At 66.5% G+C, this 52,660-nt stretch carries 51 protein-coding genes and 2 pseudogenes; 20 read left to right on the forward strand and 33 right to left on the reverse strand.

Features of this window, described 5'->3' with window-relative positions; all coding sequences use genetic code 11:
- A partial coding sequence (locus tag Q9R30_RS17720; RefSeq protein WP_311218406.1) for a hypothetical protein occupies nt 1–855 on the reverse strand: 855 nt, incomplete at its 3' end.
- 271 nt (nt 856–1,126) lie between these two features.
- Between Q9R30_RS17720 and Q9R30_RS17725 the strand changes: the two genes are divergently transcribed.
- Nucleotides 1,127–1,657 (forward strand): MarR family winged helix-turn-helix transcriptional regulator, encoded by a 531-nt coding sequence (locus Q9R30_RS17725; RefSeq protein WP_104996308.1) that lies wholly within the window; start codon nt 1,127–1,129, stop codon nt 1,655–1,657.
- Between the two features lie 62 nt (nt 1,658–1,719).
- On the opposite strand, the gene Q9R30_RS17730 is transcribed toward Q9R30_RS17725, so the two are convergent.
- From Q9R30_RS17730 to Q9R30_RS17770, 9 genes and pseudogenes are all read right to left on the reverse strand, one after another.
- On the reverse strand, nt 1,720–2,055 hold the full coding sequence (locus Q9R30_RS17730; RefSeq protein WP_311218407.1) for a hypothetical protein: 336 nt from the start codon (nt 2,053–2,055) through the stop codon (nt 1,720–1,722).
- A gap of 83 nt (nt 2,056–2,138) precedes the next feature.
- Entirely contained in the window at nt 2,139–3,395 is a 1,257-nt protein-coding gene (locus tag Q9R30_RS17735) for a D-arabinono-1,4-lactone oxidase (protein ID WP_104996310.1), read from the reverse strand.
- Between the two features lie 65 nt (nt 3,396–3,460).
- Nucleotides 3,461–5,206: an amidase gene (locus Q9R30_RS17740; RefSeq protein ID WP_311218408.1), complete on the reverse strand. Its 1,746-nt coding sequence runs from the start codon at nt 5,204–5,206 to the stop codon at nt 3,461–3,463.
- Nucleotides 5,203–6,306, reverse strand: a complete 1,104-nt coding sequence (locus tag Q9R30_RS17745) for an agmatine deiminase family protein (RefSeq protein ID WP_311218409.1) — start codon at nt 6,304–6,306, stop codon at nt 5,203–5,205. Before Q9R30_RS17745 ends, Q9R30_RS17740 begins: the two co-directional genes overlap by 4 nt.
- Nucleotides 6,307–6,389: 83 nt before the next feature.
- A complete protein-coding gene (locus tag Q9R30_RS17750; RefSeq protein WP_311218410.1) occupies nt 6,390–7,106 on the reverse strand; it encodes an alpha/beta hydrolase in 717 nt (238 codons plus the stop codon).
- A 63-nt stretch (nt 7,107–7,169) separates the two neighbouring features.
- A complete protein-coding gene (locus tag Q9R30_RS17755) occupies nt 7,170–9,140 on the reverse strand; it encodes a glycoside hydrolase family 32 protein (protein WP_311218411.1) in 1,971 nt (656 codons plus the stop codon).
- Between the two features lie 138 nt (nt 9,141–9,278).
- Nucleotides 9,279–10,877: a glycoside hydrolase family 68 protein gene (locus Q9R30_RS17760; protein WP_311218412.1), complete on the reverse strand. Its 1,599-nt coding sequence runs from the start codon at nt 10,875–10,877 to the stop codon at nt 9,279–9,281.
- A gap of 430 nt (nt 10,878–11,307) precedes the next feature.
- A pseudogene (gene rsgA, locus Q9R30_RS17765) lies at nt 11,308–11,593 on the reverse strand (GTPase RsgA); the annotation flags it as partial.
- Between the two features lie 69 nt (nt 11,594–11,662).
- Nucleotides 11,663–11,899, reverse strand: coding sequence for a zinc-ribbon domain-containing protein (locus tag Q9R30_RS17770; protein WP_104996315.1), 237 nt, complete (start codon nt 11,897–11,899; stop codon nt 11,663–11,665).
- A gap of 144 nt (nt 11,900–12,043) precedes the next feature.
- Here Q9R30_RS17770 and Q9R30_RS17775 point away from each other — a divergent pair, with 144 nt between their 5' ends.
- The 3 genes from Q9R30_RS17775 to Q9R30_RS17785 all read left to right on the forward strand — a co-directional run bounded on the left by Q9R30_RS17775 (nt 12,044) and on the right by Q9R30_RS17785 (nt 16,519).
- Nucleotides 12,044–13,195, forward strand: a complete 1,152-nt coding sequence (locus Q9R30_RS17775) for a GGDEF domain-containing protein (protein WP_311218413.1) — start codon at nt 12,044–12,046, stop codon at nt 13,193–13,195.
- A 104-nt stretch (nt 13,196–13,299) separates the two neighbouring features.
- Entirely contained in the window at nt 13,300–14,898 is a 1,599-nt protein-coding gene (mptB, locus tag Q9R30_RS17780; RefSeq protein WP_311218414.1) for a polyprenol phosphomannose-dependent alpha 1,6 mannosyltransferase MptB, read from the forward strand.
- Between the two features lie 304 nt (nt 14,899–15,202).
- Complete coding sequence (locus Q9R30_RS17785) at nt 15,203–16,519, forward strand: phosphoribosyltransferase (RefSeq protein WP_311218415.1); 1,317 nt, start codon at nt 15,203–15,205, stop codon at nt 16,517–16,519.
- Here Q9R30_RS17785 and Q9R30_RS17790 read toward each other — a convergent pair.
- The gene (locus tag Q9R30_RS17790; protein ID WP_311218416.1) at nt 16,516–17,772 is read right to left on the reverse strand and encodes a glycosyltransferase 87 family protein; all 1,257 of its coding nucleotides are present in this window, start codon (nt 17,770–17,772) and stop codon (nt 16,516–16,518) included. The two genes, Q9R30_RS17785 and Q9R30_RS17790, sit on opposite strands and share 4 nt — an antisense overlap.
- A 28-nt stretch (nt 17,773–17,800) precedes the next feature.
- Nucleotides 17,801–19,072, reverse strand: a complete 1,272-nt coding sequence (locus Q9R30_RS17795) for a glycosyltransferase family 87 protein (protein ID WP_311218439.1) — start codon at nt 19,070–19,072, stop codon at nt 17,801–17,803.
- Nucleotides 19,073–19,441: 369 nt separating this feature from the next.
- On the opposite strand from Q9R30_RS17795, the gene Q9R30_RS17800 reads away from it, so the two are divergent.
- Both Q9R30_RS17800 and Q9R30_RS17805 read left to right on the forward strand, forming a co-directional pair.
- Nucleotides 19,442–19,645 carry a hypothetical protein gene (locus tag Q9R30_RS17800; RefSeq protein ID WP_104996321.1) on the forward strand — a complete coding sequence of 68 codons (204 nt, stop codon included), beginning with the start codon at nt 19,442–19,444 and terminating at the stop codon, nt 19,643–19,645.
- A gap of 199 nt (nt 19,646–19,844) precedes the next feature.
- The gene (locus Q9R30_RS17805) at nt 19,845–20,135 is read left to right on the forward strand and encodes a hypothetical protein (protein WP_104996322.1); all 291 of its coding nucleotides are present in this window, start codon (nt 19,845–19,847) and stop codon (nt 20,133–20,135) included.
- On the opposite strand, the gene Q9R30_RS17810 is transcribed toward Q9R30_RS17805, so the two are convergent.
- Nucleotides 20,132–20,611, reverse strand: a complete 480-nt coding sequence (locus Q9R30_RS17810; protein ID WP_311218417.1) for a hypothetical protein — start codon at nt 20,609–20,611, stop codon at nt 20,132–20,134. The genes Q9R30_RS17805 and Q9R30_RS17810 overlap by 4 nt on opposite strands.
- Before the next feature lie 90 nt (nt 20,612–20,701).
- Between Q9R30_RS17810 and Q9R30_RS17815 the strand changes: the two genes are divergently transcribed.
- The 3 genes from Q9R30_RS17815 to Q9R30_RS17825 all read left to right on the forward strand — a co-directional run bounded on the left by Q9R30_RS17815 (nt 20,702) and on the right by Q9R30_RS17825 (nt 21,800).
- Nucleotides 20,702–20,950 carry an FAD-dependent monooxygenase gene (locus Q9R30_RS17815; protein ID WP_396136743.1) on the forward strand — a complete coding sequence of 83 codons (249 nt, stop codon included), beginning with the start codon at nt 20,702–20,704 and terminating at the stop codon, nt 20,948–20,950.
- Nucleotides 20,872–21,150 carry an FAD-dependent monooxygenase gene (locus tag Q9R30_RS17820; RefSeq protein ID WP_311218419.1) on the forward strand — a complete coding sequence of 93 codons (279 nt, stop codon included), beginning with the start codon at nt 20,872–20,874 and terminating at the stop codon, nt 21,148–21,150. The genes Q9R30_RS17815 and Q9R30_RS17820 overlap by 79 nt, the downstream gene beginning before the upstream one ends.
- A 131-nt stretch (nt 21,151–21,281) precedes the next feature.
- Nucleotides 21,282–21,800: a flavin reductase family protein gene (locus Q9R30_RS17825; protein WP_104996324.1), complete on the forward strand. Its 519-nt coding sequence runs from the start codon at nt 21,282–21,284 to the stop codon at nt 21,798–21,800.
- Between the two features lie 190 nt (nt 21,801–21,990).
- Here Q9R30_RS17825 and Q9R30_RS17830 read toward each other — a convergent pair whose 3' ends face one another.
- Nucleotides 21,991–22,875: a F510_1955 family glycosylhydrolase gene (locus Q9R30_RS17830; RefSeq protein WP_104996325.1), complete on the reverse strand. Its 885-nt coding sequence runs from the start codon at nt 22,873–22,875 to the stop codon at nt 21,991–21,993.
- A 246-nt stretch (nt 22,876–23,121) separates the two neighbouring features.
- Between Q9R30_RS17830 and Q9R30_RS17835 the strand changes: the two genes are divergently transcribed.
- Nucleotides 23,122–23,562 (forward strand): hypothetical protein, encoded by a 441-nt coding sequence (locus Q9R30_RS17835; RefSeq protein ID WP_311218420.1) that lies wholly within the window; start codon nt 23,122–23,124, stop codon nt 23,560–23,562.
- Nucleotides 23,563–23,750: 188 nt separating this feature from the next.
- Here the strand turns inward: Q9R30_RS17835 and Q9R30_RS17840 are convergent, their stop codons facing one another.
- The 9 genes from Q9R30_RS17840 to Q9R30_RS17880 all read right to left on the reverse strand — a co-directional run bounded on the left by Q9R30_RS17840 (nt 23,751) and on the right by Q9R30_RS17880 (nt 32,112).
- On the reverse strand, nt 23,751–24,221 hold the full coding sequence (locus tag Q9R30_RS17840; protein WP_311218421.1) for an SRPBCC family protein: 471 nt from the start codon (nt 24,219–24,221) through the stop codon (nt 23,751–23,753).
- 98 nt (nt 24,222–24,319) lie between these two features.
- Nucleotides 24,320–24,718 (reverse strand): nuclear transport factor 2 family protein, encoded by a 399-nt coding sequence (locus tag Q9R30_RS17845; protein ID WP_311218422.1) that lies wholly within the window; start codon nt 24,716–24,718, stop codon nt 24,320–24,322.
- A 72-nt stretch (nt 24,719–24,790) separates the two neighbouring features.
- Nucleotides 24,791–26,059, reverse strand: coding sequence for an alkaline phosphatase family protein (locus Q9R30_RS17850; RefSeq protein WP_311218423.1), 1,269 nt, complete (start codon nt 26,057–26,059; stop codon nt 24,791–24,793).
- Nucleotides 26,056–27,717: an alkaline phosphatase D family protein gene (locus tag Q9R30_RS17855; RefSeq protein ID WP_311218424.1), complete on the reverse strand. Its 1,662-nt coding sequence runs from the start codon at nt 27,715–27,717 to the stop codon at nt 26,056–26,058. The genes Q9R30_RS17850 and Q9R30_RS17855 overlap by 4 nt, the downstream gene beginning before the upstream one ends.
- Nucleotides 27,718–27,848: 131 nt before the next feature.
- Nucleotides 27,849–27,995: a hypothetical protein gene (locus Q9R30_RS17860; protein WP_311218425.1), complete on the reverse strand. Its 147-nt coding sequence runs from the start codon at nt 27,993–27,995 to the stop codon at nt 27,849–27,851.
- Nucleotides 27,996–28,250: 255 nt separating this feature from the next.
- Nucleotides 28,251–28,823, reverse strand: a complete 573-nt coding sequence (locus tag Q9R30_RS17865) for an MOSC domain-containing protein (RefSeq protein ID WP_104996338.1) — start codon at nt 28,821–28,823, stop codon at nt 28,251–28,253.
- A 6-nt stretch (nt 28,824–28,829) separates the two neighbouring features.
- On the reverse strand, nt 28,830–31,220 hold the full coding sequence (locus Q9R30_RS17870) for an excinuclease ABC subunit UvrA (RefSeq protein ID WP_311218426.1): 2,391 nt from the start codon (nt 31,218–31,220) through the stop codon (nt 28,830–28,832).
- Nucleotides 31,221–31,243: 23 nt separating this feature from the next.
- Entirely contained in the window at nt 31,244–31,666 is a 423-nt protein-coding gene (locus Q9R30_RS17875) for a VOC family protein (RefSeq protein ID WP_311218427.1), read from the reverse strand.
- Nucleotides 31,654–32,112: a helix-turn-helix transcriptional regulator gene (locus Q9R30_RS17880; RefSeq protein ID WP_311218428.1), complete on the reverse strand. Its 459-nt coding sequence runs from the start codon at nt 32,110–32,112 to the stop codon at nt 31,654–31,656. The genes Q9R30_RS17875 and Q9R30_RS17880 overlap by 13 nt, the downstream gene beginning before the upstream one ends.
- A gap of 263 nt (nt 32,113–32,375) precedes the next feature.
- Here Q9R30_RS17880 and Q9R30_RS17885 point away from each other — a divergent pair, with 263 nt between their 5' ends.
- Nucleotides 32,376–32,750 carry a YgjV family protein gene (locus Q9R30_RS17885; RefSeq protein ID WP_104996342.1) on the forward strand — a complete coding sequence of 125 codons (375 nt, stop codon included), beginning with the start codon at nt 32,376–32,378 and terminating at the stop codon, nt 32,748–32,750.
- A 38-nt stretch (nt 32,751–32,788) separates the two neighbouring features.
- On the opposite strand, the gene Q9R30_RS17890 is transcribed toward Q9R30_RS17885, so the two are convergent.
- From Q9R30_RS17890 to Q9R30_RS17920, 7 genes and pseudogenes are all read right to left on the reverse strand, one after another.
- Nucleotides 32,789–33,916, reverse strand: coding sequence for a Gfo/Idh/MocA family oxidoreductase (locus Q9R30_RS17890; protein ID WP_311218429.1), 1,128 nt, complete (start codon nt 33,914–33,916; stop codon nt 32,789–32,791).
- Nucleotides 33,901–34,599, reverse strand: coding sequence for a ThuA domain-containing protein (locus tag Q9R30_RS17895; RefSeq protein WP_311218430.1), 699 nt, complete (start codon nt 34,597–34,599; stop codon nt 33,901–33,903). The genes Q9R30_RS17890 and Q9R30_RS17895 overlap by 16 nt, the downstream gene beginning before the upstream one ends.
- A gap of 54 nt (nt 34,600–34,653) precedes the next feature.
- Nucleotides 34,654–35,659, reverse strand: a pseudogene (locus Q9R30_RS17900) (sugar phosphate isomerase/epimerase family protein).
- A 27-nt stretch (nt 35,660–35,686) separates the two neighbouring features.
- The gene (locus tag Q9R30_RS17905) at nt 35,687–36,877 is read right to left on the reverse strand and encodes a Gfo/Idh/MocA family oxidoreductase (RefSeq protein WP_311218431.1); all 1,191 of its coding nucleotides are present in this window, start codon (nt 36,875–36,877) and stop codon (nt 35,687–35,689) included.
- Between the two features lie 12 nt (nt 36,878–36,889).
- Nucleotides 36,890–37,795 carry a carbohydrate ABC transporter permease gene (locus Q9R30_RS17910; RefSeq protein ID WP_311218432.1) on the reverse strand — a complete coding sequence of 302 codons (906 nt, stop codon included), beginning with the start codon at nt 37,793–37,795 and terminating at the stop codon, nt 36,890–36,892.
- Entirely contained in the window at nt 37,795–38,697 is a 903-nt protein-coding gene (locus Q9R30_RS17915; protein WP_311218433.1) for a sugar ABC transporter permease, read from the reverse strand. The genes Q9R30_RS17910 and Q9R30_RS17915 overlap by 1 nt, the downstream gene beginning before the upstream one ends.
- Nucleotides 38,698–38,703: 6 nt before the next feature.
- A complete protein-coding gene (locus Q9R30_RS17920) occupies nt 38,704–40,023 on the reverse strand; it encodes an extracellular solute-binding protein (protein WP_311218434.1) in 1,320 nt (439 codons plus the stop codon).
- 305 nt (nt 40,024–40,328) lie between these two features.
- On the opposite strand from Q9R30_RS17920, the gene Q9R30_RS17925 reads away from it, so the two are divergent.
- Nucleotides 40,329–41,369, forward strand: coding sequence for a substrate-binding domain-containing protein (locus Q9R30_RS17925; RefSeq protein WP_311218435.1), 1,041 nt, complete (start codon nt 40,329–40,331; stop codon nt 41,367–41,369).
- 21 nt (nt 41,370–41,390) lie between these two features.
- Here Q9R30_RS17925 and Q9R30_RS17930 read toward each other — a convergent pair whose 3' ends face one another.
- Both Q9R30_RS17930 and Q9R30_RS17935 read right to left on the reverse strand, forming a co-directional pair.
- Nucleotides 41,391–42,497, reverse strand: a complete 1,107-nt coding sequence (locus tag Q9R30_RS17930; RefSeq protein WP_104996351.1) for a GTP pyrophosphokinase family protein — start codon at nt 42,495–42,497, stop codon at nt 41,391–41,393.
- 174 nt (nt 42,498–42,671) lie between these two features.
- The gene (locus Q9R30_RS17935) at nt 42,672–42,998 is read right to left on the reverse strand and encodes a GYD domain-containing protein (protein WP_104996352.1); all 327 of its coding nucleotides are present in this window, start codon (nt 42,996–42,998) and stop codon (nt 42,672–42,674) included.
- A 118-nt stretch (nt 42,999–43,116) separates the two neighbouring features.
- On the opposite strand from Q9R30_RS17935, the gene Q9R30_RS17940 reads away from it, so the two are divergent.
- Nucleotides 43,117–43,917, forward strand: a complete 801-nt coding sequence (locus tag Q9R30_RS17940; protein WP_311218436.1) for an alpha/beta hydrolase — start codon at nt 43,117–43,119, stop codon at nt 43,915–43,917.
- A 25-nt stretch (nt 43,918–43,942) separates the two neighbouring features.
- Here the strand turns inward: Q9R30_RS17940 and Q9R30_RS17945 are convergent, their stop codons facing one another.
- Entirely contained in the window at nt 43,943–44,668 is a 726-nt protein-coding gene (locus tag Q9R30_RS17945) for a GntR family transcriptional regulator (protein WP_104996354.1), read from the reverse strand.
- 149 nt (nt 44,669–44,817) lie between these two features.
- Between Q9R30_RS17945 and Q9R30_RS17950 the strand changes: the two genes are divergently transcribed.
- The 7 genes from Q9R30_RS17950 (at nt 44,818) to Q9R30_RS17980 (ending at nt 52,602) form a co-directional block, all read left to right on the forward strand.
- Entirely contained in the window at nt 44,818–46,200 is a 1,383-nt protein-coding gene (locus tag Q9R30_RS17950) for an MFS transporter (RefSeq protein WP_104996355.1), read from the forward strand.
- Nucleotides 46,197–47,234, forward strand: coding sequence for an L-idonate 5-dehydrogenase (locus Q9R30_RS17955; protein WP_311218437.1), 1,038 nt, complete (start codon nt 46,197–46,199; stop codon nt 47,232–47,234). The genes Q9R30_RS17950 and Q9R30_RS17955 overlap by 4 nt, the downstream gene beginning before the upstream one ends.
- Before the next feature lie 94 nt (nt 47,235–47,328).
- Nucleotides 47,329–48,540 carry a D-mannonate dehydratase ManD gene (gene manD / locus Q9R30_RS17960; protein WP_104996357.1) on the forward strand — a complete coding sequence of 404 codons (1,212 nt, stop codon included), beginning with the start codon at nt 47,329–47,331 and terminating at the stop codon, nt 48,538–48,540.
- Nucleotides 48,541–48,575: 35 nt separating this feature from the next.
- Complete coding sequence (locus Q9R30_RS17965; RefSeq protein ID WP_311218440.1) at nt 48,576–49,532, forward strand: PfkB family carbohydrate kinase; 957 nt, start codon at nt 48,576–48,578, stop codon at nt 49,530–49,532.
- A gap of 77 nt (nt 49,533–49,609) precedes the next feature.
- On the forward strand, nt 49,610–50,989 hold the full coding sequence (locus Q9R30_RS17970) for a mannitol dehydrogenase family protein (protein ID WP_311218441.1): 1,380 nt from the start codon (nt 49,610–49,612) through the stop codon (nt 50,987–50,989).
- Nucleotides 50,982–51,605, forward strand: a complete 624-nt coding sequence (gene eda / locus Q9R30_RS17975) for a bifunctional 4-hydroxy-2-oxoglutarate aldolase/2-dehydro-3-deoxy-phosphogluconate aldolase (protein WP_311218438.1) — start codon at nt 50,982–50,984, stop codon at nt 51,603–51,605. The genes Q9R30_RS17970 and eda overlap by 8 nt, the downstream gene beginning before the upstream one ends.
- Nucleotides 51,606–51,660: 55 nt before the next feature.
- Nucleotides 51,661–52,602: a carbohydrate kinase gene (locus Q9R30_RS17980; RefSeq protein WP_104999555.1), complete on the forward strand. Its 942-nt coding sequence runs from the start codon at nt 51,661–51,663 to the stop codon at nt 52,600–52,602.
- Nucleotides 52,603–52,660 lie beyond the last annotated feature (58 nt).

Consider the following 52,660-nt stretch of genomic DNA (forward strand, 5'->3'; position numbering starts at 1 on the left):
CAGCTGGCGTCCTTCCGTTGACCGATAAGTGCCGTCCGCGGCGTGGTAGCTGCCATCTTCATCGCGGTAGGGGTCATCCTCGTACCGCAGGGGGGTGTCGTCTGCAGTTCCCCCGGGGAGGGTTGAGGTGGACACAGGTGCCCTCGTGCCGACTACCGACTCGTCGAAGAGGTCGTCAGTGCCAGCGGCATAGACGGTCTCCGGATGAAGGGGCGCAACCGGCTGGGGCTGCACCGACCGCTGTGAGGACACGCCCTGGACTGCACCCTGTGCCTCCGGTGCCCCCGCGGTGAGGCCACGCGTGAGCCGTCCGGCCAGGACGCCGGCGCCGGCCGCGATCAGCAGGAACGTGCCGGGACGGTTCCGGGCAAACCTCTGGACTTCGCCGAGCAGGTCTCCCGGCTGCTTGTTCTCAAGCCATGAGGCGACCGTTTCGGTGGAGCTGGCAGCCTGCCGGATCAGGTCACTGGCGACGCCCTGCTGGTCGGGTGCGTCGGCCATGCTCTGCAGCTGGCTTGAGATGGTGCGGATGCCCTCCGCAGCCTTCTGCTGCTGGGTTCCCGCCTGGCTTGTCAGGCCCGACTTTGCCTGGTGCAAAAGATCCTGCGCATTGGACTTCGCCTCAGAGGCCACATGTGCGGCTTCCTCCTTGGCGGCCTGGGCAACCCCCTGGGCTGCGGAGGTGGCCTGGCCGGCAACCTGCGAAGCTTCTTCCTTTGCCGCCTGGCTCTTGGAGCCCCCGGCGGAACCGGCAGCGGGGGACGTGCCATAGCGTTCGTCAGCGCCTGAGTCCGGTGCACCGAAAGGATCGGTGGTAGCAGGGCTGGATGTCTGGGGCCATTGGTTCTCTGTCATCGGGCTCTCTTTCATGAAGGGTCAGCTGGCGATCAAGAACCAGCAGTGCTGGCTAGTAGTAAGCATGGTTACTAATTAGATACTAAGCACACTTCCCTTTTGGAGCGCAAGGGGGCGGCCCAATAAGCGGCCGCCGGGCGCGGACTTTGGCTCACCGATAGTAAGCCTACTTGCGAATATGATGCTAAGCATGCTTATTGTAGAGACTGTAGCGACGCAAAAGAGGTGATCACACCCTGCATTTCGCCACCCACAGGAAGGCCACGGCCCGATGACCAGCAATCTTGATCCAGATGCCCGGAGCAGCTACCGCCTCATTTCGGTGGCAGCCCGGCTGGTGCAAAGGCGGCAGGACGATGCCCTGGCCCACTTGGGCCTGACGCGGGCCGCCGTCATAGCGCTGGAAGGCCTCGCGGCCGGGCCCCTTAACCAGGAGCGGCTCGCAGAGTCCATTCGCGTCCAGAGCCAGACTTTGGGACGCGTACTGATCCGGCTGGAAGGAGCCGGGCATATCACCAGGACCCGCCAGTCCACCGACCGCAGGCAGTTCAAGGTCGAATTAACAGAATCAGGCGTAGCGGCCCTTGAGGCTGCCCGCAGGGCCGAAATCAGCGCGTATCCGGATGATCCCAGCATTGACTGGAAGGTCCTCAGTGAGGAATTGGCTAAGTTTGTGAGCGCCTTGCCTGCGGAGCGGGAGCATGACGTAGTCCCGTTTGCCGCGCCTGAACACCGCCCGGTAAGGCGGCCCAAGGGCGGCCGCGGCACCGGCCTCCGCGGCGTGGACCAGCCCCGCCTTTGAGCCGCGGCAGCCGACCGACGCCGGGTGCCGGTGTCTGGCCGGCTGGGCAGATAGGTGTATAGCTAAGCCGAGCAGGCGTCCTTGAGTGCCTGGACGGATTCGCCCGGCACTTCGTCTCCAGCCGCGGCGATCTGGCCCAACGGCGTCGTAATCTCTGCGGGGACTCCGGCCGTGCGGGCGGCGGAGACCAGGCCGGCCAGCACCTGCTTGTCGTCCACGCTGACCAGGCCGTCCTGCACTACGGCGCAGATCTGCCGTTTCACTTCCGCGGCGCCTGCGGCAGCCACCTTCGAAGCGGCGTCGCTGGCAGCATTGCCGGCAGCCTCCTCAACGGCACCACAGCCGGCGAGGAGCAGGAACAGGGGAACGGCGGACAGGGCGGCAAGGCGGTGTTTCATCAACCCAGCCTATCGGCCCCGTGCAAACGCGTCCGGGGAACAGGGCTCCCCGGCAGGACCCCCTGCCGAAGCGCGCCTGATGATCAGCGCGCGCTGGCCGCCGGAACGCCGAGGATGCTGTCCAGCAACCCGTTCCGGAACTTCCCGTCAGGATCGTGGGCCGATGCCAGGGAACGGAAGTCGGCGAAACGCGGGTAGAGCGCCTCCCAATCATGGCCGGCCGGGGAGAACAGCTTGCCCCAGTGCGGGCGGGCCCCGAAGGGCCGCAGGGCATCCTCGAGTTCCGGAAGGACCGCCTCCACCTCAGGCTGCAGCGGCTTCCACGTGAAGTGGAGGGCCACGCTCTGCTGCCGGTAGAAGGGGCTAAGCCAAAATTCATCGGCGGCACCGGTGCGGATCTCGGAAACAAACAGCAGTGGCGCGAGCTTGTCCGCAAGGCCCCGCACCTCCTCGATGGCGGCCGGGGCGTGCTCCAGGGGCAGGATGAACTCGCTTTGGAGCTCCTCGCCGTTGCTGGGTGTGAACTCATGGCGGAAATGGGGCAGGCGGTCCAGCCACCGGCCCGGCTGGTCCATCTGGAGCGTGCAGTTTTCGGCGGACATGTCCGGCAGCGGGTGCCTGGCGGTGCGGGCGGCCGAGGCACCGAACAGCTCACCCAGCGGCCGCTCCGAATCCAGTGCCTTGAGCCACACCTGGCTGATGGAATCCCCGGCATAGTCCGTGAAAAGACTGACGCTGTAGGCGCTGGAGACGATCTCGCGGAAGCTGCCCAGTGCCTGGTGCCACGGCAGGTTCTCCAAAACGCGCTGGCGCATCCGGAAGCTCGGCCGGACGCTGAGTTCCAGGCCGGTGATGATGCCCAGGGCGCCGAGACCCACCACGCTGGCCAGGAATTCATCGCCGTCCGCGCGGGAAAGCGTCACCTGTTCACCGGAGGGCCGGACCAGGTGGATGGATTCGACGGCGCCGGCCAAGGACTGGTTGTCCACGCCGGATCCATGCGTTCCCGTCTGGACTGCACCAGCCACGGAGATGTGCGGAAGGGATGCCAGGTTGTGGATGGCTACGCCGGACTGTTCGAGCGAGCGGCACAGCGTTCCGTAGCTGACCCCTGCACTGACGCGGACGGTCCGGCGCTCCGGATCCAGGTCGATCGTCCGGGGCAGGCCGTCCAGGAGCACGTGGACGCCGTCGGTGTCGCCCACCCGGTTGAACGAGTGGCGGGATCCCAGGGCTTTGACCCGGCGGGCCCCGGCCACGATGCCGGCAAGTTCTTCCACTGACGACGGCTGCCGGACCTCCGCTGAGGCGTACTCGAGGTTTCCTGCCCAGTTCTTCATTAAGTCGGCTTTCCGGTCGGAGGTGAAATTGGCTTTCTCCACTGTCAGCGCTAACAATCGGGCTGTCAAGGCACGTCCGTTCCCTTCCCGCCGGGTTTGGAACTGGTGCGGGGCGGCGGAACCCGCCTGCTGCCGGTGGCTTCGAAAGCGGCCGCAAGGTGCAGCAGTCCCGTGTCGCTGTAAGCCCTGCCGGCAAAGGTCAGCCCCACCGGCATGGCGATGTCCGCAGCCAGACCCATCGGGACCGTCACCGTGGGAATGCCCAGATGCCGGGGGACCAGGTTGCCGTTGGACACCCAGACGCCATTGCGCCAGGCCAGCTCTGCCGAGTGCTCGTTGCGGTCGGCGTCAGCAGGGCCAACATCAGCGGCGGCCGGGAACACCACCGCATCAAGGTCCAGGCAGTCCATCCACTCCTCCAGGTCAACCCGGCGTGTCTCCTCCAGACCGCGCAGCCCCTCGGCCAGGTGGGGTATCCCGGACAGCACTGGCACTCCGTTGTCCCGTATCCACGCCGGGTAGTCGCTGATGTCGTCCCCAAACCCGTGGTACCGGTCCGGCAGCGAACCGTCCGGCGCGGGGAAGATGCTGGCGCCGTCGACGTCGGACAGCCGTGAGAGGTTTGGGTCCCCGTTGGCATCCAGGAAGTCGTGCCAGGCCCACGCCGAGAGGTCCACGATTTCCCTCCGGAGGTATTCGGGGGACACCAGGCCCCTCGTGGCAATGGTGGATGCGCCTGGCCGGTCCCCTTCATAGTTGGATACCACCGGGAAATCCACCTCCACGACTTCAGCCCCAGCTGCCTCCAGCGCGCGGCGGGCGGCATCCCACAGATCCATGATGGAAGCCCTGGTCTGGATGCGCTGCCCGGTGGGCCCGCCAATCCCCGGGGCGGGAGCCGTCCCGGCCTTCGCATCGGCGTTGATGTACATCCGCGGCACGCCCAGGCGCTTGCCGGCCAGGACGTTTGCCGCAGCCGCAGGGTCCGGGATGGCCAGCTCCAGATAGGAGGCTGGGCGCACCGCGGACGCTTTCGGCACCTCAACCCAGGGCTGCATCCGCCAGAAATCGCCGCGGGTTTCGGTATCGTCAGCCACCACCACGTCCAGCACTTCCAGGAGGTCATCCATGGTGCGGGCATGCGGGACCACCACGTCCATGGTGGGAACCAGCGGCCAGTTGCCGCGGACCGAGATCACGCCGCGTGAGGGGGTGTAGGCGCAGAGAGCGTTGTTCGACGCCGGCGCCCGCCCCGAGGACCAGGTTTCCTCTGCGAGGCCGAAGGCGGCGAAGCTGGCAGCCGTGGCGGTTCCGGAGCCGTTCGAGGATCCGGAGGCAAACGCCGCGGTCAGGTAGTCCGCGTTATAGGGGCTGTCCGCCCGGCCGTACACCCCGCGCTGCATCCCGCCGTTGGCCATGGGCGGCATGTTGGTGAGGCCGATCAGGACCGCCCCGCCAGACCGCAGCCGCTCGATGGTGAAGGCATCACGCCGGGCCACGAGGTCCTTGAAGGCCGGGGAGCCGGCAGCCACCGTCAGTCCCGCCACCTGGTAACTGTCCTTGGCGGTGTAGGGAATGCCGTCCAGGGGGCCGAGGGTGGAGTTCCTCGCGCGCCGTTCGTCGGAGGCCCTTGCCTCCGCCACGGCCCCGGGGTTCAGGACCACCACCGAGTTCAGGCGGATGCCGGACCTGTCGTATGCCTCGATCCGCTGCAGGTACTCGCGGACCAGTTCCTCGCTGGAGACCCGCCCCGCTTCCAGTGCTTCGCGGAGCTGCCTGATACCTGCTTCCACCACGTTGAACGGGCTCACGCTGCGGCGTCCTGTCGCCCGGCCGGCACCGGCTGCTGCTGGGTGATGCAATGGATGCCGCCGCCAAAGGCGAAGATGTCCCGCGCGTCCACCAGTTCTACGGTGCGGCCCGGATAGGCGCGTTCGAGGATTGCGGCGGCAACGGCGTCGTTCGGGTCACCGAAGCTGCAGAGGACTACTACGTTGTTGGCCACGTAATGGTTGATGTAGGACCAGTCCACAAACCCCTCGTCGTCTTCAAGGGCGGCAGGGGCGGGCACGTCGATGATGCGCAGCGGCCGGCCCTGGGCGTCGGCCTGCCCTGCCAGGACGGCATGGAGGTCCTGGCAGACCTCATAGTCAGGGTGGTCCGGATTGTCCTGGCGGTGCAGCAGGACAGTGCCCGGGCCGGCGAAGGCAGCCACGATGTCCACGTGCCCGCGGGTGCCGAATTCACCGTAGTCGCGGGTGAGCCCGCGGGGCAGCCAGATGGCCTTGGTGGTTCCCAGTGCGGCGTGGATCGCGGCTTCCACCGATGCCTTGGTGGCGCCCGGATTTCGCTGCGGATCCAGCTGCACCGTTTCGGTGAGCAGGACTGTCCCCTCGCCGTCCACGTGGAAGCCGCCGCCCTCGTTGACCAGGGAACTCGGATGGACCGGCACCCCTGCGTGCGCCGCGAGAATGCGGCCCACGTTCTGGTCCTTGCCCCATTGAGCCCACTGCTGGGCGCCCCAGCCATTGAACACCCAGTCGACGGCGGCCACGGTACCGTCCGGACGGCGCGTGAAGGTGGGCCCGCTGTCGCGCAGCCAGGCGTCATCGAGCGGAACGCCAAGGACAGTAATCCCCTCCCCGAGCCACTCCCTGGCGGTCGTCGCGTCACGGGGATCCGCCAGCACGGTCACCGGTTCATAGCGGCTGATGGTGCGCGCAACGCGTGACCAGGCCGCACGGGCGCGGTCCAGGGTAGGGCTCCCGGCTGGGCCGAAAGTTTCGTTGGGCGGCGGGAAGGCCATCCAGGTGCGCTGGTGGGTTTCCCATTCGGCGGGCATGCGGGCGGGAGCTGCGTCCGGCGTCGGTGCAGGAGCGGCAGCCCCGGAAGGCGAGTAAATGAATGGCATTCATTTATTATGGAGACGGCGATGCTTCCGCGCAAGGGGTTGGGAAAAACCTTCTGGGTGGTTGGTACGCGGAGGTGCAGCCCTTACTCGGCGGGCTGGCCCTTCCGGTCAACTGCCGCGAGGATCGCCCGTGCCAGTTCCACCGGCTTGGTGAACTGGGGCCAGTGCCCGGTGGGAAGGTCCACGAACTCCACATCGCGGACCCGCGCCAGCTCGGCAACAAAGGGGTGGCCGGCGTCGATCCATTCGCGGAGCAGCGAGGAGGGGAATTGGCACGCAATTACCGTGGCCGGGACGTCATAGCGGCGGGTATCGTGCAGGTGCTGCTTGCTGTAGGCCACTCCCTTGGGTTGCGGGATGGCACGTGCGCGGAATGCTTGCCGCAGCCCGTCGTCCAGGTCAACGAGGTCGGCATTGTCGAAGCCTTCCCACGGCGGCAGCGGAATGTCGTCGCCGTCGGCCTTCAATTCGTTGTTGATCACGTCCCCTTCACCCAGCGGGCCGCTGTCCACGTAGATGGCGCGTTCCACCCGCTCCGGGCGCGCGTCCAGCGCGCCGTGGATGACGGCGCCGCCCCCGGAGTGGCCCACCAGGACGACTTTGCCCTCGAGCGCGTCAATGGCGGCAACCACAAAGTCGATGTGGTCCTGCAGGCTGATGCCCGCCCGGTCCGCGTCAACGGATTCAAGGCCGGGCAACGTGAGCGGATGCGGCCGGTGTCCCGCGGCCTCGAGCGCCGGGACCACCTCCTGCCACGAGGAGGCATCCAACCAGAAACCGGGTACCAGGATGATGTCCATGCTGGAACCCTAACTTGTTGCGGCAGGCCTTGGTAGCGTCAGGAGCGCTTGTGCAGCGGGATATCAGCGGGCCGGGGACAGCGGCGTGTAGTCCAGGGTTTTGAGGGGGAGCGGCCCCTTGTCCATGGCCATTGTGATGGCGTGCTGCTCCGAGCGGGGGAAGACGAGCGACGTCAGTGTTTGCCCGCCCTCGTCGGCGAATACTTCGACGGAAGAGTGGTCAACGAAGACAGTAAGCTTCACCACGCCGTCCTTCGCTGGGGCTGCTGCAGTCCGCCGCTGGGTGAAGATCGGGCCCAGGTCGGTATCCGTGGGCTGTTGCCGGTCCAGGAACACGGCTCCGTCCTGGAAGTTGTAACCGATGGTGGCGAATGGAGAGCCTTCGCTTTCCATGCGAATCCGCGCCTCAGGCCCGTCGTGGGGTCCGGGCCGTTCAAGCGTCACGTCCAGCCGGTACGCCCCTCCCTGGGAGGACGGAAGGGCCTTCGTGCCGTCGGGTGTGGACCCTTTGAGATCCAGGGTCTGGCCCCCAAGCCGGCTCAACGATTTTGCAGGAGTGGAGACCAGGCTTGGGCGGTCCTGGACGGTTTTGAGGCGGATGTCCCGAATGAGGGTGTCCATGCCGCCGTGCCAGTCCCCGGTGGGGAGTTTCCGGGCGTAGTCCCAGTTGTTCATCCACCCGATTGCCTGCCGGGACTGCTTTTTCTGGCCCTCGGTGAGCCGGGGGTCGTCCCAGGTCACGGCTGCGTAGAAGTCGGACCCGGCGTCCAGCCACTGATGGTCCCCGTCCCGGGGCGTGAAGCGGGTTCCGTCCCAGTTTCCGGTCCAATAGGCGACACCAGTGGTTCTTCCCTCTTCTGTTCCGTTGGCGCTTGCCGCGAGGACCCAGGTTCTCTTGCCGGGATCGCCGTCCAGGTCCAGCTGGAACAGGTCGGGGCACTCCAGTGTCCCCAGGCCGGTCCGTTCGAAACCTGAAACGTAGCGCCAATCCTTCAGGTTGGAGGAGGTATACATGCCGATCTTGTGACCCTCGGCAAGGACCATGAGCCACTGCCTGCGTTCCCCGTCCCAGACGATTTTCGGGTCCCGCCAGTGCTCTGCGCCGGGGTTGTCCATCACGGGATTGCCCCCGTACGGGGTGAAGGTGTATCCGCCGTCGGTTGAGTAGAACAGGGACTGGCGCTGGACGCCCTGGTCCTGCTGCGTCAGGACTGAGATGACGGCGCCGTGCCCAAAACCGGCAGTGTTTTCGTAGTCCACCACCGTGCTGCCGGTTTCAATGTCCCCCAGCCCGTTTTTGTACTTCTCAATGGCCACCCCTTCGTCCTTCCAGGTCAACAGGTCTTCACTGGTGAGGTGGTACCACTCGGTTCCGTTGCCGTCCGGATAGTCGGAGTTGTACAGGTAGTAGTAATGCCAGAGCCCATTGAGGAAAAAGGGCCGTTGCGGGTCATTCATCCAGTTGCGTTCGGGCGTGATGTGGTAGTCCGGGCGGTACTTCGATGAGTTTTGCGGCCGGTCAGTGATTGGCCCTGGTCCGCTTGGCTGTTCCTGCAGGCCAACGTCGGAGAGCATCTGCCGCAGGGCTTCATCGGTGACGCAGCCTGGCCGGCGGATTTCCCCGGCTCCGGCCGGCACAGCGTCTTCCTCGAGGTTTGAGCGTACGTAGATTTCGCCGTCAACCCTGGCTGCCGCCACCCAGCCGTCGGCGCAACTGATGCTCCTGAGGTCCGCTACCCCTTCCGCTTTGACCGGATGGGCTGCAGAGAGGCTGTGGTCACCGCCGGCCAGCCAATAGGAGGCATAAGCGCCCGCTGAATCCTTGGATGCGGACTGGGCCGCCGCAACGTTCTGAAGCGCCTCTTCTGCCCGGACTTTGGCGTTCGATCCCTCGATCGGAACAACGGTGGTGAGAAGGGCGGCCAGGATTGCGAGGGCTGCTGCTGTCCAGGCAATGCGCCGGCTGGTGGCAGTGCGGAGATCGGGTTTTTCCAGCATGGTGACCATTTCGGTTGGGACTGCTCGTCTGCGCACGGGTGCGCCACGGCAACGGAGCGGGACGCCTGGGTTGATGGCGCCCCGCTCCGCATTGGTGTCAGCTTGCGCACAGGCAGCGAACCTGCGCATGCGCTGCCTGCAGGCAGGATGTTGTCGAGGTGGCCTCGAGGGTGGTTACTTGTAGTGTCCCTCGCCGCCGACACGGACGTTGGTGGGCAGGTAGCCGAACGGGCCCAGCCCGTTCTCGCCGAAGCTGCGGTCAACCTGCGTGACGCCGTTCTTGAAGTTGATCTTCACGGTCGGGGACAGGGAGCCGCCGCGGACGCCATTGACGTTGTCGATGAACGACTGCACGAGTCCATTGGGCTGCACGTAGTGCGAGTAGGCCTGGAACTGCCGGCCGTTCTGCTGGCCGGAGATGGTGCCGCTCGGGTTGTTGGCCGGCAGGTTCAGGTCGGTGGGCGAACCGAGTGCCAGGCCGGAGTTGTTGACGGGCTGGTAGTCGGAGCGCACGCCGTCGCCCACGAAGCCGTAGACGCCGTCGGGGCCGCGCATTCCGGCCGCGTACGTGAACTGGTGGCTGATCGTGTACAGGTAGTACTTGTTCTTGCCGTCCTCGTTCTGGATGAAGATCTGGGGACGTTCAGTCTGGTCGTTGACGCAGTTCGCGGAGAGGATCGGAGGCAGGAAGGACCACTTGGTCAGGTCCTTGTTGTCCGCCACGGCGAGGCCCACATTGCCGGTCTGGTAGAAGGCGCCGCTGCTGTTCACCTCGTCGAGGGATTCTGCGTTGGCATCACCTTCACGGTAGCCGAGGTCTTCCTCGGTGCACTGGTACTCGCCGCGGTTGCCGCCCGTGTTGCCTTCGAAGACCATGAACGTCTTGCCGGGGTGCGCCGGGTCGGCGAAGGTGAACGGGTCGCGGAACGCGAAGCCCGGGTTCTGCTCCTTGGTCTGGTACATCTTGCCGTCCGGCTCCAGCAGCTTGGTGTGCTCGAAGCCGTCGAACCAGACGCGTTCCTCGTTGGCGTGGATGTTGCCGAGGGCCTTGGCGATGGCCGCGTCCGGGGCGATGCCGCCGCCGCCCGCGTTGCGCTCGGCCACATCGTGGAAAGTGGTGGCCGTGTAGAACACGTTTACGTGGTTGCCCTGCATCAGGCGGGTGGAGCCGGACCACTCGGTGTTGCCGATGGAGGAACCGTCCACGAAGAGGTGTCCGCCGTAGTTCCACTTGTCCTTGGCCGGGTCCGCATTGGTCTTGCGGAAGAAGAAGCCGATGCGGGCGTTCCAGTGGCGCTGGTCGAAGTTGTAGCCGGCGTGGCGGTCAGCTACGAGCGAGAAGATGACGTCGTAGCCCTTGTAGCTGATCTGGTTGGCATTCTCGTCGGTCAGGGACCAGGTGTCCCAGACCCAGACGTCCTCATTCATGGTGGGGAAATCCTCGGGGATTTCCGGCATGGTGACGTCCGGGCTCATCGAGTTCTGTCCGGGAGCCACCGTGGTGTCGCTCTGCGCCATGATCTGGCTTGCATCGGCGCGGGTCCACTTGGAGGTGAAGTCCGACGCCGGGTCGAAGGCTTCCTGGGTGTGTTCCGTGGGGAGCGGGAAACCGGGGGTCGGCGCCGGCATCTGCTCTGCGGCCGGCGGATCGGCAGGCTCGTTGGCCTGCGCCGACGGCACGGCAAGGAAGGCCGAGGCAGCCACGGCTGTTGCCAGTGCCGCGGCGGCGGACCGCCACCGCGGCATCCGGGGGGTTTGGGGGTGCTTGTGCATTATTGCTCTTCTCGCGGAGTTGTAACTGTTCGTGGAAGACGGGCATCTGCCCTCATTTCCCGATACTCCGGCGGCCCCGATTCCGCAGGCGTCATCAGGGACGCCGTTGTTCGGGGGCGAACCGGCGTAGGACCGCCGGTTCAAAGGCCAGGAGACTTTGTGGGCTCCGGGCCGCACCCACCGTAGGGAGAGGCGGGAACCAGGCGCAAGTATGTTTCCACGCACCCAAATGCCAGTTTCCCGCTGCTCATGTAAGCGCTTGCATCTGAAGTTGCGCGCGCGTAATCGGTCTGGCTATCCAAGTCAAATGTTTCTTCCGGAGTTCGTGATCCCGCAAAGCAGCGTCCATCCGGCACTATCACCGCCGCTTCCGGCCGGCCAGGACGGCAAGTTCCCGCTGCAGCTTCAGGTAGTCCGCGAGCGGCACCAGTTCCCGGGAGGTGGTGACCACGTCCACTCCTGCAGCCTGCAGGATGACTTTCCGACGACGTCGTCCGCCACGTCCGCGAGGTCCGCCTTGGTGATAGGGGAGTAGCCCCCGGGTCCCACGCCGCCACAAGGGTGCGTTCCAACCGATTGTGCGTCAGGGGCCGGTCGACCGGGACCACCACGCCAACAGTGTCCATGTTGGCGGCCAGGGCCTGTGCCTCGGAGGAGGCTTTGAACGCGCGCCTGCCGCTCAGTTCCGAACTGCGCGGCAGGACGCTGAGGATCCTGCCCGTTGTAGTCACGGGCGGCACAACCGTCCATGGTTTTCTGCTTTTTGTTCCGGGCGGTTCCGTTGCCTAGCGCTGCAGTTCCAGCGCCCGCCGCTGCCGCGCGGAAATGCTTGAGACGTACCCGCAATTGGTGCACGTGATCTGGTAGGAACGCGACGTGGTGAACACCGGAATGAAGAAGAGCGTGAACTTGGTAGCCCGCTCCTCAAGGTGGTGGTGGGCGAACGCCCGGCAGTACTGGCACGTGGCCGGTTTCCCGGGCAAGGCCTTGAGCACTGTCTTGAAACCAAAGAGAAGGAGCATGGGGGTTGCCTTCCGGAATAGTCCTGCTGGCGGTCCCCCAAGAGTAGTCCCTGCACCAGCCCATCGTCCCATCCTGACAACCTCCCGGACCGGTGCGATACTTGGGGTCGGCACGGTATTCGGCAGCGGGGGGACTTCGGCAACATGGCTCTGGATACCGTAACCCTCCGGTCCGCCTTTGGCCTGATGGCGCTGGTGCTGATGCTGCTCTTCTACTTTTCCGCCTACCGGACCACGCGCTCGCCCTACAGCGGCTGGTGGTGCCTGGCGCTCTTGTTCTTCCTGTCAGGATCCAGCTGTTTCCTCCTGGACGGGACAGCCCACCAGGTCTGGGCCAACCCCATGGGCAACGTGCTCCTGGTGCTCGGCGGAGTGGCCGTCTGGTCTGGCGCCCGATCGCTCCGGACCGTGCCGCCGCCAAAGTGGGCGTTTGCCGGCATCCCCCTGGTGACCCTGGTGGCCTCGGTCCTGGACAGCCCGGCCACCAACACCTGGTCCGGGGGCCCCGTGTACCTGGCAGCCATGAGCCTTACCGTAGGCTTGGCGTCGCGCGAACTCTGGCGGTTGGAACCGGGATACTCGCGCGTGAGGATCCCCATGGCAGCGGCGGCAGGCGGGCTCTCCGTGTTCTACCTGCTGCGCTGGGCGGCGTTCATCCTCGACGGGCAGGACGGCCCCATCTTCGTTACGGTTTTTGGCTCTGCAGTCACCACGCTCGTGACCATGGTCCTCCTGGTGGTGGTCTCATTCAGCATGGCGGCCCTCAGCAACGAACAGCAGACCAGGGCGCTCCGCATGGTGGCCTCCCGCGATGACCTGACCGGCCTCCTCAACCGCAAGGCATTCCTGAATCTGGCGGCAGAACAGTTGGCTGACCTGTCCATAACCAGGGGCACCGGCGCCCTGGTCCTGGCAGACCTGGACCACTTCAAGGCGGTCAACGACACCTTTGGCCATGCTGCCGGGGACGCGGCCCTCCAGACCTTCGCGGACGCCTGCACCGCCACGGTGCGGGCCACGGACCTGGTGGGACGCTACGGCGGGGAGGAATTTGTCATCCTTATCCCCGGTGCCAGCGCTGAACGGGCAGAAAATATTGCTGCGGCGATCAGCCGGCGCCTGGCCGCGGCAAGCACCGTGGACGGGATGGAGATGCCCACAGCCAGTTACGGAATTTCCACGTACGACGGCGCCACAACGGACGTGGACCGCCTCATCGCCTCCGCGGACGCCGCCCTCTACCGGGCAAAGTCGCTCGGCCGGAACCAGACGGCGCGCAGCGATCGGATGCTCTAGCCTCGAAGGGCAGCCGTAAGCCCGGCTGATAAAATAGCGGCGTTGCAGGGCGGCCTTATTGCTGGTCCAACCAGCGCCGTAACCAAGTAAGGGACCAGACACACATGACGGCAGGCGGGTCACACCTCGGGACTTCGGAGACGCAGCCGGCAGCGCCGGCCAAAGCCTCCGGCCCGGCCACGGGCCGCGCCTACCTAGCTACCATCGAGGGCTTCGTCGGGGCCCTGATGATGTTCATCGGTTCCATCGGGACAGGGTGGATCGCCAACGGCTCACCCATGATCCGCCAGCCGGTGGTAATCGCCCTTCGCACGGAGGGCTGGGGAGTGACAGTGTCCACCGTGCTCCTAACGGTGGGCGCCATGGTGCTGATTCGGTCCTGGCTCCGGCTGGGCCAGCGCTTGGCGGACTGGGGCAAGTCGTCGCTGCGGTCCGTCGTCATCGCCATCTCCGCCTGGTCCCTGCCGCTGCTTTTCTGCGTTCCCGTATTTTCCCGCGACGTCTATGCCTACACCGGCCAGGGCAGGCTGGTGATGGAGGGCCAGAACCCTTACCAAGTGGGCATTTCCACCCTCAGTAACTGGTTCTCGCTGGGCGCCGATCCTGCCTGGGCGGAAGCCAGGACCCCCTACGGCCCGTACTTCCTCTGGCTGGCGCGCGGGGTGGTGGGGCTGACCGGTGCGCAACCGGACGTGTCGGTCCTCCTGTTCCGCCTCCTCGCCGGCGTCGGAGTCCTGCTCTGCGTCATCTACGTGCCCAGGCTGGCGGAACTGCACGGCATCAACGGGGCGCGCGCACTGTGGATCTCCGTGGCCAACCCGCTGTTCCTGATCAGTTTCATTGCCAGCGCGCACAATGACGCCCTCATGGTGGGCCTCGCCGTCGCAGGCGTCTACCTCGCGGCCACCCGACGCTACGTGCTCGGCGTGCTGCTGGTGACGGCCTCGATCGGAATCAAGCCGATCACTGTCCTCCTGCTTCCCTTTGTTGGCCTGATGTGGGCGGGCCCGTCCGCTTCCTGGCCCCGTAAGTTCCTGATGTGGGCCGCGACGGCAGGCATCAGCTTCGGCGTGCTGGCCCTCAGTGGCATCCCGTACAACCTGGGGATGGGGTGGGTGTGGGCCATCATGGACCCCACGCCGGGCTATACCGGCTACTCGCCATCGGGCTTCCTGGGCCAGCAGGTGGAGTTCCTGGGCAACGTGCTGGGGCTCCCCGGCGGCACGTTCGCCACCCTCCTGCGGACGGGAATGAAATGGGCGGCGATCGCGCTGGTCCTGGTCCTGATGTTCCGCGGTGACTACTCCCGCGCGGTGCGCCGGATGGCGCTGGCGTTTACCGCCGTCGTGATGCTTTCGCCCATCATCCAGCCCTGGTACATCCTCTGGTTCCTGCCCTTCCTGGCCGTTACCGGCATCCGGGACGACTGGCAGATCAGGTCGCTGTACGTGGGCGTAACGTTCTTCGTGGTGTTCGGCGCGCAGGACCAGCTCTCCGTATGGTCCTTCGTGGAGCTTCCCATCGACGCATCCTCGCTGGCGTTCGTTACGGCCCTTGCTTTCACGTTCTACCTTCTATTCCTCGATTTGCATACACGGCGGCTACTCATAGAGGCCAGGCCGCTTGACCTGGTAAAACGCGGGTGGAACAGGGCTGGGGCCGTGGTTGAGGCGAGACGCGGGGCTGCCCGGCATCAGCCGTGACCGGCGATGTACGCTATCTGACCTCCCACCGTTGCCACCTGCGTATAGTCGCTTACCAAAATATTTATGCCCGTTGCGGCATCTACCGTTTCGGCGCGGCGCCGGAAGCCGGGTGAATCGAGTTCAAGGCCGTGCCGCGGCCGCGTCTTCCGCTTGGCCGGGCCTTTCGGCACTATTGGCTGTGCTCCGCGCCGGTATCTACTGGAAACGCACCGGGACCGCAACTGTCCTCGCTCCCGGCGGGGGAGGGCCCGCCGGGAGCGGATGTCTGGCAGATGACTGGTCTCATGCGGAGGGGTGCCTGATGTATGAATTCCTGGGCAGGGTTGACGCCGGCCGGAAGCTGGGGCTCGTGTTGGAACGTTTCCGCGCGGAAGACGTCCTGGTCCTGGGGCTGCCCCGCGGAGGGGTTCCGGTGGCGGCGGAAGTTGCGAAGGCCCTGAATGCTCCGCTGGACGTCATCGTGGTCCGGAAACTCGGCCTCCCGTTCCAGCCGGAAGTAGCAATGGGAGCCATTGGTGAAGGCGATGCGCGGGTCCTCAACCAGCGCGTCATCTCGCTCGCCGGAGTAACGGAGGATGAAATCGAGGCCGTTGAGCGGCGCGAGCGCGTGCGGCTGGAATCCAGGCTGGAACGCTACCGCCAGGGGAGGCCCCGGAAGGACCTCGCAGGGCGCACCGCCATCATTGTGGATGACGGCATCGCAACGGGGTCCACGGCGCGTGTTGCCTGCCAGGTTGCACGCCACCTGGGCGCAGCAAAGGTGATCCTGGCAGTTCCAGTGGCCCCGGCGGATGCGATGGCATCACTGTCCGAGCCGGACCAGGTCTATTCCCTGATCAGCGCCCGGAACTTCCAGGCCGTGGGGTACTACTACCGCGACTTCTCGCCCACCACCGACGAGGAAGTGGTGCAACTGCTCGATGCCGCCGCGCTGCGGGAACGCCTTGCCGGGGCGGGGGCTGCGGGCATCGACCAGGATGTGGAGATCGCAGTGGACGGGGTTGCGCTCCACGGCGATCTGCACGTTCCGGAACCGTGCAGTGCGGTGGTGGTCTTCGCCCACGGCAGCGGGAGCAGCCGGCACAGCCCCCGAAACCGCTACGTTGCCTCAGTCCTGCAGGGTGCGGGCCTGGGCACACTGCTGCTGGACCTGCTCACCCCGGCAGAGGAAGTGGACCGCGCGAATGTCTTCGACATCGCCTTGCTGGCTGAGCGGCTGGGCGCGGCAACCCGCTGGCTGAGCGGCAGGAGTGACACCGCAAGATGCAGGGTGGGATATTTTGGCGCCAGCACCGGCGCCGGTGCCGCCTTGTGGGCGGCAGCCGACCCTGACACGGAAGTGGACGCCGTCGTTTCCCGGGGCGGCCGCCCGGACCTCGCCGGACCGCGGCTGTCGGCGGTGCGCGCACCCACCCTGCTGGTGGTAGGGGGCGCCGACACCCAGGTCCTGGCCCTGAACCGCCAGGCAATGGACCGGATGCGGGCGCCGGTCCGGCTGGAGGTGGTTCCGGGGGCAACCCACCTGTTCGAGGAGCCCGGCACGCTCACCCAGGCCGCAAACCTCGCGCGGGAATGGTTTGCGCGCTACCTGCTGCCGGGAAGCCAGGCCCGGAACTAGGCGCCTGCAGGCACCGCGGCAGGGGATTTACGCCCCAGCTCGGCAGTCCGTTTCACCGACCACCACAGCAGCACCACCAGGAGCACATTGCGCGTGGTGAGGATCGCCGCCATCACCGGATGGGCGTGGATCAGCGGGGTGTAGAACAGGGGATAGATCACGAACGTGGTCATGGCGATGCCCATGAGCAGCGCTGCGGGGACCTTCCACCGGTTCCAGTCGTGGGCAAGCCCGGCAATGATCACCGGTGCCAGCCAGATGATGAACTGCGGTGAACCCACCTTGTTGAACACTATGAACGCCGTAACCATCATGAGCGAACCCTCAAGGAACAGCTCCTCCCGTTCGGCGCCGCGGTTCAGGGCCCGCACCAGCAGGACGGCGGCCACCACCGCGGCCAGGATCAGCAGCGGTTGCATCAGGAAAGCAGCTGTTCCGGCACCCGGGCCGTAGACCTCGGTGGAATTGATGGCGGTGTTGTCCGCCATCCTGGAACCGGCAATGTTGAACACGCTCAGCCACACCCACGGGGTGGAGAAGGTGGCTTCAAGCTGCATGCCGCGCTCGCCCTGGTTCAGGAGGAAGTCCATGATGTGCGGCAGGCCGCCGGAAATCCACGTTCCCAGCGCAACGACGGCGGTCACGGCAGCGCCTGAGAGGACCACATGGATCCGCTTCCGGCTGGCTATCACGATGGGTACCAGCACAGCTGCGGGCCACACCTTGATCCAGGTGGCGATGCTGAGCAGGATGCCGGCCACCACCGGCCGCTGGGCCGCGTACAGCAGCGCGATCAGCACGATCGGCGCGGTGATGCCTTCCACCCGCGCGAAGCTGAGGTAGCCCATGAAGACGGTGAAGAACAGCCACCACCAGGCGGGCGCAATGCCGCTCACCTTCCGCGGTCCGCGGGTGAGGAAGGCCAGCCCGACGGCGTTAAGGGCCGTGATGATCAGGAACCAGGTCAGGAGGTACAGGTCCGGTCCCGCGATATTGGCGAGGAAGATGGGGAGCTGCGCCAGCACCGGGTAGACCCAGGGGCTGATCTTCCCGTCCAGGTCCTGCGGGTTGTAGCCGTCCATGGCCCACTGGCGGTACTGCTCAGTGTCGCTGAAGGTGTCGCCATGCAGGAAGAAGGACGCCATCCAGCCCAGGAAGTAGAGATGCACGACGGCGAAGCCCCACCACACGGAGGACGGGCGGGCGAACCAGTCCACTACCTTGGCGGGGAGCACTTTGGTGCGGACGGTCACCAGCCGGTCAAAGAACTTCGTGGAAATTTCAGGACTCCTTCAGTACGGGAGCCGCTGCGGGCGTCTTCTTGCCCAGCAGGTAGAGGCGGCGGACGCTCCACAGGAACAGGACCACCAGCAGGACGTTGCGGATGGTCAGCACCAGCGCCATCCACGGGTTGTTGTGGCTCAGGGCGTCGTAGAAGAGCGGATAGATGAAGTACGTGGCCACGGCGATAACGATCAGCATGGTGGCCGGAACGCGCCATTCCCGCCAGCTGTGGGCAAGTCCGACGGCGACGGCCGGGGCGAGCCACACCATGAACTGCGGGGAGCCCACCTTGTTGAAGACAACGAACGCGGTGGCCAGCGTAAGGGCGCCGGCCAGGAGCAGCTCGGTGCGGTCCACGCCGCCGCTGATTTTCCCGTTATGGAGCGCCCAGAACGTCAGGCCGGCCACCAGCAGTGCCGCCAGCACCAGGAGGGGCTGCATCAGCACTGACATCAGCGCCGTGCCGGGGCCGTCCACCTGCATGGAGTTGATGTCCGTGTTCATGTACATGCGGGAACCGCCCACATCCAGGACGGACAGCCAGAGCCAGGGCGTGGTGAAGGTGGCCTCAAGCTGCATGCCGCGGTCACCCTGCTGGGTGAGGAAGTTCAAAAGCTTGGGAACGCTGCCCACCGCAGCGGCCAGCGCAACCACGCCCGCCGTCGTCGTAATTCCTGCCAGGACCACCAGCATCCGGTTCCGGACGACGGCGAACAGGGCCAGCATGACCGCTGCCGGCCAGACCTTCACCCAGGTGCCGATGGCCAGGAGGACGGAGGCGATGAACGGCCGGCCCACGCCGTAAGCGAGGGCGACGAGGACCAGCGGGGCGGTGAGCCCATCCACGCGGGCGAAGCCGAGCCAGCCCATCAGGAACGTGAAGACCAGCCACCACCAGGCGGCGGGGATCGCGTTGCGGTCGCGGCCGCGGCTGGTGAGCTTCAGCAGGGCCCAGCCGTTGAGCAGCGTGGTCATCAGCACCCACAGGAAAAAGAACGGTCCGGGACCGGCGACGCCCGCGATGGCCATGGGGATCAGCGCCAGGATGGGGTAGACCCACGGACTGGGGCCGCCGGTCAGGTTGGCGTCGTTGAACCCTGCCATGGCCCAGTCGCGGTAAATGAAAGTGTCGCTGAAGGCCTCGCCTCGAAGGGACACCGAGGCGGCGAAGACCAGGAAGACCAGGTGCACCACGATGAACCCGCCCAGCAGTCCGCGCCCGGTATTCAGGCGCGCCCGGGCGGGCGCGGGAAGGATGACGTTGCGGATCCGGGTGAGTCTGCCGAAGAAAGCGTCGGTTGAAATGGCGGAATCCTTGTCAGATTGTGGCGCGCGAATGGTGCTGCGCTGGTTGCTTGGGTACTGCCGCCTGGCGGTGGTTCAGGGGCATGGGAGCCGTCCGGAAACAGCGCCCACTCCTGTCCAACTCTAATTCACGCGCTTGGCGCCCGATAACTGTTGCCGTCACAAGGAAAGCGGTATCCCGCGCTGACCTGCGGCTTTTATCTAAAGTTGCTGGCTGTTGAACGTTAGGGAAGCATGGAGCGGGGCACAACGGTGCCCCCCACTTCGTCTGCAGCCTTGGGGAGCGCAGGTGTCTGCCCGCCCCCTTTCCCTCAACCTACAAAGGCTAGGCCCATGAACTTCCCCCTCACCCTGACCGTCGCCGACCGCCACAGCATGGACGCTGAGCTCGACGCCGCCGTTACGGCGGCCAAGGCCCATGCCCTCGCCGGGAAGCGCCACGGCATCCTGGTCACGCGCCTCGGCGTCGACAAGTTCACCGTGGCCCTCAGCGAGGCAGTCCCCTTCGGCCTCACCCGCGAACACCAGGCCTGGTAAGCCAGGCGGCCGTCCGCGTTGCCGGCGCCCAGCTTTCCCCGGTGCCGCGTTTTCCGGACCCCACTCCCCTCTCCCAACCCTTCTGATGCACAGCTGTGCATCAGAAGGGTTAGCCAACCGTGACCTTCTAATCGTTCCGTCCCGACGCATGGCCCGTTACTGTCGACAGCACCATCCGGGACAACGGAGAAGAGGCACGATGAGCATCGACATCGAGATTGGTACAAGCCTCAGCAATGAGGACGCAGCGCACTTTGCGGCCAAGACGGAAGCAATTACCTCAGCGATGCAGAGGGTGCGGGAAAGCCACGCGGCATACAGCTGGGCGTGGACGGACGAGATCCGTTGCCGGGGCTGCAACGCCAGCCTGGACATACCGCCGCTGGCCAGCACGAACGTGACCGCGGACAAGATCTTCCAGGCGCATCAGTCCGCCCAGCTTGATGCCCTCCTGGCTGCTTACGGACATCAGCACGGCGCGTCCAGTTAGCGGTACCAGCCCACGGAACGGTCGTAACTGGACACCAAGGCTCCCGTGCCTGGTACGCCGCTTCCGCCCGCCGGAAAGTAGATGGCTCCGAACTCGGCACCTTGGGCTTCGATCCGTTTCCGCGCCCAGGCCTGGGCCTTCGCAATGTCCTTTTCCGGGATGCTTTCCCGGGTGTTGCTGCCCGCGCTGAGATGGATGTCCAGCTGGTACTCCCCGGGCTGGGAGGCGCCGGCATGATGGCCGGGATCCCGCTCGTCGCGCCTGCTGACCATCACCTGCGCCAAGGCATGGAGGACGGACGGGTCCTTGGCCGTGCTGCCGTGCTGCTGTTGTTCCATCCGCAGCGCTGAAACCACGCTCTCCACGGTGTCCCCGTCGCTGACCACGTACGACGCTCCGGCGACGTCCGCCTCCGAGCCCCCAACGCTTTCCAAGTACTGCATAAATTGCTCGGAGCTGGACTGTCTCGAGTTCATGCACCCTCCCTGAGGGCTATTCGCGGCAAATGCCGACCCGCCCAACACTAGACCCATATGGGTCCCCTAAACGGGTGCGCCCGGGACTGATTGATTGCGGGCGGCGGCACGCCGGGGTTAATGCTGGCAGCGGAGTTGGCGCTGGCGCAGGTTGATGTGGCCATTGTGGGGCGGCGCCCCAACCAGCACTTCGCCGGAGCGCGGGCCGGCGGGCTTCATGTCAGCCACTTTCCCACCCGCAATCCCTACAGACTGGGCCTGTGGCAGAACCACTCGAACGCATCCTCACCGGCTGGGTGGCGGAGCTGGCCGTCACGTTCTACCGCGGATGCGAGGTGACTGGCCTCGCGCAGGATGGCACCGGCGTCGGCCTCCACCCCAAGGACGGCAGGACGCTGCGGGGGGACCACGTTGTGGGGTGCGACGGCGGGCAGGAGCATGTGGCATGGGTGGGTGGCGGAAGCGACGCCGGTCTCAGGGAGGCGCTGGGCAGGTGGTTCGGACCAGCTATGCCACGGGCTTCGGTGCCAAGCCCTTGACCCCCCTTTCGTTACGCCATGCTTCGGGCCGTGACCCCGTATTGCCCAGGGAGTCAGCGCGTTTCACCCTCGATTGAACAGCACGCTTACGGGTGGTTGGTTTGAACCACCGGCCCCGAAAGGAAAGAACAATGACGGAACACTTTGACCTCGCCCCGCAGCGCCTGCGCCACGTCCTGGGCCACTTCGCCTCCGGACTGACCGTCATCACCGCCGTCGCGGACAACGGTCCCGCGGGCTTTACCTGCCAGTCCTTTTCCTCGCTCTCCCTGGACCCGGCCCTTGTCACCTTCAGCCCTGCCCGCAGCTCCAGCACCTGGCCGCGGTTGCGCGACGCGGGCCGCTTCACCGTGAACATCCTGCCCGCGGAACACCGGCACCTGGCAGCCCGGTTCGCCCGTTCCGGCACCGACAAATTCGCCGGCGTCGACTACTCAGCGTCACCCCTGGGCAATCCTTTACTGGACCAGGCACTGGCCTGGGTGGATTGCGAACTGCAGGAGGAGTACGACGGCGGCGATCACACCATTGTGGTGGGTGCTGTCCGCGCCCTGGGGGCGCGGGAAGGCGCCGAGCCGCTCCTCTTCTTCAAGGGCAGCTACTTTGAAGGAGTGGAGTCCCGTGCCGGTCGGCTGGAAAAGGCGGCATGACGGGGCCATGTTCGCCCCTTCATGCTTTCCGTGGCCATGAATGGGCGGCTGCGCGGGGCAGATAGGGACAAAAGACCGTCCCGTCCGGAGGCTTCGCACACGGTCTGGATTGTTGCCCGGCGTGCCCCTTCAGCGTAGCTGATGGGGCTTCCCCTTCCTCAAGGCAACGAAGCCAGCAGAGCCTGGCCGCTCAGGAGGAATCCGCGGACCGGAAGGTGGCTCCGCCGTCGGTGGACACGACGAGCTTTTCGGCGCTCGCGGCCCAGATCCATGGCTTGCCATCAGCGCCTGTTACAGCTGTCATTGCCTGGACCTGGCCCTCGATTTGGCCGGTACGGGTCCAGGTTCTTCCGGCGTCGGCGGAGTAATGCACGGTCCCGCCGGGTTCGACGCCGACTACCTCCGTGGCGCTGGCGAAGGCGACGAACTGGACAACGGGGGCTGTGGCGTTTAGTTCCCAGGTTTTCCCGCCGTCGGTGGAGCGCTGGAGCCCTTCGCGGGTGGTGGCGAGAACAGTGTCGCCCGTCGGGGCGCCTGCCAGGACGGCCGGAACGAAGCCCGCCCTTGCCGGGGTCCAGGTTTTTCCGTCCGGGCTTGTTTGAAGCGTCCCATCGTAGGCGACGATGCCGGACGTGGTGGCGGCGAGGGCGTGGAAATCAGATTCGCCCTGACGGGAGAGCTGTTCCCATGTCTTGCCGCCATCGACGGACCTGATCAGGCCCATGGGGTTGGGCAGATCGGAGCCGGGGCCGGGATGTCCGGATGCGTAGAAGACACCTTGGCCAGCCGCTGCGGTAAAGCCCATCAGGTCGTTGGTGGCGCCAATTTTGGTGCCCGGTGGTTTGGTGACGTCAAACAGGCCTTCATGGGTGGCAAGCAGCACCTGGTTCGTCTTGCGGTTCACGCTCAGTCCGTGGACGTGTGAGCTGGGCAGCCCGGAGGTGGGGGTTGCCGGGGCAGAGCCGGCGCCCGGACTACCGGATGTGGCGCTTGGAATGCAGGCGGAGAGGGTAAGCAGGAGAGCAGCGGCGGTGAACGCGGCCAGGGGCCTGCCGGTTCCAGGATGCAGGTGCATGGGTCCTCCTTCGCGGTCACCGTTGCGTGCTCAAGACTATCGGCCCAGCGGCAGGGCACTGTCCGGTACAACGAGCCTGGGGCGGGTTCCGTTTCACCATGGTCAGCGGACCTGGGGTTGGGAGGGCGTTCAGGCCCTTGCGGTGCACCAAAGGCGGACATCACACTGGGGGCAACAATGGCGGCACCTCCTGAAAGGTATGGCTCATGGGGCGGCGATGGAGTGGTTCGGTGAGCAGGACAGCCCGTGACCGCTGACCATTCCTCCCACCACATGCACCGGGGAGCGGTGGCGCGGGGCGGAGCGGTTCCCGCCGGACCGGGCATCCGGGGCAGGATCCAGGCGCTATGGCACACTGTGGTCGGCGCCGTCGGTCTGATCATGGGGCTGTTGCCGCACGTTCTGCACCACATCGGCCTGCTCGCCGGGACTGCCCTGGCGGCAGGGTCTGGCGGCACGGCACTTTTCGGCGCCCTGGGGCTTCTGGCATCGGTTCCTCTGCTGGTCCGGCTTTACCGGCGGTTTGGCAGCTGGATCGCACCGGTGCTGGGACTGCTGGTTTTCGCCGCCATGTTTTCCCTGTCCGCGTTTGTCATAGGTCCCGCGATCAGCGGCACCGGGACGGACATCACCCCCGGACCGGTGCCCACCGTGGAACACACCGGAGGGCACACCGGCGGCCATTGAACGCCCGCGTTCGTGTGAGCGCCAGGTCATGGAGCACCGGGGAAATCTGTTTTCCTCGGACCATTTGACCCGCAGCTCCCCGTACCAGGCCCTCGCGGCCTTGGGCGCAGGGACTGCTGACGGTCCTTATCGCCGCCACCGCGGTGTACCTAGCCGCCCGGGCCAAGACCTTAGCCTCATTACGCAGACTATGCAGGCGGGCGCCCGCTGCCCCTCGCGAGGGCAGCCTGCTCCGCGGCGGCCAGCATGCCGGTAAAGGTCGCCGTCAGCATCTTGTCGATCAACGGCCCGGTGAACCGGCCAACGGGGCCACCGCGGGGTACGTACCGGTAGTCGAAGGTGGCCAACGTCCCGCCGCCATCGGGCTCGAGCGTCAGCGTGGACTCGGCCTGCTTGAACGGCACCAACGCGCTTGGTTGATTCCGTGTATCCATCCTGCGGCCCTCCTCCCACACGGTGACGGTTTCATCCATGCTGCCCACCGGCTTCAGGCCGACGCGGCGCCGGGCACCCACGCCGCTGGTCTTGCCGTCAATGGCTCTGGTGGCCCTGACGCCGTTCCAATGGCTCGCGAGATTGGGGAAGTCTGCAAACAGGGCCCACACGGAACCCGTGGATGCAGCCATGCGACGTTGCACCGTGATGTGACGTTCAGGCATGAGGACCACTCCAATGCTCAAAACCGAGGATAAGCCCCAGATTCCTCCCATGCGGCCGCGATTGCAACGGCCGAGGAATGGCCGCCCGGGCCAAGACCTCAGCCGGTTACTGTGTCGCCGTGCCGGTGGGCGACCTTCCATGCCCCGTCCTCGCGGCGGTAGATTTGCGTTGCCCGGAGCACGTAGCTGCGCGGTGCGCCGTCGACTGAGGCTGAAGTGTGTTCCAGTCCGGCCGTATATGCCATGTCGCCCACAACGTCGTACGCCAGCAACTCGAACCTGTACGCGGTGCAGTTGGAGAACTGCCTGGCAAGGCCCGTGAACAAGTCGTCCAGTTCCTGCTGCCCGAAGGCGTTGCGCCATGCGCCCAAAACACTCACGGGTTCGTTGCGGGACCAGAGTGCCCTGCGCGGGGCGGCATCACCGTTGTGGATAGCAAGTTCCGCATCGTGCAGATGGGTCCTCACCCAGTCCAAAAAATCGGTACGGTCGCTCATGCCACCAGTATGATCCCGGAACTCGGCCGCTGCGAGCTCTTTCTCCGGTCTGGCTGCGGTCCTCCCGCCACCTCAGCTGCTGAACGCCGTCGTCCTGGCAACGCCGTCGTAGCCGCCGGACGGTGCCTTGAGCCCGTAAAGGGCGCCGACGGTCGGAGCCACGTCCACCGTCCGCGCAGGATCAGAGGACGTCCGGCCGCGGAGCACCCGGGGGCTGCCGCCGGAGATGAAGAACGGGATGGGTTCGGTGGCGGGGTGGCCGTGGTTGCCGGGGATGGGGTTCGAGACAATGTAGGGGTCCGAGAACCGCCAGCCGGCACGGCAGAAGGCCACCAGGTCGCCGGCCTCCGCCCCCAGCCGCAGCTCGGCAGGTGCCTGCACCGACAGCACGCCGGGATGGGACTGGACCAGGGAACGCACTGCCTGGAGGCCGGCTGCCTTCTGCTCGGCCGGTCCGGTCCAGTACAGCAGGTCCGCACCGCCGTTCTGGGCCACGGTGACGGAGGACCGGAGGTCCGGCCGGGCCTGGAGGATCAGGTCCACCGAAACCACGTTGGTGGGCAGTGACCAGTCCATGGAGTGGTCCGCAAGCACCACCAGGACGCTGGACTCCCATTTGCCCGTATCAACCAGGTGGTCCACCAGCCGGCCCACCTGCAGGTCGGTGCCGGCGAGGGCTGTATTCCGTGCAGCCTGGAGCGTGGTCCCGGTCAGGTCCGAGTGCCCCATCCGGTCAACATCGCCAAGGTTGGTGAACGTGAAGTCCGGGTCGGGGCCGCTGACGATGGCCAGCAGCGCGTCCATGGTCGCGGCGTCCGGCGCGTGTCCTGTCACGGGCAGCAGGGGAGAGGGCTCCCAGCGGTAGCTTGCCCGTGTGCCGAAGATTCCGTAGAGGTACTTCTTGCTCAGGACGGAGGCGGTGGTGAAGCCGGAGTCGCGCAGGCGTTCAAGCAGCGTGGGAAAGCGGAGGTCGGTTTCGCGGTCCATGTCCCTGGCTGCCCCTTCGGCGGGATCGTAAACCGAGTTGGCGGGGACTCCGGACCTGTCCGGCCGGACGCCGGTCATCATCATGACGTGGTTCGGGATCGTCTCCATCACCGGCAGCGACCTGGCGGCAGGGAAGTTGGTGCCCGCCGCCCGCAGCGCGGCGAGCCGCGGGGTCAACTCAGGGGTGATCTCGTCCGGCCGGCAGCCGTCCACCACAAGGACATAGGTGCGCATCCGGGCGGTGCCGGGATTCGTCGCCGGGCCGGCCCATGCGGTGCCGGGCGCCGCTGAAAGGACGACGGCGGCGCTTCCGGCGCCGGCCAGGCGCAGGAACTGGCGGCGGTCCGGGTTCACAGCGCGCCGCCGGTTGCCGCGACGACTTTGCCGGTGCCGGCACCGACCCTGAAGGAGGTGGACAGCGTGGCCGCCGAGGCCTGCGCAGTCCGGTCGGCAAGGACGTACCAGTCCATCCGGACTCCCGCAGGAGTGACGTCCAGGACGGAGTAGCCGTGCGAGTCGAAGTCGAGGTACTTCACGTGGGGATTGGCCGTCCTGATGGCCGCCTCCACCGCCAGGGAGGAGCTGCGGGGTGGAGCGTTCAGTATGTCGTCGAGGTTGTCGCTGGTCACCGACGTGCAGACCAGTTCCGCCGCCACCGAATCGCCGGTGGTGGGGTATGTCAGGGGGTCGGCGGGGAGGTCGCAGGCCCACCCGGAGTGGATGTCGCCGGTGAGGAAAACAGTGTCCTTGATTGCCTGGTCCCGCAGGTGCCGGACCACCCGGCTCCGGTCCGCCTCGTAGCCGTCCCACTGGTCCACGTTGTAGGGGACGCCATCGACGGTGGTGCCGCCCATGAGCTTCTGGACCCCCGCCAGTTCGGCCAGGCTGAGCGTGGAGGGAACCCGGACGGGGGCAATCATCACCGGGTTGCCCACCAGCTTCCACTGCGGCCCGCCGGATGTAAGGTTGCCCAGCAGCCAGTCCATCTGCGCAGCTCCCGTGATGGTCCGGTCCGGGCTGTCCACCGCGGGGTCGAGCCCGTTGGCGGCCTGCTGGCTCCGGTAGGAACGAAGGTCCAGCATGGAGAGGCTGGCCAGGGCACCGAAATCAAGGCGGCGGTACAGCGGACCTCCGGGCTGGTAGCGCACGGGCATCCACTCCGCATAGGCCTGGTTTGCGGCCGCGCGGCGTTCGGCCCAGAGCCCTTCTGCGCCTTCGGTGTGGTTCTCCGCGCCACCGCTCCAGGCATCGTTGGCAGCTTCATGGTCGTCCCAGGTGACGATGAAGGGTGCAGCCGAATGCAGGGCCTGCAGGTCGGCGTCAGTCTTGTACTGGGCGTGCCGGCGCCGATAATGCGCGAGCGTGGTCATTTCGACGGCGGGCTCGTGCGGGCGGACGACGACGTCCCTCGCCTGGTATTCCCCGGGCGCGTACTCGTAGAGGTAATCACCGAGGTGGAGCACGGCGTCGAGGTCCCCTCGCTGGGCGAGATGGCGGTAGGAGCTGAAGTAGCCGGCCTGGTAGTTGGCGCAGGAGACGACGCCGAAGCGGAGCTGCTCCACCTGGGCTCCGGCCGCCGGTGCCGTCTTGGTCCGGCCGACGGCGGACACCCCGCGGCCCATCGTGAACCGGTACCAGTACGGTGTGCCTGGCTGCAGGCGGCCGGCGACCACCTTCACGGTGTGGTCACGCTCCGGCCCGGTCTTCACCGAGCCCTTTGAGACGATCCTGCTGAAGGCGGGATCTGCCGCCACTTCCCAGTTCACCGTTGCGGCCGGGCCGAGTCCGGAGCCAGGTGTGGCTTCCGGGCTGGGGGTCACCCGGGTCCAGAGCACCACGCTGTCCGGGTGCGGATCGCCGGAGGCAACCCCATGCGCGAACAGCGGATCAGCCGCCTGGGCGGGGCTCGAGACGAGGGGCGCCACTCCGGCGACGGCGGCGGCAAGGCCGCCTGCGCGGAGGACCTGGCGTCGAGTGGGCGATTGTCCGTACTGGCGGGTAACAAAAGGCATGTACTCCAGTATCAACGCCCCGTGTGGCGCATCCGGCGGATTTTGCCGGATGTTCACCGATTGTGCCACCAGAGTTCTCCCGAAGTTCCGCCTGGCCGCCGGAGCCCTGAGTCCGGGCTTCGGGTGTCAAGTCAGGCGCTCGCCGGGAATGCTTGCCAGATGCTCCAGTCGGACATCGTCCGGGGGCGCAGCACTTCCGCATTACGGATGACGGCGTCCACCGCGCCCATCCGATTGACCTGTTCCGCGACGTCGCGCGATTGCTCCAGGTCGGCCAAGTCCCCAACAACGGCGGCGGCGCCGCGGTCCAGGAGGTCATGGACCGCGGCAAGACGGGCAGTGCCGCGTACACGTACGGGTGGCCCTGCCAGGACCCGTTGTGCAATCAGATGTGCTTGCGCTGGCCAGCTATCAGGGCGTCACGCAGAGCATGTTTTTGGGGAGCGGCCGACGGCGGCGGCCCAAATTTTCCGGGGGCCCGCGGCTGAAGGTGGGCCAAAAGCGTGCCGTATGTGACGCCGTCGGAAGTGGAGCTACGGCAGCCGGCCGGGCCGCAGCAGGGAGGGAACGCCCGCCTGCCCGGGATCCAGCGGAACAGGGCTGACCAGGACCGCCGGGCCCCGGTGCAGGACGCCACCCGAAACAGCGCGGCAGCGGACCCCGCCCCTGCCGCGCATGGCGGCATGGCCCCCCGGAGCCAGCACCTCGTTCATCCAGGCGCAGGGATGCGCCGGGCGCCCGCCATGGAGCTGGACCCGGGACCCGCGCGATTCCAGCACAAAATCCTGCCCCAGCAGCGGGGCCAGGTGCGCTCCCCGGAGGATAACGTTCCGCCGGGTGGCCAGAGGATCGAACGGCCCGGCGCCGAGTTCTGCCGCCATTGCTTCGAGGGCCTCGACGGCGAACAAAGTCACCGCGGCGTCCATGTGTGCGGCCTTGCCGAAGAAGCGGTCACCCACGATGCCCTTGCCCGCCACAACCTCCGCGCTCGCCGCGTCGGCGGTGGGGACATTGGCGGCGCCGTCCCGTGCCCGCCCGAAGTAGGCGTGCCCCGGCGACACCAGCAGGTGCAGGATCTCGACGTCGTAGCTATAGGTTTCGCCCATTCCAGCCTAAGAACTCAGATACGCGGCCAGGTGCTTGCCGGTGAGCGTCGAGGCATCAGCCACCAGCCCAGCCGGCGTGCCCTCGAAAACGATCCGGCCGCCGTCGTGCCCTGCTCCCGGACCCAGGTCGATGATCCAGTCCGCGTGGGCCATCACCGCCTGGTGGTGCTCAATGACAATCACGGACTTGCCGGAGTCAACCAGCCGGTCCAGGAGGCCCAGCAGGTTCTCGACGTCGGCAAGGTGCAGGCCGGTGGTGGGCTCGTCCAGCACGTAGACGTCGCCCTTCTCCGCCATCTGCGTGGCGAGCTTGAGCCGCTGGCGCTCGCCGCCGGAGAGCGTGGTGAGCGGCTGGCCGAGGCTGAGGTAGCCCAGCCCCACGTCGTCGAGCCGGTCCAGGATGGTCCGGGCCGCCGGCGTTTTGGCCTCGCCCTCCGCGAAGAAGGCGGCAGCTTCCGTCACGGACATGGCCAGCACGTCGGCAATGTTCCGGCCGCCCACCTTGTACTCCAGCACCGCGGCCTGGAAGCGGCGGCCCTCGCAGTCCTCGCACGGGGACTCCACCGTGGCCATGACGCCCAGTTCGGTGAAGATGACGCCGGCGCCGTTGCAGGTGGGGCAGGCGCCCTCGGAGTTGGAGCTGAACAGTGCGGGCTTGACGCCGTTGACCTTGGCGAACGTCTTGCGGATGGGCTCCAGCAGGCCGGTGTAGGTGGCAGGATTGCTGCGGCGGGAGCCGCGGATGGCGCCCTGGTCGATCACCACCACGCCCCCGCGCTTGGCCACCGAGCCGTGGATCAGCGAACTCTTGCCCGAACCGGCCACCCCGGTGACCACCGTGAGGACGCCCAGGGGGATGTCGACGTCGACGTTCTGGAGGTTGTGGGTTGACGCGCCGCGGACCTCCAGGGCCCCGGACGCCGTCCGGACCGTCTCCTTCAGGGAGGCGCGGTACCCGAGGTGGCGCCCGGTGATGGTGTCGCTGGCCCGCAGACCATCCACCGTGCCCTCGAAGCAGACCTCGCCGCCTTTGGTGCCGGCCCCCGGACCGAGGTCGACGGCGTGGTCCGCGATGGTGATCATTTCCGGTTTGTGCTCCACCACCAGGACGGTGTTGCCTTTGTCCCGCAGCTGCAGCAGGAGCTGGTTCATCCGTTGGATGTCGTGGGGGTGGAGCCCGATGGACGGCTCGTCGAAGACGTAGGTGACGTCGGTGAGCGAGGACCCGAGGTGCCGGATCATCTTGGTGCGCTGGGCCTCGCCGCCGGAGAGGGTGCCGGCCGGCCGGTCCAGGCTGAGGTAGCCCAGGCCGATGTCGGAAAAGGAGTCGAGCAGGTGCTGGAGGCCCTTGAGCAGGGGAGCCACGGAGGGGTCCCTCAGGTCCCGGATCCACCCGGCGAGGTCGCTGATCTGCATCTGGCACAGCTCGGCAATGTTCTTTCCGTTGATTTTTGAGGACAGCGCCTGATGGGTCAGCCGGGTCCCCTTGCACTCCGGGCAGGTCTGGAACGTCACCGCGCGTTCCACGAACCGGCGCACGTGCGGCTGCATCGCCTCCGGATCCTTGGACAGCATGGACTTCTGGATCTTGGGGATGATCCCCTCGAAGGTCAGGTTGACGCCCTCCACCTTGATCTTGGTGGGCTCCGCGTAGAGCATCGTGTCCAGCTGCTTCTTGGTGAACTTGGAAATCGGTTTGTCCATGGGCAGTGCCATGCCCTCGAACAGGCGCCCGTACCAGCCGTCCATGGAATAGCCCGGAACAAGCAGCGCGCCCTCGCTCAGGGACTTTTCGTCGTCGTACAGCGCTGTCCGGTCGATGTCGCTGACGTTGCCCATCCCCTCGCACCGCGGGCACATGCCGCCGAGGTAGACGGCCTGCTGGACCACGGCCCTTTCCACCCGGCCGCCCTTCTCCGTGGACATCACGCCGCTGGCCTTGCGCGTGGGCACGTTGAAGGAATAGGCGGTGGGCGGGCCCACGTACGGCGAGCCGAGCCTGCTGAAGAGGATGCGGAGCATTGCATGGGCGTCGGTGGCCGTCCCCACGGTGGAGCGCGGGTTGGCGCCCATCCGCTCCTGGTCCACGATGATGGCCGTCGTGAGCCCTTCCAGGAAGTCCACCTCGGGGCGGGCCAGCGAAGGCATGAAGCCCTGGACGAAAGCGCTATAGGTTTCGTTGATCAGGCGCTGGGACTCTGCGGCGATGGTGGCGAACACCAGGGAGCTCTTGCCGGAGCCGGAGACGCCGGTGAATACGGTCAGCCGGCGCTTGGGCAGCTCGACGCTGATGTCCTTGAGGTTGTTTTCCCGCGCGCCCTGCACGCGGATGAGGCCGTGGGTGTCAGCGATGTGCACGCCGTTTGTTTCAGTATGGGTCCCGGTGTCCGTGCTCATGCGTCTCCCTAGGCTTGCTGCGCTTACTGCTGCTGGTTGATGCGGACGGTGTTTCCTGCCGGGTCGCGGAACGCGCAGTCGCGGATTCCGTACGGCTGGTCCACCGGCTCCTGGACGACGTCGGCCCCGCTTGCCTCCACTTTTGCGAAGGCTTCGTCCACGTCCGGTGCGGAAAGGATGACGGTGGCGTAGGTGCCCTTGGCCATCATCTCCGCGATGGTGCGCCGCTCGTCGTCAGTGATGCCGGGGTCAACGGCCGGCGGGTGCAGGACGATGGACACGTCCGGCTGGCCGGCGGGTCCCACGGTGATCCAGTGCATGGTGCCGCGCCCAACGTCGTTGCGGACTTCGAAGCCCAGGGCATCGCGGTAGAACGCCAGTGAGGCGTCCGGATCGGTGTGCGGAAGGAAGCTTGAGGAAATGCTGATGTTGTTCATGGCAGCCATGCTAGTTGCGGCTCCGGCGCGGATGCTTCTCGATTCCTGACCGGTCTGGTGACCTGTTTCGCCACGCACGCAGGGATGCCCGCCGTCGTCATCGCCGCCTCCTGTTTGTACACGCTGGGCGGCATCCCGACGAGTTCCGTGAAGCGGGTGCTGAACGTCCCCAGTGAGGAACAGCCGACGGCGAAACACGCCTCCGTGACGGAAAGGTCGCCACGGCGAAGGAGCGCCATTGCCCGTTCGATGCGCCGGGTCATCAGGTAGCTGTAGGGGCTTTCCTGGTAGGCGAGCTTGAACTGCCGGCTCAGGTGCCCGGCCGACATGTGGACTCCGCGTGCCAGGGATTCGACGTCCAGCGGCTGCGCGTACTCCCGGTCGATCCGGTCCTTGACGCGGCGGAGGTCCCTGAGTTCGCGCAGGCGGGCATCGGAGACGGGGCTGGTGGTCACCTTTCAGATGGTGCTACGGAGCTGGGGAGTTGTCCAGAGGGCGAAAGCCCGGGCTGCGGGCGACAAAGAGCAGGCTCCCCTGCAGAGTATGATTATCCCGCCGACCAACAAATGAGGTCCTCGCCCGCTTGCGGGCTCGAGTAAACGGTTTGTCCGGCAGCCTGATCCAGCCAGCAGTGGCCTCCGGCAAAAGACACCCCGAAAACCCCGTCAACAACCTTGCCCGGCCTCTGCCTGCCGGGCGCCACCCTTGAGAGGTCTCCATGGAACTGCTGTGGGAAATCGCCGGCTGGGCCGGTGCGGTTGCTATCCTCAGTGCCTATCTTGCCGTTTCCATGGGCTGGATGAAGGCCGGCAAAGGCTTCCAGACTGCCAATCTTTTCGGCGCCGTTGCCTTCATCATGAACGGCACGGTCCACGGGGCCTGGCCTTCCGTGGTGACGAACGTGGCCTGGTTCCTCATTTCCGCCGTCGCGCTTGTCCGCATGCGGCAGGCGGGCCAGCCGCCGGTGATGCCCGAAGACGCTCCGCAGGTCCAATTCCCGGGCGTCCCGGACACCACCGGTCAGCTCGCTGTTGTTGAAGTACTTACTGGTTCCGTCCACGGCGACGACGACGGGCGCCGCCCCCTTCGCTGACGGCACGGCACTCGCCGCCCGATGAACAACGGAAAGGCCTAGGAAGCAGCTTCCTGGGCCTGGAGTGCGTCCACGTCATTGGCCAGGACGGCCAGTTCCACGCTCGCCGGCCGCTCAACGGTGCTGTTGATGCGTACTGCCGTGCCGCTGTGCGCTGACTCGAGCACGGATTCCATGACGTCCAGGGCGTGGTAGGCCATGGCCCCGCCCGCCCGGGGCTCAGCGCCCTCAGGGGTGGAAGCCAGGTCTGCGATGCCGAAGCCTCTGCCGGAATCGACGTAGCCGGCGGACACCGGAAGGGTCTCCCAGTCCTCTGCCCCGAGCGAAAACAGCTGGACGTCGCCGTCGAAGTGGTTCGGGTCCGGCACCACCAGGGACCCCAGCTCCCCGTGGATCTCGATGTTGGGCGACTTGGACTTCACGGCGTCGAAGCTCATGAACAGGGTGGAGAGCGCACCGGAGGCGTGGACCAGGACGCCGGTGACGTGGGAATCGATGTCAACGGGGACCTTCTCGCCCTGGCGGGGTCCGGAGCCGATGGTTCGTTCGTTCCGTGTGTGGCTGGCGGCGCCGATGACCGAGACGACGGGGCCCAGCAGGGTAACGAGGGCGGTCACGTAGTACGGGCCCATGTCCAGGAGCGGGCCGCCGCCGGGCTGGTAGTAGAAGTCCGGGTTGGGGTGCCAGCGCTCATGCCCCGGGGTGACCATCGTGGCGCTCGCCGAGATGGGTGCGCCGATCAAGCCGTCGTCGATTGCCTTGCGCGCGGTCTGGATGCCGGTCCCCAGTACCGTGTCCGGCGCGCAGCCGACGGCGACGCCCGCCTCGCGTGCCGCGTCCAGCACCTGGCGTGCCTCGGCAGTGGTGGCGGCGAGGGGCTTCTCGCCGTACACGCTCTTGCCGGCGGCAATGGCCTTCAGCGCCACCTCGGCGTGGGCGGCGGGGATGGTCAGGTTCAGCACAAGTTCGACGTCGTCCGCGGCGAGGAGTTCGTCCACGGACATGGCGCGGACACCCTCGTACTCCTCCGCCACGGCCTGGGCGCGTGCGGGGTCCAGGTCCGCCACGGCCACCAGGTCGATCTGTCCGAGTTTGCGGAAGTTGGTGAGGTACTGCGCGATGATGGCTCCGCAGCCAATGATTCCGACTTTCAACGGCTTGCCCACAGCAGGCCCCTTTCGATGATGGTGCGGACGTTGGCGTCCTGGAGGATTTCGACCCGGTGGCCGGGGGTGGCGACAAAGATGCGGCCTTTGCCCCACTGGCGGGTCCAGATGGCCGGTGACGTGACTTCGCGGTTCCAGGGGTCCCACTCCCGGACCTTCTGGGTGGTGGTGGCCAGGACGTCGATGTAGTCGTCGGAGAGCACCCAGTACTGCTCGGTGACCAGGTCGAAATCGGAGATGCCCATGGTGATCGGGTGTTCCGCGGCGGCCGGGAGCATGTTGACCGTGTAGGGGACGTAGTTGTCCGACTGCTCGCCGACGCACTCGTCCGGGTGCTTGCCGGGATGGCAGGCGAACTGGCCGCCGATCAGGTGCAGGTAGTCAGAGTTGTTGCGGTATGAATCGGCGATGCCGCCGTGCCAGCCGGCCAGGCCGGTGCCGTTTTCGACGGCGGTCCGCAGCCCGGCGAACTCGTCCTTTTCGATGGTGGTCATGGTCATGCACTGCATGATCAGGTCCACTCCTGCCATGTATTCGGCGTCGGCATAGACCTTGGGGGATTCCTCGACGCGGACGTCGTAGCTGTTGTCCTTGAGGTAGGGGATGAAGAGTTCCGTGGCCTCGTACGGCTGGTGGCCGTCCCAGCCGCCGCGGACCACCAGGGCGTTCTTGCGTTCTGTCATGTCGGGGTTTCCTTTTGTTTGGCTGCCGGCACCGGAGGGCCGGCCAAAAATGGGTCAGCGGCTGGCGAAGGCGGCGTCGAAAGCGGCTGCAGGAGGCGCGATCCGGGCGAGTTCCTTGACCATGGCCAGCGCCTGCGGTGCGCCGACGAGCCGGTCCATCCCGGCGTCCTCCCACTCGATGCTGGTGGGGCCGTCATAGCCGACGGCGTTAAGGGTCCGGAAGATCCGGTTCCACTGGACGTCCCCGTGCCCTGCGGTGACGAAGTCCCAGCCCCGCCGGGGATCAGCCCAGGCCAGGTGGGAGCCCAGGCGCCCGTTGCGGCCATCGAGCTGGCGGACCGATTCCTTGACGTGGACGTGGAGGATGTGTTCTGCGAAGTCCTGCAGGAACATCACCGGGTCCAGGTCCTGCCAGATGAAGTGGGACGGATCGAAGTTAAGCCCAAAGCTCTTGCGGTGCCCGATTGCCTCCAGGGTGCGCTGGGCGGTCCAGTAGTCGTAGGCAATTTCGGACGGGTGGACCTCCAGCGCGAAACGGACCCCCACCTCGTCGAAGACATCCAGGATGGGGTTCCACCGGTCAGCGAAGTCCTGGTAGCCGGCGTCGATCATTGCCTGGGAGGCGGGCGGGAACATGGCCACGGCCTTCCAGATGGAGGAGCCGGTGAACCCAGTCACGGTCTTGACCGCCCAGGCGCGCGGCTGCCCGTGCTGTGTCCTTCATGGATTCTGCGGCCCTGCGGCGGACCCCTTCAGGATCGCCGTCGCCCCAGATTTCAGCGGACAGGATCCCCTGGTGCCGTTCGTCGATGGGGTCATCGCAGACGGCCTGGCCGGTGAGGTGGTTGGCGATGGCGAAGACCTTAAGGTGGTTCTTCTCAAGGATGTCCAGCCGGCCCTGGAGGTAGCTGTCGTCCTCCGCCGCGCGGCGGGGGTCCAGATGGTCGCCCCAGCAGGCGATCTCGAGCCCGTCGAAGCCCCACTCGCCGGCGAGCCGGGCCACCTCCTCGAACGGCAGGTCGGCCCACTGGCCGGTAAAAAGCGTGATTGGTCGTGTCATGGTGTTCCTTCTCCTGTGTTCACGTTCCTAGACCTTCTGCCACTGGCTGGAGTTCGCGGCGCTGGACTCCACCGCCGCGAGGACCCGCTGAACCTGCAGGGCATCGGCAAAGGACGGTTCGGGCTGGCGGCCTTCACCGATCGCGGTGACCAGGTCCACCACCTGGTGGGTGAAGCCGTGCTCGTAGCCCAGTCCGTGGCCGGTGGGCCACCAGTTGCCGACGTACGGGTGCTCGGGTTCGGTGACGAAGATTTTCCGGAAGCCGGCGTCCGGGGATTCGGCGGCGTCGTAGAAGGACAGCACGTTCATGTCCTCGAAATCGAAGGCGAGGGAGCCTTTGGTGCCGTTCAGTTCCAAACGCATGGCGTTCTTGCGTCCCAGCGCGTACCGCGTGGCTTCAAAGACGCCGATCGCACCCGCGGAAGCGCCGCCGTCGAACCTTGCGCTGAAAATGGCGGCATCGTCCACGGTGACCTTCCCACGGGGCGCGTCACCACTGAGGTCGCCGTGGCCGCCCAAGCCCACGAGGTCGCCGGCCAGCGGGCGTTCCGGGACAAACGTTTCGAGCAGCGCCGAGACGCCGGTGATGCTCTGGCCGGTCACCCACTGGGCGGCGTCAATGCTGTGCGCCCCGATGTCGCCGAGGGACCCTGACCCGGACTTGCTCTTGTCCAGCCGCCAGGTCATGGGCGCATTGGCGTCGGAGAGCCAGTCCTGTAGGTACTGGGCCCGGACGTGGCGGATCTCGCCCAGCCTGCCCTGCTCCACGAACCGTTTGGCCAGCGCCAGCGCGGGGGTGCGGCGGTAGCTGAAGCCGCACATGGACATGACTCCCTGCTTGGCAGCGGTCTCCGCCGCGAGGGCCATCCGCTCGGCTTCCTCCACGGAGTTCGCCAGCGGCTTCTCGCACAGCACGTGCTTTCCGGCCTCAAGGGCTGCGATGGCGATCTCGGCGTGGGTGTCGCCGGGGGTGCAGATGTCGATCAGGTCGATGTCGTCGCGCTCGATCAGGCGGCGCCAGTCCGTCTCCACGGAGTCCCAGCCCAGCTTGTCCGCGGCTGCCTTGGCGGCGTCTGCGTTCCTGCCGGCCACGGCGGTGAGTTGGGGCTGCAACGGCAGGTCGAAAAACCGGGGTGCGGTGCGCCAGGCGTGCGAGTGGGCTGCGCCCATGAAGGCGTAACCCACCATGCCAACACGCAGGGGCTTGGGTTGTGTCATCGGAAGTCCTTTCTATTTGCTGAAGCCGGCGGTCAGCCCGCTGAGCAGCTGCCGGCGGGCGACGACGTAAATCACCAGGAGGGGGAGGGTCGCCAGGACAACCGAGGCGAGGACGGCGGGAATGTTGACGCTGAACTCGCCCTGGAACGTCCAGAGTGAGAGCGGCAGGACCCTGGTTGACGGGCTCTGGGTCAGTATCAGCGGGAAGAGGAACCCGTTCCAGACGTGGAGGGCGTTGTAGATGCCCACGGTGATGACGGCCGGCTTGGTCATCGGGAGGGCGAGCCGCCACATCATGGCCCAGTCCGAGCAGCCGTCCAGCCGCATGGACTCGAACAGTTCGTTGGGCACGTCCCGCAGGAAGTTGGACAGGATGAGGACGCTGACGGGAATGGCGAAGGCGACGGACGGGAGGATCAGCGCCAGCAGCGTGTCATACAGGTGCGCCCTGGTGATCATCCAGTAGATGGGGATGATGGTGGCGTGCAGAGGGATGGCGAGGCCAAGCAGGAAGAGGTTGTTCGTCAGGCTCAGGAACCGGCTCCGGCCGCGGACGATTGCGTAGGCGGCCATGAAGGACACGAGCAGGGCCGGGAACACTGTGCCGAGGGTAACGATGAGGCTGTTCGTGAAGTACTGGACGAAGTTGTTCTCCAGGACCAGCTTGTAGTTGTCCAGGGTTGGTTCCGTTGCCGGAAGCATCGGGTTGGAGGTGAAGAACCCGGCCTGGTTCTTGAAGCTGGTGATCACCACGTAGTAGATCGGGACGATGATGATCGCCAGCCATAACCAGCCGCCCAGCCCTCCGAGGAGGTTGGGGCGCTGCCTCCCGGGCCCCTTGGTCCGGGGAGCCGGCTTTGCTGCAATGCTGCCGGCTGTCGGGGAGGGAGGAACGGGGAGTTGGGTCGTGGAGGCCATCAGGCACCTTCCAATTGGCTTGCGTTGCGGTTTTTGCCGCCCAGCCGCTGCAGCAGGAGCGCCAGTCCCAGGCCGATGACGATGAGGATGACGCCGAGGGCGCTCGCGGCGCCCATGTCATTGGCTTTGAATCCGGTCAGGTACATGTGCAGTGGCAGCAGCCGGGTGCTGTAGCCGGGCCCGCCGCCGGTCAGCACGAAGATGAGGTCAAAGTAGGCGAGGCTGCCCACCACCATCAGCGTGGATGAGGTGATGACGGTGTACTTCAGCTGTGGCAGCGTGATGTTCCAGAACTGGCGGAAACGTCCCGCACCGTCGATTTCTGCGGCTTCATACAGGGATGTTGGGATCTGGCGCACGCCGCCCTGGTAGATCAGGGTGTGGAAGGGGACAAACTGCCATGCGATCACGAAGACCACCACGAACAGCACCAGGTCCGAGTTGCCGAGCCAGTCCTGGGTGAGGATGGGCAGGTTGAACCCGGGTCCCAGGCCGAAGTTGGGATCCAGCAGGGCTTTGAAGGCAATGGCAACGGCTGCCGATGAGAGCAGCAGCGGGAGGAAGTACAGGACGGCCAGGGCAGCGCGGTATTTCTGTCCCCCGGCCGTGAACACGCCCAGCAGCAGGCTGACCGGCGCCTGGACGATGAACGAGAAGAACATGATCTTGGCTGTCACCACCAGTGCGTTGCCCGTGACCGGATCCGTCAGGACCGTGGTCCAGCTGGACAGGCCCTCGAGCTTGATCTCGCCCAGGCCGTTCCAGCTGGTGAAGCTGAGGAAGACCACGCCAAGGAGCGGGATGACGGCAAAGGCCAGGAAGAAGATCAGGGCCGGTGCTGCGAGCCACCCCGAGGGGCCCGCGTCGCGGACCCCCCGGTTTGCAGAGCTAAGGGCTGCCACGGTCTCCTACTTTCCGATCGTGGCGTTCATGGTGGTGACGAACTGCTCCGGGCTGATCTTCTTCAGGAAGACCTGGTCCAGGTTGGACAGCATCGCGTCACCCTGGGCCGGGCTGAGTGCCTGGTCCCAGGAGAGCGTGAAGCTGGGGGCGTTCTTGGCCATGCCGTAGACGAAGGTCAGGAAGTCCTTGTCCGGGGAGGCCGCGAGCTTGTCCTCGAGACCCTGCACCACCGGCACGGCGCCCGAGCTGATCAGGGCATCAGTGTTGGAGCCGGTGAACATGCCGTCCTTGACGTAGTCAAGGGCGGCCTGTTTCTGGGCGTCCGTGGCTTTGGAGGAGATGGACCAGAAGTTGGAGGGGTTGCCCACAACGTTCGCAGGATCGCCCTTGCCGCCCGAAACCGTCGGGAAGGTGGTGTAGCCGAGCTTGCCGCTCTTGACGAAGTCGGCGGCGTCCTTCTTCATGCCCTGGTAGATCCAGCCACCCTGCAGGATCATGGCGGCCTTGCCGGTGTACATCAGCGCCTGGTCGGCATTGCTGTCAGCGGCAATGGAGGAGAAGCCGTTGATGAACCCGCCGGCGTCAACCAGTTCCTGGATTTTGGTAAGCGACTCAACCACGGCGGGGTCGGACCAGGCGCCGGGCTTGTTTGCTGCGATGTTCTCGAAGACTTCCGGCCCGCCGATGCGTTCCACCAGGTACTCGAGCCACATCAGGTCCGGCCATTTCGACTGGCCTCCCAGCGAGAAGGGGGCGATGCCTGCGTCCTTGAACTTCGGCACGAGGGCCATCAGTTCGTCCCAGGTCTTGGGCGGCTTGGCACCGACCTTCTCGAAAACTTCCTTGTTGTAGTAGAGGACTACGGGCTGGACGTTGTTATTAGGCAGGGCGTAGGTCTTGCCGTCCACCTCGCCGTTCTTCAGGACGGACGGAAGGTACCGGTCCTTGATGTCGGGGTTTTCCTTGATGAAACCGGAAAGGTCAGCCACCTGCCCTGCATCCACGTACGACTTCAGCACCCCGCCGCCCCAGCCATAGATGAACGTGGGGCCTTCGCCGGCGCCCACGGCGGTCCGGACCTTTGTCTTGTAGGCATCATTGGCGAAGAAGTCCAGCTTGATCGACTTCTCCGGGTTCGCCTTGTTCCATTCGTCCACCGACTTCTGCAGGACGGGCTGGTTGCCTCCAGTGAGTCCCCACATCGTCGCCGAGTCACTGCTCACATTGGTGCCGGCAGGACCTGCTGAACCACAGGCGGCCAGGCTGATCGCCATTCCGGCGGCGGAAACTGCCAAGAGTGCCGAGCGCAACTTTCGAATCTTCATTTCGCATCCGTTCATCCTCCGGGCTCAACGCTGGGACCCGGTAGCGTATGGAAGCGGACTTTCGCGCCTCGGTTTCGAGCCGGCATGTCCGCATTCGTTCAGTAGTTGACCGCGGCAGTCTTTCGAAATATTTCGAAAAGTTGCGGTCAGTGGGGTAAACCTAGCGGTGAGTGCCGTCACAGTCAAGGAATTTCTTCGCTAGGCACCAGTCCGCACTGCGTGTTGTCTTCTGTTCTCTGTTGACGCGTCCTTATAGGCAAGGGCATGATTGACTTCTCGAAATGTTTCGAAAGACGGGAATCAACTTGACTACCACTGCCCAGCCGGAAAAAACCACCCTGGCAGCTGTTGCACTGCGGGCAGGAGTCTCGGCGCCCACAGTTTCCAAGGTTGTCAACGGGCGCGAGGACGTTTCGTCCGCCACCCGCGCGAGGGTGCTCGCCGCGCTGGAGGAACTGGGGTACCAGTCGCCGCTGCAGCGCAGGACGGCACTGCCGGGGCATACCGTCGTCGAAGTCATTTTTGACGCGCTGACCTCCGCCTATGCCGTGGAGATCCTCAACGGGGTGCTGGAATATGCGGGGGCCAGCGACGTAGAGATCATGATCAGCGTGACCAGCCACCTGGGCGGCGCCACCCTGAGCCCGGAGCGGCGGGCCCAGCGCATGGTTGAAGCCGGACGCAGCGGCATGATCGTGGTGACTTCGGCCTTCAGCGCCGCCCAGCTGCATGCGTTCAGGCGCCGGAAGATTCCGGTGGCCGTCATCGACCCGCTGAATCCTCCGCAGGCGGATGTGGTGAGCGTCGGTGCCACGAACTGGGCGGGCGGCAAGGCTGCCACGGAGCACCTGCTCCAGCTTGGGCATTCACGGATCGCGTACCTGGGCGGCCCGGAGGCGGCCGAATGCAACCAGGCGCGGCTGCACGGCTATATGGCCGCATTGATGGCGAAGGGCGTAGCAGTGAACCCTGCCTACGTTATCCCGGGACGCTTCCGCGCCGAGCATGGAGTGCTGGGACTTAAGAAGCTGCTGGACCTCGCCGAACCCCCTACAGCGATTTTCGCCGCCAGCGACAGTATTGCGCTCGGGGTTCTCAGTGAAGCGCGCAAGAACGGCCTCCGGGTCCCCGAAGACCTTAGCCTTGTGGGGTTCGACGGAACGTACCAGGCGGAGGAGTCCATTCCGCCCCTCACCTCCGTGTCACAGCCGCTGCAGGAGATGGGCCGCACTGCGCTGCGGGCCGTGCTCCGGCAGCTGCACGGTGAAGCGCTTGACTCCCAGCGCGTGGAGCTCGCGACGCACCTGGTGGTCCGGGAGTCGACCGCAGAGCTGAAACAGCGTTAGCGCCGGGCTGCGCGCCGCGCCCTACTTTTTCGTCAGCCTGTAGCGCTCGATCTGCCTCAACCGCCGCAGCAGGCTGTCCCGCCTGGGGTGCGGTACGGCGTCGGCCGCTTCTGCGGTGAGGTCGATGTGCCTGGTGCCGTACTGCCACAGCAGCAGGTCGTCGAGCAGCCGGTCGGGCCCGGGAGAATAGCGGTGGTCCAAGGCTTTGCGGACCTCGGTGATGCGGTTGGCGCTGAGGAGCCCGGCCAGCTGCATGGTCTGGTTCAGGCCGTGGGCTGCGAGGAGTTCGGCGGCCCAGCCCCAGTCGTCGTCCACCTTGCGGTCAACGTGGGGGAGCAGGGTGCGCCAGACGTCGCGGATCCGGTTGGGTGTCAGCGGAGCAGCACCTTCGCCGTCGGCGTCCCAGAAACTGCGGACTTCCTCGTAGCGCTCGTGCAGGTCGGCGAACGCGGTTTCCACTGTTTCCAGCATGGCTGCGGTGGCGGTGAACTGCCGGTCGAAGTGGGGTGTCCAGGCCCGCGGGTCCTCGGCCTTGAACCGGATGTCATGCTCGATCTCGCTCCACGCGTGGGCGAAAATGGTCCGGATCTGGCATTCGAAGAAGTAGCTGCCGTTGGGCACGGCATCCGGGTTGAAGACCGACTGGTACTCCTTGACGGCCTCGTTCTGGATGGTGCGCAGGATCAGGTGCCGGCTGGAGTATCCGTAGGTGCCCGATTCAATGGAGCCGATGTCCTTTTCCCGGTCCCCGCGGCAGTCGAAGAGCTGCCGCTGGTGTTTGATGATGTTGGCCACCAGGGCATTCTCTGCGGGCAGTTTGGTGATCACGCGGATGCCCACCATGTCATTCAGGGTCCGGAACGGGTCCGGGAACTTGAGGGCAGGGGGCGCGCCAGGCTCCAAGGGTTCCTCGATCCGGGAGATCTTCTCCTTGAACGATTCCACGGTCTTGGTGCGGCCCGTGACGAACAGGGGCGTGACCTCGGAGTCCTTCAGCATGTCCCGAAGGGTCAGCAGGACGTCGCGGGTGACCAGCTTCAGGGCAGGGCGGACCCGCTCATAGATCTCCACGTTCTGCTCCACGGATTCGCGGAGGCTCGCGTCCAGGCTGTCCCAATGACTCGGCATGGTTCCAGCTTACGGCGGAGGCCCGGCCGTGATCCGCGCACCGCCTTCGCGCCATCATTATGTTGCCTGGTGCCGGCTTGCGATTCCATCGAGTGCTCCGTACCTGCCGTTTTCACGTCCCAAAAGGGCCGGTACGGAGCACTCGATGAAGGGGAGGCGTGCCCGGTGGGGTCCTCAGGCGCCCGGAGGCTGGTACTTGATCTCGGCCGCCTTCTGCAGGGCCTCCATGGTCTCTTCGACGCTCATCAGCACCGTGGTTTGGAACGAACTCAGGGCCCCGCCCCCGCTGATGGCCAGTGCCACCGCCGCCATGGACACGTTGTCCGGCGCCTCCCAGAGGTTGTAGCCGTCGTGGCTGCCGAAGGCGTACCAGAACCCATGGAGCTTTCCGCCCACCGATTCGATGTACGCCTGCGCGGCTTTCCGCCGGTCCTCCGGGTTGTTGATCAACCGGCCCCAGGTCTCCGGCGTGTAGCTGAACCTTGACAGATAGAGCGGCATTTTCCCATCCTTTCGGTCGGTGGCGCGGGGTAAGGTCCACCCAGAATGGCACTGTGCTGTCCGCCCGGCAACGGCCTGTGCTGAGGCCCGGCAATGCACTGCGCGGTACGCTCGGCAGATGGCAACGCGGCATAGGTATTACTACGGCGATGACCCCAGCCAGTGGGGCGAGCTGTTCCTTCCCGGGCAGCCAAGAGCCGCCGCCCGCCGCGGCGTGGTGGTGGTGATCCACGGCGGCTACTGGCGGTCGAAGTACGGTGCCGACCTGGGGGAGCCGCTGGCCGAGGACCTTGCCGGGCACGGGTTTGCCGCCTGGAACCTCGAGTACCGCCGGGCGGGCAACGGCGGGGGCTGGCCGCACACTTTCTCGGACATCCTTGCGGGCATCGACAAACTGCAGGAGCTCGCAGGGCCCCACGCCCTGGACTTGGCCAACGTGGTGGCCCTGGGCCATTCCGCCGGCGGCCATCTCGCAGTGTGGGCGGCGGGCCGGGACCGCCTGGGCCGGCTGGGGCTGGAGGCCGAGCACCGCGAGGCCGGTGGCCGCCGCGACGGCGTCCGCCTCACCGGTGTGGTCAGCCAGTCCGGCGTGCTCAACCTCGCGGCAGCGGAGGAACTGAACCTCAGCGATGGTGCGGTGGCCAACCTGCTGGGCGGGCCGTCGTCGGACTTTCCCGGCCGGCACAGGTACGCGGACCCGATGGCCGCGCTGCCGCTCAGCGTCCCCGTCTACGCCGTGCATGCAACGGACGACGCCGACGTGCCGCCGGGCATGTCAGTGTCCTATGTGGAGGCGGCCAGGTCCGGACCGGTCCCCGCGCAGCTGGTCATGGTGCCGGGGGACCACTTCGCGCTGATCAATCCCACAACGGAGGCGTACGCGAAGTGCCGGGAGCTGGTGGGGGAGCTGCTCGGCTGAAACAGCGCGCTGCCGGCAGGCGGTGCTAACCCAGCCGCGCGACGCTCCGCCTGGTGGGGCGTGCTACGGCGCCGTCGGAAAAGAGCTCGGGGGTGGATTCCTGGATGCGCTGCACATCCTCGAAAACGCCGCGGAGGTGGAGCCGGAGGGAGCTGTCGGCATCCGCGAGGTTGTTGGCTTCCAGGGCGTCCACCACGGCCGTGTGCTGCTCAATCAGCGTGGACACCGGGCGGGTGTCCAGCAGGCTCAGGCGGCGGGCGCGGTCCAGATGCGCCTTGGCCGAATTGACGGCCGCCCAGGCCGATTCATGCCCCGCCAACCGCAGGAGCTCCCGGTGGAAGTCCTCGTCGAGCCGGAAGAATTCCTCCACATCGCCGTCGGCGTCAGCCCGGGACTGGGCTTTCAGGATGTCCCGGAGGCCCGCAAGGCCGGAGCTGTCCACTGCAAGGTCGCGGAGGGAGGCGCACTCAATGGCCTCGCGGACGAACTGGGCCTCCGAGACCCGCCCCAAATCCACCAGTGAAACAAAGGAACCGATCTGCGGGAAGACCTGCACCAGCCCCTCTTCGCGGAGCAGGATCAAGCTCTCGCGGACCGGCGTCCGGCTGACGCCCAGTTCCTGCGCCAGTTCATTCTCGGAGAGCGGCTCACCGGGCGGCAACTGAAGGGAGATGATGCGGCGGCGGATTGTCTCGAGCGTCTGGTCCCGCACGGAGAGCCGCGGTGCTGAGGATCTCTTTTCGGTTGCCATGACTCCAGTGTAATTGGTTGACACACTAGAATGGTAGTGCTTGTATGGTAGTGGTGACGGGGTCCTGCCGATCATATTTGCGATCCTCAGCCCCAGCTTCTTCCGTTCACTCTCCCCTTCGTTTTTCATCGCCTGCAAAGGAGCATCAGATGACTGAGAGCATCGCGCCGCCCACGACCAAGCCGGAAGCCAAACCCACCCGCGAACTGGCCAAAGTCGCCGTCTCCGGCTGGCTGGGGACGGCCATGGAGTTCATGGACTTCCAGCTGTACTCGCTGGCAGCCGCCATCGTGTTCAACAAGCTTTTCTTCCCCGATGTCAGCCCCGTCATCGGCCTCATCGCCGCCATGGCCACCTACGGCGTGGGCTATGTTGCCCGCCTGGCAGGCGCCGTCTACTTCGGCCGCATGGGTGACAGGATCGGCCGCAAAAAAGTCCTCTTCATCACCATCGCCCTGATGGGCGCCTCCACAACGCTGATCGGTGTCCTCCCCACCTACGCGATGATCGGCATCTGGGCCCCCATCCTCCTGGTGGCACTGCGCCTGGCCCAGGGCTTCGGTGCCGGTGCTGAGATCGCGGGCGCAACCGTGATGCTCGCAGAGTTCGCCCCGGCCCGCCGCCGCGGCCTCATCGCCTCCCTCGTCTGCCTGGGCACCAACTCCGGAACCCTCGCCGCCTCCGCTATCTGGGCCATCCTCGTGTCCACGCTGTCCGAAGCGGACCTGCTCAGCTGGGGCTGGCGCATCCCGTTCCTGTTCAGCTTCGTCCTGATGATCTTCGCCGTGTGGGTCCGCCACCACGTCAAGGAAAGCCCCGTCTTCGAGGAGCGGGCAGACGTCGTCGACGGCGTTGCGCTGTCCAAGCGCGAAATCGCCGCTGCCGAGGAACTGGCCAGGACCAGCACCATCGAGGCTGCGCTGCACCAGCGCAAGGGCAAGGCGTTCCTGATCGCCCTGGGCCTGCGCTTCGGCCAGGCAGGAAACTCCGGGCTGGTCCAGACCTTCCTGGTGGGCTACCTCGCCACCGTCCTCCTCGTCGATAAGAGCGTGGGCACCACCGCCATCATGTTCGGCTCCATCCTGGGCTTCCTGACCATCCCGGTCATGGGCATGCTCGGTGACCGCTTCGGCCGCCGGCCGCTCTATCTCGCCCTGAGCTCCCTCACCGCCCTGTTCGCCATTCCCATGATGCTGATGGTCACCAGCGGCAACACCGTCCTCATCACGGTCGCCATGGTCATCGGCCTAAACCTGGGCGTGCTCAGCCTCTTCGCCATGGAAAGCGTCACCATGGCCGAATTCTTCGGAGCCCGCACCCGCTTCACCCAGCTCGCCCTGGCCAAGGAAATCGGCGGCATCCTCGCCACCGCCATCGGCCCCCTGCTGGCAGCAACCCTCACCGCCATCACCGGCCACTGGTGGCCGCTGGCCGCGATGGTCATCGCCTACTCGCTGATCACCCTCATCTCGGCCTTTGTTGGACCCGAGGTCCGTGGTCGCGACATGGTCCGCCTGGAAGACGCCGTATGAAAGCCGTTGTCGTCCACGGCGTCAATGATCTCCGCATCGACGAGCGGCCGGAACCCGTTGCCGGCCCCGGGGAAGTAGTGCTCGACGTCGAATGGGGCGGCATCTGCGGATCCGACCTTTCGTACTGGCGCCACGGTGCCTCGGGGACCGCGGCACTGAAGTCGCCGCTGGTCCTCGGCCACGAGGTTGCCGGACGCATCGCCCAGCTCGGTGCCGGCGTCGTCAACCTGGAAGTTGGCCAGCCGGTCACCGTCCACCCCGCGGAACTCGTGGGGGACGGCACCATGCCGGAACGCCTCACCGGCCGCACCAACCTCTACCCGCAGATCCGGTACTTCGGATCCGCAGCCTTCGATCCGCACACGGACGGCGGCTTCAGCGAACGCAAGCTCGCCAAGGCGTCCCAGATCCGGGTGCTGCCCGACGGCGTGGACACGCTCCGCGGGGCACTGGCCGAACCGCTCGCCGTCGCCATGCATGCGGTCAGCCGCGCCGGTGACCTCACCGGCCGGGACGTCCTGGTCAACGGCGCCGGGCCTATCGGCTCCCTGGTGGTGGCAGCCGCCAAGTACGCGGGAGCCAGGACCGTCATTGCCGCCGACATCAGCGATGCTGCCCTGAAGATCGCCGCGGCCATGGGCGCCGACGAGGTCCGCAACGTCTCCACCGGCGGAAGCCTGCCGGCGGACATGGAGCTCGTCTTCGAGGCGTCCGGCATCCCCGCCGTGCTGGGCGGAGTCCTCCGCGCCACGGCCCGTGGCGGGACCCTGGTCCAGGTGGGGAACCTTCCGGGTGCCCCGGCCCCGGCTGCCCTGGGGGACCTGGTCACCCGGGAGATCACCTGGGTCGGCTCCTACCGCTTTGTGGATGAAATCACCGATGCGCTCCGCGCCATGGCCGGTGGCCTGGACGTGTCCCCGGTCATCACCCATAAGTTCTGCATCGACCAGGCAGCCGAGGCCATGCGGGTCTTCGGCGATCCGACCTCCGGCAGCAGCAAGGTCATGCTCAACCTCACCCCGCCTACGGCCTGACCCAACTAAGTAGCAGTAAGTGTCGTTTTGAGGGCTCAAAACGACACTTACTGCGACCTACATTTCCGCTCCAACACACCTGAAGGACCAACCAGTGAAGATCACCGACGCACGGGTAGTGGTTTCGTCGCCCGGACGAAATTACGTCACGCTCGTTATCGAAACCGAGGACGGGATCACCGGCATCGGCGACGCCACCCTTAACGGGCGCGAGCTGGCTGTGGCGTCCTACCTGTCAGAGCACCTGTGCCCGCTGCTGATCGGCCGCGATGCGCGCCGGATCGAGGACGCCTGGCAGTACTTCTACAAGGGCGCCTACTGGCGCCGCGGACCGGTGACCATGACCGCGATCGCCGCCATCGACGTCGCGCTGTGGGACATCAAGGGCAAGGCCGCCGGCATGCCGGTCTACGAACTCCTCGGCGGTGCGGCCCGCGAGGGCGTTATGGTCTACGGGCACGCCAGCGGGTCCAGCCTCGAGGACCTCAGCGCCGACTTCCAGCACCACCTGGACCTCGGCTACAAGGCAATCCGCGCCCAGGCCGCTGTCCCCGGGCTGGAGAAGACCTATGGCATCGCCCCCGTGGACGGCAAGCTTTACGAGCCCGCCAGCGGCAACGTGCCCCAGGAAGACATGTGGGAGACGACGGCGTACCTGGACTTCGCGCCGAAGATGATGGCCCATGTGCGCGAAGAGTTCGGTTACGGCGTGCACGTCCTGCACGACGTCCACCACCGGCTGTCCCCGATCGAGGCGGGCCGTTTAGGCGCCTCGCTGGAGCAGTACCGGCCGTTCTGGATCGAGGACCCGACGCCGGCCGAAGACCAGTCGGCGTTCCGCCTGATCCGCCAGCACACCACCACGCCCGTCGCCGTGGGTGAGGTCCTCAACTCCATCTGGGACTGCCAGCAGCTGATCACCGAACGGCTGATCGACTACATCCGCACCTCGGTTTCACACGCCGGCGGCATCACCCACCTGCGCCGGATCTTCTCCCTCGCAGACCTCTACGGCGTGCGCTCGGGCTCGCACGGCGCGGGCGACCTCTCGCCCGCCTCCTTCGCCGCTGCCCTCCACGTGGACATGAGCATCCCCAACTTCGGCATCCAGGAATACATGGGCCACCGGGAGCCCGCCAACGAGGTGTTCAGCACGTCCTACACCTTCAGTGACGGCTACATGCATCCAGGCGACGCGCCCGGCATCGGCGTAGAGTTCAACGAGGAAGCCGCCGCCCGGTTCCCGTTCGACCCCAAATACCTGCCCGTCAACCGGCGGCTCGATGGATCGGTGCATGACTGGTGAGTGAGGCAGTGCAGCAACAGTTCGACGTACTGGTGATGGGCGAGATCCTCGTCGAGGTGGCCACCGACCAGGCCTTCGGCCACGGCGTGCCGGCGCAGCTTGGCATCTCGGGTGACGCGCTTAACGTTGCGGCGTCGGCCGCGGCGGCCGGCGCCCGCGTGGGCCTGCTCGCGGTCCTGACCGACGACGACCTTGGCCGCGCCATCGCCGCCCGGATCGTGGAACTCGGCGTTTCCCCGGAGCTGCTCAGGTTCCGGCCGGGACAGCAGGGTGTGTACCTGGTGCACTGCGACCCTGACGGGCAGCGGGAGTTTTCCTACGCACGCAGCGGCAGCGTCGGGTCCACGCTGGGGCCGGACGACGTGGACCCCGCGGTCTTTTCGGCCGCGGGCGCCGTGGTGGCCGGCGGCATCGCCTGCGCCATTTCGACGACGGCGCGCGCCGCCGTCGTCAAGGCCGCCTCCGTGGCCCAACGCTTTGTCTTCGATCCCAACTTCCGCCCCCGGCTCACGTCCGTGGAGGATGCGACGGCGGCCCTGCTGCAGCTCGCGCCCCGTGCGTTCCTGGTCACCCCCTCCTTCCCCGGCGAGACGGGCGCCCTCCTGGGCACCTCCACCCCGGCCGAGGCCGCCGCGCGGCTGCGCGGCCTTGGTGCCCGGAACGTCGCGGTCACCTGCGGCGCGGACGGAATCCAGCTTGACGGTGAGGGCCGGGACGGCGCAGCCGAAACCGCCTGGATCGACTCCATTCCGGCCCCCGCCGTGGTGGACCAGACCGGCGCCGGAGACGCTTTCGTAGGCACCCTGACCGCACGGATGATCCTCGGGGACGGCTTCGCCGAGGCCGCCCGTTGCGGCGCCGCCGCGGCATCGCTGGTGGTTGGCGGCAAGGGAGGCACCGGGTTCATCCCCACGCTGGAACAGACCCGGGCCCACGCAGCGGGATCTCCCGCCCGCCTTGCCCGCGAAGGAGCAGCGCCATCACACGCCTGAATGCCGCGGCCCTCCCCGCGCACGGCAAGCACCGCGCACCCCTGGCAGGCTCTCCCATCAGCCCCGGCATCGTCCACCTGGGCCTCGGCGCTTTCGCCCGCGCCCACACCGCAGTGTTCACCGAGGACGCCATGCTCGCCACCGGCTCAGCGGACTGGGGAATCATCGGGGTGACCCAGCGCTCGGACACCGTGGCACGCCAGCTGGCACCGCAGGACGGGCTGTTCTCCGTGGCGGAACGGGGCACTGGCGCCGCTCCGCTGCGCGTGGTCTCAAGCATCGTGGAGGCCATTTCCGGGAAGGACCGGCCGGATGCAGTGGTGGACCGGATCGCAGCCGAAACCACCAAGGTAGTGACGCTGACGGTCACCGAAAAGGGCTACCGCATCGACCCGCGCACCGGCTCGCTCAACACCGCCGACGAGCAGGTTGCGGCGGACCTCGCCGGCAGGCCGCCGCTCACCGCCGTCGGACAGATAGCCCGTGGCATCCAGAAGCGCGCCCGGTCCGGGGGCGGTCCGCTGACCGTCGTCTCCTGCGACAACCTCCCCGGTAACGGTGAGCTGACCGGCAACCTGGTGCGGGCATTTGCCGGGGCCCTTCCGGACGCGGAGTCCACGCCGCTGCTCGCCTGGCTGGGGCAAAACGTCACGTTCCCCAACACGATGGTGGACCGGATGGTGCCCGCCACCACGGAAGGTGACCTGGCCGCCGTCGAACGTGACCTGGGACTCCGGGACGAGGCCGCCGTGGTGGCTGAACCCTTTATGCAGTGGGTGATCGAGGACAAATTCGCGGCGGAGCGCCCCGCCTGGGAGCGCGCCGGCGCGCTGTTCAGTGACGACGTCGGGGCCTGGGAGGCAGCCAAGCTGCGGCTGCTGAATGCGAGCCACTCGATGCTGGCATACCTGGGGCTGGCAACGGGCAAGGCGACCATCAGCGGCGCCGTGGGAGAGGACGCCTTCCGGACTGCCTGCCGCCTGATGATGGCTGATGACGCGCTCCCCACCATCAGCCTTCCAGCCGGCCTGGACGGCGACGAATACTGCGGCCAGGTGCTTGAACGGTTCGCCAACCCGGCGCTGGGCCACACAACGGCCAAAGTGGGCAGTGACGGGTCGCAAAAGATCGGCTTGCGGCTGCTGACCACCGTGAACGCAAACCTTGAAACCGGCCGCGAACCGCGCTGGGCTGCGCTTGCCGTCGCTGCGTGGATGCACCACGTGGCCTCGACCCCGGCGTCGGAGCTGAACGATCCCCTCGCCGCGGAACTCCAGGCGGCCCTGCCGGCCGGACGCACGGCCGAAGCCGTTGTCCCTGCGCTGCTGGGCATGCGGAGCATCTTCGATCCGGCGCTCGCAGCCAACACCACCTTCGCGGACCTGCTGACGCACTGGTACCGCACCATCGACATCGACGGGCTGGACGGCCTGAGAAAAGAGATCATCCATGGCTGACGCAACCAGCGTCCTGCACGTTTCACCGGTCATCCCGGTGGTCACCATCGCCGACCCGCAGCACGCCGTTCCGGTGGCGCGGGCACTGGCCGACGGCGGGGTCCGGATCATCGAGCTCACGCTGCGGACCGGCAGCGCCCTTGAGTCGATGAAGCGCATCGCCACTGAAGTGCCGGAGATCCTGCTGGGTGCCGGAACCATCCTTACCCCGGCCCAGGCCGATGCCGCCGTGGCCGCAGGTGCGCAGTTCCTGGTCAGCCCGGGAGTGACGCGTTCCCTGCTGGACCACATGCTGCAGCTTGGCGTGCCGGTGCTGCCCGGCGTGGCCACGGTCGGCGAAGTGATGGCCGTCCTGGAGCGCGGACTCAGCGCCATGAAGTTCTTCCCGGCCGGCCCGGCGGGCGGACCGAAATACCTCGCGGCCATCGGCGCGCCGATCCCGGAGGTGCAGTTCTGCCCCACCGGCGGGGTGAGCCTGGAATCCGCCCCCGGGTATCTGTCCCTGCCCAACGTCACCTGCGTGGGCGGCAGCTGGCTCACGCCGCGCGCCGCGGTTGAGGGCGAAGACTGGGCGGAGATCACCCGGCTGGCACGGGGAGCGGCTGCACTGGGCTAAGCGTCATCGTGCTTAGCAACGTGCCGGTTAGCCTCTCCTCTGGCAGAGTATGAGCATGCTCACAGTTATAGGCGAAGGCCTCGTCGACGTTGTCCAGCGCGCCTCCGGAATCGAAGCCCACGTGGGCGGCAGTCCCCTGAATGTCGCAGTGGGCCTGGCCCGCCTCGACCACCCGGTGCAGTTCATCGGCCGGTACGGCCGGGACGCCTATGGTGATTCCGTCGCGGCGCACCTGCGCGCCAGTTCCGTGATGCTTCCCATGGGGCCGGACGACCTGCCCACCAGCGTGGCCACCGCGCTGATTGACGACGACGGCGCCGCCACCTACACGTTCGACCTCACCTGGCAGCTTCCCGGCATCGCCGACCGGCTCGCGTTCATGCTGCAGGGAACCACCCTGCTGCACACGGGGTCCATTGCCACGATGCTGGCGCCGGGCGCCACCGAGGTGCTTGCCGCCGTCGAATTCGCCCACCCGCACGCCACCATCAGCTTCGACCCCAACTGCCGGCCCAGCATCATCACCGATGTGGATTACGCGCGCCGCCACGCGGAGAAGTTCGTGTCCCTGGCGGACGTTGTGAAGGCGTCCGATGAGGACCTCGCCTGGCTCTACCCGGACCTTGACGTGCTGGACGCCGCGCGCCGCTGGCTGTCCCTGGGCGGGGAGGAAGGGCCGGCGCTGGTGGTGGTCACGCGCGGAGCAGACGGGCCGTGGGGTGTGTGCCGGGCGGGCGAAGCCCAGGTGGAGGCTCCCAAGGTTGAGGTGGCGGATACCGTGGGCGCCGGTGACTCGTTCATGGCGGCGCTGCTCTCCGGCCTGGTGGACCGCGGCCTGGACGGAGCCCAGAACCGGAAGGACCTGCGCGAACTCCCGGCGGAGGGACTGGAGGGACTCCTGGCCCATGCGGCGAAGGCGGCGGCTGTTACGGTGTCCCGGCCGGGCGCGAACCCGCCCACGCGAGCTGAGCTGAACGGGGCGCCTGCTGAGGGGTAGCCAGGCTAGTTCGGCTGCTCCGATGCGACGCTCTCTCACTTAATGCGCCTAAATGGCC

This window comes from Arthrobacter sp. AB6 (assembly GCF_031844545.1).
Lineage (GTDB): Bacteria > Actinomycetota > Actinomycetes > Actinomycetales > Micrococcaceae > Arthrobacter.

Coding starts and splice junctions, on each gene's coding strand:
- Q9R30_RS17910 (WP_311218432.1), bottom strand. CDS start 37,795: ATGGCCTCCACGACCCAACTCCCCGTTCCTCCCTCCCCGACAGCCGGC.
- Q9R30_RS17805 (WP_104996322.1), top strand. CDS start 19,845: ATGAGCATCGACATCGAGATTGGTACAAGCCTCAGCAATGAGGACGCA.
- Q9R30_RS17810 (WP_311218417.1), bottom strand. CDS start 20,611: ATGAACTCGAGACAGTCCAGCTCCGAGCAATTTATGCAGTACTTGGAA.
- Q9R30_RS17745 (WP_311218409.1), bottom strand. CDS start 6,306: ATGCCATTCATTTACTCGCCTTCCGGGGCTGCCGCTCCTGCACCGACG.
- Q9R30_RS17920 (WP_311218434.1), bottom strand. CDS start 40,023: ATGAAGATTCGAAAGTTGCGCTCGGCACTCTTGGCAGTTTCCGCCGCC.
- Q9R30_RS17840 (WP_311218421.1), bottom strand. CDS start 24,221: ATGCCTGAACGTCACATCACGGTGCAACGTCGCATGGCTGCATCCACG.
- Q9R30_RS17980 (WP_104999555.1), top strand. CDS start 51,661: ATGCTCACAGTTATAGGCGAAGGCCTCGTCGACGTTGTCCAGCGCGCC.
- mptB (WP_311218414.1), top strand. CDS start 13,300: ATGACGGCAGGCGGGTCACACCTCGGGACTTCGGAGACGCAGCCGGCA.
- Q9R30_RS17940 (WP_311218436.1), top strand. CDS start 43,117: ATGGCAACGCGGCATAGGTATTACTACGGCGATGACCCCAGCCAGTGG.
- Q9R30_RS17830 (WP_104996325.1), bottom strand. CDS start 22,875: ATGCACCTGCATCCTGGAACCGGCAGGCCCCTGGCCGCGTTCACCGCC.
- Q9R30_RS17895 (WP_311218430.1), bottom strand. CDS start 34,599: ATGACAGAACGCAAGAACGCCCTGGTGGTCCGCGGCGGCTGGGACGGC.
- Q9R30_RS17800 (WP_104996321.1), top strand. CDS start 19,442: ATGAACTTCCCCCTCACCCTGACCGTCGCCGACCGCCACAGCATGGAC.
- Q9R30_RS17785 (WP_311218415.1), top strand. CDS start 15,203: ATGTATGAATTCCTGGGCAGGGTTGACGCCGGCCGGAAGCTGGGGCTC.
- Q9R30_RS17865 (WP_104996338.1), bottom strand. CDS start 28,823: ATGGGCGAAACCTATAGCTACGACGTCGAGATCCTGCACCTGCTGGTG.
- Q9R30_RS17945 (WP_104996354.1), bottom strand. CDS start 44,668: ATGGCAACCGAAAAGAGATCCTCAGCACCGCGGCTCTCCGTGCGGGAC.
- Q9R30_RS17845 (WP_311218422.1), bottom strand. CDS start 24,718: ATGAGCGACCGTACCGATTTTTTGGACTGGGTGAGGACCCATCTGCAC.
- Q9R30_RS17950 (WP_104996355.1), top strand. CDS start 44,818: ATGACTGAGAGCATCGCGCCGCCCACGACCAAGCCGGAAGCCAAACCC.
- Q9R30_RS17905 (WP_311218431.1), bottom strand. CDS start 36,877: ATGACACAACCCAAGCCCCTGCGTGTTGGCATGGTGGGTTACGCCTTC.
- Q9R30_RS17885 (WP_104996342.1), top strand. CDS start 32,376: ATGGAACTGCTGTGGGAAATCGCCGGCTGGGCCGGTGCGGTTGCTATC.
- Q9R30_RS17725 (WP_104996308.1), top strand. CDS start 1,127: ATGACCAGCAATCTTGATCCAGATGCCCGGAGCAGCTACCGCCTCATT.
- Q9R30_RS17760 (WP_311218412.1), bottom strand. CDS start 10,877: ATGCACAAGCACCCCCAAACCCCCCGGATGCCGCGGTGGCGGTCCGCC.
- Q9R30_RS17935 (WP_104996352.1), bottom strand. CDS start 42,998: ATGCCGCTCTATCTGTCAAGGTTCAGCTACACGCCGGAGACCTGGGGC.
- Q9R30_RS17775 (WP_311218413.1), top strand. CDS start 12,044: ATGGCTCTGGATACCGTAACCCTCCGGTCCGCCTTTGGCCTGATGGCG.
- Q9R30_RS17955 (WP_311218437.1), top strand. CDS start 46,197: ATGAAAGCCGTTGTCGTCCACGGCGTCAATGATCTCCGCATCGACGAG.
- Q9R30_RS17735 (WP_104996310.1), bottom strand. CDS start 3,395: ATGAAGAACTGGGCAGGAAACCTCGAGTACGCCTCAGCGGAGGTCCGG.
- Q9R30_RS17825 (WP_104996324.1), top strand. CDS start 21,282: ATGACGGAACACTTTGACCTCGCCCCGCAGCGCCTGCGCCACGTCCTG.
- Q9R30_RS17855 (WP_311218424.1), bottom strand. CDS start 27,717: ATGCCTTTTGTTACCCGCCAGTACGGACAATCGCCCACTCGACGCCAG.
- Q9R30_RS17875 (WP_311218427.1), bottom strand. CDS start 31,666: ATGGCTGCCATGAACAACATCAGCATTTCCTCAAGCTTCCTTCCGCAC.
- eda (WP_311218438.1), top strand. CDS start 50,982: ATGGCTGACGCAACCAGCGTCCTGCACGTTTCACCGGTCATCCCGGTG.
- Q9R30_RS17770 (WP_104996315.1), bottom strand. CDS start 11,899: ATGCTCCTTCTCTTTGGTTTCAAGACAGTGCTCAAGGCCTTGCCCGGG.
- Q9R30_RS17870 (WP_311218426.1), bottom strand. CDS start 31,220: ATGAGCACGGACACCGGGACCCATACTGAAACAAACGGCGTGCACATC.
- Q9R30_RS17965 (WP_311218440.1), top strand. CDS start 48,576: ATGGGCGAGATCCTCGTCGAGGTGGCCACCGACCAGGCCTTCGGCCAC.
- Q9R30_RS17750 (WP_311218410.1), bottom strand. CDS start 7,106: ATGGACATCATCCTGGTACCCGGTTTCTGGTTGGATGCCTCCTCGTGG.
- Q9R30_RS17730 (WP_311218407.1), bottom strand. CDS start 2,055: ATGAAACACCGCCTTGCCGCCCTGTCCGCCGTTCCCCTGTTCCTGCTC.
- Q9R30_RS17930 (WP_104996351.1), bottom strand. CDS start 42,497: ATGCCGAGTCATTGGGACAGCCTGGACGCGAGCCTCCGCGAATCCGTG.